General features: G+C 63.5%; 60 protein-coding genes (2 of these 60 cut by a window edge). 20 read left to right on the forward strand and 40 right to left on the reverse strand.

Annotated elements, in window-relative coordinates; translation table 11 throughout:
- Positions 1-643, forward strand: partial view of a pyroglutamyl-peptidase I gene (pcp, locus tag HMPREF3176_RS09440; RefSeq protein ID WP_034372385.1) — the 3' portion only. Its footprint begins 2 nt before the window's first position; 643 of the gene's 645 nt are visible here — the last part of the coding sequence; only part of the start codon is in view: it crosses the left edge, with 1 base visible at position 1; it ends in the stop codon at positions 641-643.
- 74 nt (positions 644-717) lie between these two features.
- On the opposite strand, the gene HMPREF3176_RS09445 is transcribed toward pcp, so the two are convergent.
- Together HMPREF3176_RS09445 and HMPREF3176_RS09450 are read right to left on the reverse strand one after the other, a co-directional pair.
- Complete coding sequence (locus HMPREF3176_RS09445; protein ID WP_070459980.1) at positions 718-1,314, reverse strand: hypothetical protein; 597 nt, start codon at positions 1,312-1,314, stop codon at positions 718-720.
- Between the two features lie 6 nt (positions 1,315-1,320).
- Positions 1,321-1,932, reverse strand: coding sequence for a DUF4245 family protein (locus HMPREF3176_RS09450; protein WP_070459983.1), 612 nt, complete (start codon positions 1,930-1,932; stop codon positions 1,321-1,323).
- 84 nt (positions 1,933-2,016) lie between these two features.
- Between HMPREF3176_RS09450 and HMPREF3176_RS09455 the strand changes: the two genes are divergently transcribed.
- A complete protein-coding gene (locus HMPREF3176_RS09455; RefSeq protein ID WP_070435434.1) occupies positions 2,017-2,958 on the forward strand; it encodes a carbohydrate kinase family protein in 942 nt (313 codons plus the stop codon).
- A 1-nt stretch (position 2,959) separates the two neighbouring features.
- Positions 2,960-4,369, forward strand: a complete 1,410-nt coding sequence (locus HMPREF3176_RS09460; protein ID WP_070435435.1) for a class II fumarate hydratase — start codon at positions 2,960-2,962, stop codon at positions 4,367-4,369.
- Positions 4,370-4,378: 9 nt separating this feature from the next.
- Here HMPREF3176_RS09460 and HMPREF3176_RS09465 read toward each other — a convergent pair whose 3' ends face one another.
- Both HMPREF3176_RS09465 and uppS read right to left on the reverse strand, forming a co-directional pair.
- Entirely contained in the window at positions 4,379-5,692 is a 1,314-nt protein-coding gene (locus tag HMPREF3176_RS09465; RefSeq protein ID WP_070459986.1) for a PhoH family protein, read from the reverse strand.
- A 169-nt stretch (positions 5,693-5,861) separates the two neighbouring features.
- Positions 5,862-6,629, reverse strand: a complete 768-nt coding sequence (uppS, locus tag HMPREF3176_RS09470) for a polyprenyl diphosphate synthase (protein WP_070460156.1) — start codon at positions 6,627-6,629, stop codon at positions 5,862-5,864.
- A 68-nt stretch (positions 6,630-6,697) separates the two neighbouring features.
- Between uppS and HMPREF3176_RS09475 the strand changes: the two genes are divergently transcribed.
- Entirely contained in the window at positions 6,698-7,531 is an 834-nt protein-coding gene (locus HMPREF3176_RS09475) for a PAQR family membrane homeostasis protein TrhA (RefSeq protein WP_016664090.1), read from the forward strand.
- A 4-nt stretch (positions 7,532-7,535) separates the two neighbouring features.
- On the opposite strand, the gene HMPREF3176_RS09480 is transcribed toward HMPREF3176_RS09475, so the two are convergent.
- Together HMPREF3176_RS09480 and mca are read right to left on the reverse strand one after the other, a co-directional pair.
- On the reverse strand, positions 7,536-7,805 hold the full coding sequence (locus HMPREF3176_RS09480) for a hypothetical protein (protein ID WP_070459988.1): 270 nt from the start codon (positions 7,803-7,805) through the stop codon (positions 7,536-7,538).
- Positions 7,802-8,800 (reverse strand): mycothiol conjugate amidase Mca, encoded by a 999-nt coding sequence (mca, locus tag HMPREF3176_RS09485; RefSeq protein WP_141742416.1) that lies wholly within the window; start codon positions 8,798-8,800, stop codon positions 7,802-7,804. The genes HMPREF3176_RS09480 and mca overlap by 4 nt, the downstream gene beginning before the upstream one ends.
- A gap of 34 nt (positions 8,801-8,834) precedes the next feature.
- Between mca and HMPREF3176_RS09490 the strand changes: the two genes are divergently transcribed.
- Positions 8,835-9,239 carry a DUF4307 domain-containing protein gene (locus tag HMPREF3176_RS09490; protein ID WP_070459991.1) on the forward strand — a complete coding sequence of 135 codons (405 nt, stop codon included), beginning with the start codon at positions 8,835-8,837 and terminating at the stop codon, positions 9,237-9,239.
- Between the two features lie 139 nt (positions 9,240-9,378).
- Positions 9,379-9,867 (forward strand): transcription elongation factor GreA, encoded by a 489-nt coding sequence (gene greA, locus HMPREF3176_RS09495; RefSeq protein WP_061211139.1) that lies wholly within the window; start codon positions 9,379-9,381, stop codon positions 9,865-9,867.
- Positions 9,868-9,983: 116 nt separating this feature from the next.
- Here greA and HMPREF3176_RS09500 read toward each other — a convergent pair whose 3' ends face one another.
- Entirely contained in the window at positions 9,984-11,252 is a 1,269-nt protein-coding gene (locus tag HMPREF3176_RS09500) for an AI-2E family transporter (RefSeq protein WP_246826724.1), read from the reverse strand.
- A 256-nt stretch (positions 11,253-11,508) separates the two neighbouring features.
- Between HMPREF3176_RS09500 and HMPREF3176_RS09505 the strand changes: the two genes are divergently transcribed.
- Together HMPREF3176_RS09505 and HMPREF3176_RS09510 are read left to right on the forward strand one after the other, a co-directional pair.
- The gene (locus tag HMPREF3176_RS09505) at positions 11,509-12,297 is read left to right on the forward strand and encodes an ABC transporter ATP-binding protein (RefSeq protein ID WP_016664084.1); all 789 of its coding nucleotides are present in this window, start codon (positions 11,509-11,511) and stop codon (positions 12,295-12,297) included.
- Positions 12,282-14,060, forward strand: a complete 1,779-nt coding sequence (locus tag HMPREF3176_RS09510; protein WP_141742417.1) for a hypothetical protein — start codon at positions 12,282-12,284, stop codon at positions 14,058-14,060. Before HMPREF3176_RS09505 ends, HMPREF3176_RS09510 begins: the two co-directional genes overlap by 16 nt.
- A 444-nt stretch (positions 14,061-14,504) precedes the next feature.
- Here HMPREF3176_RS09510 and HMPREF3176_RS09515 read toward each other — a convergent pair whose 3' ends face one another.
- The 7 genes from HMPREF3176_RS09515 to glmS all read right to left on the reverse strand — a co-directional run bounded on the left by HMPREF3176_RS09515 (position 14,505) and on the right by glmS (position 21,751).
- Entirely contained in the window at positions 14,505-15,053 is a 549-nt protein-coding gene (locus HMPREF3176_RS09515) for a PKD domain-containing protein (RefSeq protein ID WP_227909729.1), read from the reverse strand.
- A 476-nt stretch (positions 15,054-15,529) separates the two neighbouring features.
- Positions 15,530-16,189, reverse strand: coding sequence for a DUF6318 family protein (locus HMPREF3176_RS09525; RefSeq protein WP_096883207.1), 660 nt, complete (start codon positions 16,187-16,189; stop codon positions 15,530-15,532).
- Positions 16,190-16,405: 216 nt separating this feature from the next.
- On the reverse strand, positions 16,406-16,888 hold the full coding sequence (gene rimI / locus HMPREF3176_RS09530; protein WP_034372348.1) for a ribosomal protein S18-alanine N-acetyltransferase: 483 nt from the start codon (positions 16,886-16,888) through the stop codon (positions 16,406-16,408).
- A gap of 23 nt (positions 16,889-16,911) precedes the next feature.
- The gene (tsaB, locus tag HMPREF3176_RS09535; RefSeq protein ID WP_070460006.1) at positions 16,912-17,628 is read right to left on the reverse strand and encodes a tRNA (adenosine(37)-N6)-threonylcarbamoyltransferase complex dimerization subunit type 1 TsaB; all 717 of its coding nucleotides are present in this window, start codon (positions 17,626-17,628) and stop codon (positions 16,912-16,914) included.
- A 1-nt stretch (position 17,629) separates the two neighbouring features.
- On the reverse strand, positions 17,630-19,393 hold the full coding sequence (gene alr, locus HMPREF3176_RS09540) for an alanine racemase (protein WP_070460009.1): 1,764 nt from the start codon (positions 19,391-19,393) through the stop codon (positions 17,630-17,632).
- Positions 19,390-19,839: a holo-ACP synthase gene (locus HMPREF3176_RS09545; RefSeq protein ID WP_246826726.1), complete on the reverse strand. Its 450-nt coding sequence runs from the start codon at positions 19,837-19,839 to the stop codon at positions 19,390-19,392. Before HMPREF3176_RS09545 ends, alr begins: the two co-directional genes overlap by 4 nt.
- 43 nt (positions 19,840-19,882) lie before the next feature.
- Entirely contained in the window at positions 19,883-21,751 is a 1,869-nt protein-coding gene (gene glmS, locus HMPREF3176_RS09550; protein WP_070460015.1) for a glutamine--fructose-6-phosphate transaminase (isomerizing), read from the reverse strand.
- Positions 21,752-21,822: 71 nt separating this feature from the next.
- On the opposite strand from glmS, the gene coaA reads away from it, so the two are divergent.
- Positions 21,823-22,830, forward strand: coding sequence for a type I pantothenate kinase (coaA, locus tag HMPREF3176_RS09555; RefSeq protein ID WP_016664075.1), 1,008 nt, complete (start codon positions 21,823-21,825; stop codon positions 22,828-22,830).
- Between the two features lie 467 nt (positions 22,831-23,297).
- Here coaA and glmM read toward each other — a convergent pair whose 3' ends face one another.
- From glmM to truA, 5 genes are all read right to left on the reverse strand, one after another.
- Positions 23,298-24,671, reverse strand: coding sequence for a phosphoglucosamine mutase (glmM, locus tag HMPREF3176_RS09560; RefSeq protein WP_070460018.1), 1,374 nt, complete (start codon positions 24,669-24,671; stop codon positions 23,298-23,300).
- Positions 24,672-24,738: 67 nt separating this feature from the next.
- Positions 24,739-26,331, reverse strand: coding sequence for an aspartate:alanine exchanger family transporter (locus tag HMPREF3176_RS09565; RefSeq protein WP_016664073.1), 1,593 nt, complete (start codon positions 26,329-26,331; stop codon positions 24,739-24,741).
- Positions 26,332-26,418: 87 nt separating this feature from the next.
- Positions 26,419-26,910 (reverse strand): 30S ribosomal protein S9, encoded by a 492-nt coding sequence (gene rpsI / locus HMPREF3176_RS09570; RefSeq protein WP_070460021.1) that lies wholly within the window; start codon positions 26,908-26,910, stop codon positions 26,419-26,421.
- 44 nt (positions 26,911-26,954) lie between these two features.
- Positions 26,955-27,398 (reverse strand): 50S ribosomal protein L13, encoded by a 444-nt coding sequence (gene rplM / locus HMPREF3176_RS09575; protein WP_016664071.1) that lies wholly within the window; start codon positions 27,396-27,398, stop codon positions 26,955-26,957.
- Between the two features lie 351 nt (positions 27,399-27,749).
- Positions 27,750-28,655, reverse strand: a complete 906-nt coding sequence (gene truA / locus HMPREF3176_RS09580; RefSeq protein WP_070460024.1) for a tRNA pseudouridine(38-40) synthase TruA — start codon at positions 28,653-28,655, stop codon at positions 27,750-27,752.
- A gap of 35 nt (positions 28,656-28,690) precedes the next feature.
- Between truA and purD the strand changes: the two genes are divergently transcribed.
- The 5 genes from purD (at position 28,691) to pflA (ending at position 34,556) form a co-directional block, all read left to right on the forward strand.
- Positions 28,691-29,995 carry a phosphoribosylamine--glycine ligase gene (gene purD / locus HMPREF3176_RS09585; protein ID WP_070460027.1) on the forward strand — a complete coding sequence of 435 codons (1,305 nt, stop codon included), beginning with the start codon at positions 28,691-28,693 and terminating at the stop codon, positions 29,993-29,995.
- On the forward strand, positions 29,992-30,906 hold the full coding sequence (locus HMPREF3176_RS09590) for a phosphoribosylaminoimidazolesuccinocarboxamide synthase (RefSeq protein WP_070435447.1): 915 nt from the start codon (positions 29,992-29,994) through the stop codon (positions 30,904-30,906). Before purD ends, HMPREF3176_RS09590 begins: the two co-directional genes overlap by 4 nt.
- A gap of 159 nt (positions 30,907-31,065) precedes the next feature.
- Entirely contained in the window at positions 31,066-33,183 is a 2,118-nt protein-coding gene (locus tag HMPREF3176_RS09595; protein WP_016664067.1) for a pyruvate formate lyase family protein, read from the forward strand.
- Positions 33,184-33,282: 99 nt separating this feature from the next.
- The gene (grcA2, locus tag HMPREF3176_RS09600) at positions 33,283-33,534 is read left to right on the forward strand and encodes an autonomous glycyl radical cofactor GrcA2 (RefSeq protein ID WP_016664066.1); all 252 of its coding nucleotides are present in this window, start codon (positions 33,283-33,285) and stop codon (positions 33,532-33,534) included.
- 155 nt (positions 33,535-33,689) lie between these two features.
- Positions 33,690-34,556 (forward strand): pyruvate formate-lyase-activating protein, encoded by an 867-nt coding sequence (gene pflA / locus HMPREF3176_RS09605; protein ID WP_016664065.1) that lies wholly within the window; start codon positions 33,690-33,692, stop codon positions 34,554-34,556.
- Between the two features lie 21 nt (positions 34,557-34,577).
- Here the strand turns inward: pflA and HMPREF3176_RS09610 are convergent, their stop codons facing one another.
- A complete protein-coding gene (locus tag HMPREF3176_RS09610; RefSeq protein ID WP_083286363.1) occupies positions 34,578-35,327 on the reverse strand; it encodes an MBL fold metallo-hydrolase in 750 nt (249 codons plus the stop codon).
- A gap of 117 nt (positions 35,328-35,444) precedes the next feature.
- On the opposite strand from HMPREF3176_RS09610, the gene purS reads away from it, so the two are divergent.
- Together purS and purQ are read left to right on the forward strand one after the other, a co-directional pair.
- On the forward strand, positions 35,445-35,702 hold the full coding sequence (purS, locus tag HMPREF3176_RS09615) for a phosphoribosylformylglycinamidine synthase subunit PurS (protein WP_016664063.1): 258 nt from the start codon (positions 35,445-35,447) through the stop codon (positions 35,700-35,702).
- The gene (purQ, locus tag HMPREF3176_RS09620; protein WP_016664062.1) at positions 35,702-36,430 is read left to right on the forward strand and encodes a phosphoribosylformylglycinamidine synthase subunit PurQ; all 729 of its coding nucleotides are present in this window, start codon (positions 35,702-35,704) and stop codon (positions 36,428-36,430) included. The genes purS and purQ overlap by 1 nt, the downstream gene beginning before the upstream one ends.
- Positions 36,431-36,447: 17 nt before the next feature.
- Here the strand turns inward: purQ and HMPREF3176_RS09625 are convergent, their stop codons facing one another.
- From HMPREF3176_RS09625 to HMPREF3176_RS09640, 4 genes are all read right to left on the reverse strand, one after another.
- A complete protein-coding gene (locus tag HMPREF3176_RS09625) occupies positions 36,448-37,623 on the reverse strand; it encodes a class I SAM-dependent methyltransferase (protein ID WP_016664061.1) in 1,176 nt (391 codons plus the stop codon).
- Positions 37,624-37,729: 106 nt separating this feature from the next.
- The gene (fmdA, locus tag HMPREF3176_RS09630; RefSeq protein ID WP_016664060.1) at positions 37,730-38,986 is read right to left on the reverse strand and encodes a formamidase; all 1,257 of its coding nucleotides are present in this window, start codon (positions 38,984-38,986) and stop codon (positions 37,730-37,732) included.
- A gap of 36 nt (positions 38,987-39,022) precedes the next feature.
- Entirely contained in the window at positions 39,023-39,310 is a 288-nt protein-coding gene (locus HMPREF3176_RS09635) for an FmdB family zinc ribbon protein (protein WP_016664059.1), read from the reverse strand.
- A gap of 130 nt (positions 39,311-39,440) precedes the next feature.
- Entirely contained in the window at positions 39,441-40,376 is a 936-nt protein-coding gene (locus HMPREF3176_RS09640) for a MaoC/PaaZ C-terminal domain-containing protein (protein ID WP_016664058.1), read from the reverse strand.
- Between the two features lie 88 nt (positions 40,377-40,464).
- Between HMPREF3176_RS09640 and purL the strand changes: the two genes are divergently transcribed.
- The 4 genes from purL to HMPREF3176_RS09660 all read left to right on the forward strand — a co-directional run bounded on the left by purL (position 40,465) and on the right by HMPREF3176_RS09660 (position 46,032).
- Entirely contained in the window at positions 40,465-42,759 is a 2,295-nt protein-coding gene (gene purL, locus HMPREF3176_RS09645; RefSeq protein ID WP_070460030.1) for a phosphoribosylformylglycinamidine synthase subunit PurL, read from the forward strand.
- 90 nt (positions 42,760-42,849) lie between these two features.
- Positions 42,850-43,203 (forward strand): hypothetical protein, encoded by a 354-nt coding sequence (locus HMPREF3176_RS09650; protein ID WP_070460033.1) that lies wholly within the window; start codon positions 42,850-42,852, stop codon positions 43,201-43,203.
- Entirely contained in the window at positions 43,149-44,879 is a 1,731-nt protein-coding gene (locus HMPREF3176_RS09655; RefSeq protein WP_141742418.1) for an S-layer homology domain-containing protein, read from the forward strand. The genes HMPREF3176_RS09650 and HMPREF3176_RS09655 overlap by 55 nt, the downstream gene beginning before the upstream one ends.
- Complete coding sequence (locus HMPREF3176_RS09660) at positions 44,866-46,032, forward strand: polysaccharide pyruvyl transferase family protein (protein ID WP_052126833.1); 1,167 nt, start codon at positions 44,866-44,868, stop codon at positions 46,030-46,032. The genes HMPREF3176_RS09655 and HMPREF3176_RS09660 overlap by 14 nt, the downstream gene beginning before the upstream one ends.
- Before the next feature lie 119 nt (positions 46,033-46,151).
- On the opposite strand, the gene rplQ is transcribed toward HMPREF3176_RS09660, so the two are convergent.
- The 16 genes from rplQ to HMPREF3176_RS09735 all read right to left on the reverse strand — a co-directional run.
- Complete coding sequence (rplQ, locus tag HMPREF3176_RS09665) at positions 46,152-46,661, reverse strand: 50S ribosomal protein L17 (protein ID WP_034372312.1); 510 nt, start codon at positions 46,659-46,661, stop codon at positions 46,152-46,154.
- A 30-nt stretch (positions 46,662-46,691) separates the two neighbouring features.
- Entirely contained in the window at positions 46,692-47,693 is a 1,002-nt protein-coding gene (locus HMPREF3176_RS09670; RefSeq protein WP_016664054.1) for a DNA-directed RNA polymerase subunit alpha, read from the reverse strand.
- A 96-nt stretch (positions 47,694-47,789) separates the two neighbouring features.
- Positions 47,790-48,197: a 30S ribosomal protein S11 gene (gene rpsK, locus HMPREF3176_RS09675; RefSeq protein ID WP_016664053.1), complete on the reverse strand. Its 408-nt coding sequence runs from the start codon at positions 48,195-48,197 to the stop codon at positions 47,790-47,792.
- A gap of 77 nt (positions 48,198-48,274) precedes the next feature.
- Entirely contained in the window at positions 48,275-48,652 is a 378-nt protein-coding gene (gene rpsM / locus HMPREF3176_RS09680) for a 30S ribosomal protein S13 (RefSeq protein WP_016664052.1), read from the reverse strand.
- A gap of 172 nt (positions 48,653-48,824) precedes the next feature.
- Complete coding sequence (rpmJ, locus tag HMPREF3176_RS10145) at positions 48,825-48,938, reverse strand: 50S ribosomal protein L36 (protein ID WP_016664051.1); 114 nt, start codon at positions 48,936-48,938, stop codon at positions 48,825-48,827.
- A gap of 75 nt (positions 48,939-49,013) precedes the next feature.
- Positions 49,014-49,235 (reverse strand): translation initiation factor IF-1, encoded by a 222-nt coding sequence (infA, locus tag HMPREF3176_RS09685; RefSeq protein WP_016664050.1) that lies wholly within the window; start codon positions 49,233-49,235, stop codon positions 49,014-49,016.
- A 176-nt stretch (positions 49,236-49,411) separates the two neighbouring features.
- Entirely contained in the window at positions 49,412-50,269 is an 858-nt protein-coding gene (map, locus tag HMPREF3176_RS09690) for a type I methionyl aminopeptidase (protein WP_070460043.1), read from the reverse strand.
- A 6-nt stretch (positions 50,270-50,275) separates the two neighbouring features.
- Complete coding sequence (locus HMPREF3176_RS09695; RefSeq protein ID WP_070460046.1) at positions 50,276-50,860, reverse strand: adenylate kinase; 585 nt, start codon at positions 50,858-50,860, stop codon at positions 50,276-50,278.
- Positions 50,857-52,164 carry a preprotein translocase subunit SecY gene (gene secY, locus HMPREF3176_RS09700; RefSeq protein ID WP_034372293.1) on the reverse strand — a complete coding sequence of 436 codons (1,308 nt, stop codon included), beginning with the start codon at positions 52,162-52,164 and terminating at the stop codon, positions 50,857-50,859. The genes HMPREF3176_RS09695 and secY overlap by 4 nt, the downstream gene beginning before the upstream one ends.
- Positions 52,165-52,321: 157 nt before the next feature.
- Entirely contained in the window at positions 52,322-52,774 is a 453-nt protein-coding gene (gene rplO, locus HMPREF3176_RS09705) for a 50S ribosomal protein L15 (RefSeq protein WP_070460050.1), read from the reverse strand.
- 3 nt (positions 52,775-52,777) lie between these two features.
- Positions 52,778-52,960 (reverse strand): 50S ribosomal protein L30, encoded by a 183-nt coding sequence (gene rpmD / locus HMPREF3176_RS09710; protein ID WP_034372287.1) that lies wholly within the window; start codon positions 52,958-52,960, stop codon positions 52,778-52,780.
- On the reverse strand, positions 52,957-53,649 hold the full coding sequence (gene rpsE / locus HMPREF3176_RS09715; protein ID WP_016664044.1) for a 30S ribosomal protein S5: 693 nt from the start codon (positions 53,647-53,649) through the stop codon (positions 52,957-52,959). The genes rpmD and rpsE overlap by 4 nt, the downstream gene beginning before the upstream one ends.
- Positions 53,650-53,684: 35 nt before the next feature.
- Positions 53,685-54,071 carry a 50S ribosomal protein L18 gene (rplR, locus tag HMPREF3176_RS09720; RefSeq protein ID WP_034372282.1) on the reverse strand — a complete coding sequence of 129 codons (387 nt, stop codon included), beginning with the start codon at positions 54,069-54,071 and terminating at the stop codon, positions 53,685-53,687.
- Between the two features lie 2 nt (positions 54,072-54,073).
- Entirely contained in the window at positions 54,074-54,616 is a 543-nt protein-coding gene (gene rplF, locus HMPREF3176_RS09725) for a 50S ribosomal protein L6 (protein ID WP_016664042.1), read from the reverse strand.
- 18 nt (positions 54,617-54,634) lie between these two features.
- The gene (gene rpsH, locus HMPREF3176_RS09730; protein ID WP_016664041.1) at positions 54,635-55,033 is read right to left on the reverse strand and encodes a 30S ribosomal protein S8; all 399 of its coding nucleotides are present in this window, start codon (positions 55,031-55,033) and stop codon (positions 54,635-54,637) included.
- A 63-nt stretch (positions 55,034-55,096) separates the two neighbouring features.
- A protein-coding gene (locus tag HMPREF3176_RS09735) for a type Z 30S ribosomal protein S14 (protein ID WP_016664040.1) crosses the window boundary here: on the reverse strand, positions 55,097-55,256 show its 3' portion. The gene runs 26 nt beyond the window's last position; only the last 160 of its 186 coding nucleotides appear in the window; its start codon lies beyond the right edge, outside the window; it ends in the stop codon at positions 55,097-55,099.

The following is a 55,256-nucleotide window of genomic DNA, read 5'->3' on the forward strand; positions in this document are numbered from 1 at the left end:
GTCAATCCTTGTGACCGCATTTGATCCGTTTGGCGGGGAGAAGATCAACCCCGCGCTCGAGGCCGTGAAGGCACTTCCCGCCGAAATCGCGGGAGAAGAGGTCATCACGGTCGAAGTGCCCACAGTGTTCGGCAAAGCCATCGAGGCGGCGACGGCAGCGATCGAGAAGCACCAGCCGAGCGCCGTGCTCTGTGTCGGCCAGGCTGGCGGGCGCTTCGACATCACCCCAGAGCGCGTCGCGATCAACATCGACGATGCGCGCATTCCCGATAACGACGGCAATCAGCCCATTGATGAGCCCGTGGTTGACGGGGCACCGTCGGCGTACTTCGCGACCCTGCCGATCAAGGCGATGGCCGCGGCGATTCGCGACGCAGGCGTTCCCGCCTCGGTCTCGAACTCGGCGGGGACCTTCGTGTGCAACCACATCATGTACGGCGTTCTGCACCACCTCGCAACCGAGGGCCCGAAGGGCACCCGCGGTGGCTTCGTGCACGTGCCGTTCATCCCCGAGCAGACCGTGGGCAAGCCTGGTCAGCCCTCGCTTTCCACGGAGACGATCACGAAGGGGCTCACCGCAGCGATCCGCGCGATCGCTGAGAACGCGAGCGATGTGGCCACGGTCGAGGGCACAACGCACTGAGCCCCACGCACACACCGCACCCGGGGCGCTATGGCGCCACGGATACGAGTGTGTATCGCGGCAGCGCGGATCTCCTACCGCGCTGCCGCGCGTGCGTGAAGGTACGTGCCGAGAACGGCCACCACGAGAGCGACGACGGCAACGCCTGACACCCACATGCCGATCGCCCCGAAGATGAGCGTGCTCGTGACGGCCGCTCCTCCCTGCACACCGATCCACACGAGAAGCGGGGCGAACAGGAGAACAAAGGCGAGGATCCACGCAGCGACGAGGGCGCCCGTTGTTGTGCACGTGCGCACCGCGACGATGCCCGTTAGCGCAAACAGCGCTGCACCTGCGATCACGCACGCGAGCTGGGCGGTCGAGAAAATGCCTCCCCAGGCAAAAATTGCGAGGAGCGCGGAGGCGACGAGGCCAAGCACGATGACGACGGGGGCGGTTGCTGAGCGCGGGCGTTGCCGGCTCTGCGTCCCTGGGGCCTCTACCGGCGTCGAGGCGGCGGCAGGCCCGGGCGCAGACGTGCGCGCGGGCCTCGCGGTGGGCGTTGACGCAGTTGGGTCGGGACTCGCGACAGGCGCGAGGACTTCGGTGGGGTCAGCGCCAAGCGGCGCATCGAGCTTTTCGGTGGCGTCGGCACTACCGCGCGACGGACGGTGGGAGTTGTCGTTCATGGTTCCTCACTGGTTGACACGGTCGAGGGCTGCTTGCATGAGCTTTGTGTGCTCGGCACCATCGCCGGCCCCGTACACGATGAGCGTCGTCTCTCGAGCGGAGCATTCGATTCCCGACACCGGCTTGGCTGCGTCCGCGTTTGCGTCGCTCGAGGGGGATTGAATTTCGAGATTCGCACACTCCGTGCCTCTGATCTCGAAGTAATCCGCCTGCGTCACTTTTCCGCGGACTCGAGGGGAGAGCGCGGAAAAATCCGCCCGCGCCTGAAGGAGAGTTTCCAGCTCACCGGAGGGCGAGGTGTAGCGCACCTCCCAGTAGGCTGGTTCGGTCGTCGACATTTTCGCCTCACGCACCGTAAACCCTTCCGGCTCGACGTCGGCCGCGCGAAAGCCGAGAGACTCACTCGCACGCGCCGCGCTTTCGCTCACATTGACATGTGAACGCGCGGAGGAGGCCGTATCACGATCGTTCCGTCCGAGCCCGACGATGACAACCGCGGCAATAGCTACCACAATGAGGTTCAGTCCGATCGCCCACACAAGGTTCCGTACCGAGGTGTTTTTCTTCGTGGGCAGCTCGCGCTTTTTCCGCTGCGGTCTCTCGTGAGATTCGGCCATACCGCCATTGTTCCAAATTCCGAAGCGTCGCGCGCCGTGACTGAGGACCATGCGGCCCCCGCTGTGATCTGAAACAATACTGGCGTGAGTACCTATCTAACGATCGGCGAAGCGCTGACAGACATCGTAATCCGCAAAGACGCTCCCAGGGCCGAGCTCCCGGGTGGGTCCCCCATGAACGTGGCCGTTGCCCTCGGCCGCCTCGGCCACACCTCGCACCTGCTCACCCACATCGGCGATGACGAGCGCGGGCGCGCCATTGTGCAGCATGTTGAATCCTCGAACGTCTCGCTCACCCCCGGTTCGGTAAGGCCTGGGGCTCACACCTCGACTGCGGCCGCGACGATCGGCGAAGGCGGCGCGGCTTCATACGACTTCGACATCACGTGGGACCCCGATCCACGAGGACTGCCCGCGAAGGTCGATGCGGTGCACACCAGCTCGATCGCCGCGACACTCGAGCCAGGCGCCGATACCCTCCGCACGGTCGTGGCTTCGCTCCGCGAGATCGCCCTCATCTCCTACGATCCGAACGCGCGCCCCACCCTCATGGGAGATCCCGCGATCGCGCGCGAACCAATAGAGGAGAACATCGCGCTCGCCGACATCGTGAAGGCCTCAGACGAAGACCTCGAGTGGCTGTATGAAACGACCGACATCGACCAGGCTGCGCAATCATGGCTTCGCAGAGGCGTGAAGCTCGCGGTCATTACGCGCGGCGAGAAGGGCGCGACGGCGTTCACCGCGCAGGGGCGATTCGATATTCCGGGCGTCCGCGTCGACGTCACCGACACGGTTGGAGCGGGAGACACATTCTCGGCCGGCCTCCTCGATGCACTATCACGCAAGGGACTCCTCGGAGCTTCGGGCCGCGAGAAGATCAGCGCGCTCGAGGGGACGGCCATCGAGGACATCCTCGCGCACGCCGCGCTCCTCGCATCCGTGACAGTATCTCGCGCGGGCGCGAATCCGCCGTGGACGCGCGAAATCGCTGATCGCTGCACGCTTACATCCACGGAGGACTGACATGACTGGCACCGAAGATTTCCGCATCGAACACGACACCATGGGTGAGGTGCGAGTTCCCGTTTCGGCGCTCTACGGTGCGCAAACCCAGCGCGCAGTGGAAAACTTCCCCATCTCCCATCGCCCTCTCGCACCGTCGAACATTCACGCGCTCGCGGAGGTCAAGCGCGCCGCTGCCCTAGCGAACGCCGAACTCGGCGTTCTCGACGAGGAGCGCGCCGAGGCCATCGCCCGGGCCGCCGAGCGCGTGAGCGAAGGCGAGTTCGATGCACAGTTCCCGATCGACGTGTACCAAACGGGTTCGGGCACGAGCTCGAACATGAATATGAACGAGGTGCTCGCGCATCTCGCGAGCACGAACGAACGCCCGGTGCACCCGAACGACCACGTCAATGCTTCGCAATCGAGCAACGACACCTTCCCCACAGCCGTGCATCTCGCCGTGACACGCGATGTCACGACTCTCCTCATACCGGCCCTCGAGTCGCTCGCGAGCGCGCTCGAGCGCAAAGAACGCGAATTTGCGGGGGTCGTCAAGAGCGGTCGCACGCACCTGATGGACGCTACCCCCGTCACCCTCGGCCAGGAATTCGGTGGTTTTGCCGCGCAGGTACGCTACGGGATCGAACGTGTCGAGGCCGCAATCGGCCGCACCGCCGAGCTGCCCCTCGGCGGGACCGCCGTGGGCACCGGCATTAATACCCCCGCGGGTTTCGCCTCGCGAGTCATTGAACTCCTCCGCGAGCGCACTGGCCTCCCGCTCACGGAGGCGCGCAATCACTTCGAAGCGCAGTCGGCACGCGACTCCCTCGTCGAAATGAGCGGGGCGATTCGCACACTCGCGGTTTCTCTCACGAAGATCTGCAATGACCTTCGATGGATGGGATCGGGCCCCAACACGGGACTTGGCGAAATCGCGCTACCCGATCTCCAGCCGGGCAGTTCGATCATGCCCGGGAAGGTCAATCCGGTTATTCCCGAGGCGGTGCTCATGGTGTGTGCACGCGTTGTCGGCAATGATGCGGCGATCGCGTGGGGCGGCGCACAGGGGGCGTTCGAACTGAACGTTCAGATCCCTCTCATGGGAACGGCGCTTCTCGAGTCGATCTCTCTCCTATCGAGCTCCATGCGCGTCCTTGCGACGAAGACAATCGAAGGAATCCGTGCGAATGAGGAGCGGGCACGGTTCTTTGCGGAGGCCTCTCCCTCGGTCGTGACGCCTCTCAATAGGCTGATCGGCTACGAGAATGCGGCCGCGATCGCGAAGTATTCGGTTGCGAACCGCGTTTCAGTCCGCGAAGCGGCTATCGCACTCGGTTACGTCGAGCGCGGTGAGCTCACCAAGGAGCAGCTCGATTCCGCGCTCGACGTGTTCACGATGACCGCTCCCCCTGCCCCTCGGGGCGAGTAGGGGCGCCGTTTACGCGATTGGCGCGTCGAGGACTCGCGTGACGAGTTCGGCGACCTTGGAGCGTTCGGAGCGTTGGAGCGTCACGTGCGCGAAGAGCTCGTTGCCTTTGAGGGCTTCGATCACGGAGGCGACTCCGTCGTACCGCCCGACGCGCAGGTTGTCACGCTGCGCAACGTCGTGCGTGAGCACGACCCGGGAGTTCTGGCCGATGCGCGAGAGCATCGTGAGCAGCACGTTGCGCTCGAGCGACTGCGCTTCATCAACGATGACGAAGGCATCGTGGAGGGAGCGGCCGCGGATGTGGGTAAGCGGCAGCACTTCGAGCAGTCCGCGGCCGAGGACTTCGTCGACCACGGCGCCCGAGACCATCGACCCGAGTGTGTCGAACACCGCTTGCGCCCAGGGCCCCATCTTGTCGTCGTGATCCCCGGGAAGGTAGCCGAGTTCCTGACCGCCTACCGCGTACAGGGGCCTGAACACCATGATCTTGCGCTGGTGGCGCTTTTCGAGAACCGCTTCGAGGCCTGCGCATAGCGCGAGGGCGGACTTGCCGGTGCCGGCGCGGCCACCGAGGCTCACGATGGACAGTTCGTCGTCGAGTAGCAAGTCAATCGCGATGCGCTGCTCGGCGCTTCTGCCAGTCACACCGAAAACATTCCCGTCTCCCGGAACGAGACACACGTTGCCGTTTGGCAGGACGCGCCCGAGGGCCGAGCCGCGCGGGGACGTGAGCTTGAGACCCGTGTGGACGCCGAGATCGGCGAGCTCGGGGATCTCTATGCCCGTATGGCGGGCACCGCCCTCATCACTCCACAGCGCCGCCATCTGTTCCTCGGTGATGTCGGCGGAGGTGATTCCCGTGTAAGCGCGGTCGCGTGCGAGCTCCGCACGGTATTCCTCAGCCTTGAGCCCCGATGCACTCGCCTTGATCCGCATGGGAAGGTCTTTCGAGACGAGAATGACCTCGGCACCTTCCACCTGCAGGTTTTTCGCGACGGAGAGGATCCTCGTGTCGTTATCACCGAGGCGGAAGCCATCGGGCAGGTTTTCGGGGCTTTGGTGGTTGAGTTCGACGCGTACAGTGCCGCCCTGGTCCCCGATCGGCAGCGGTTCGGCGAGCGTGCCGTGCTTTTCGCGCAGGTCGTCGAGGATACGCAGAGATTGGCGGGCGAAATAGCCGAGTTCGGAGTGGTGCCGCTTCCCTTCGAGTTCGGTGATCACGACGATGGGGAGCACAACGTGGTGCTCCGCGAATCGAAAGATCGAGTGTGGGTCCGCCAGTACAACGGACGTATCGAGAACATAGGTAAGCGGCGCATTCATGGTCTCTCGCTTTCGAAGTCCTTCCGGTCGTCCACGACCGGCTACCGCTTCGATCCTTGCACCGCTTTCGGCTTCTTCGATCGGCTGACGCGCCGCTCATCCACGACGGTCACTTAGCCTTCACCCAAGCGTTACCCGGGGCACTCTTTAGGGGACGACGCCGCGACGATCAAGCCCCGAAACGCCGCTCGCGGCGAGCGAATTCCGCGAGCGCTCCATCAAAGTCGGCACGAGTGAAATCGGGCCACAGCGCCTCACAGAACACGAGTTCTGAATGCACGGACTGCCACAGGAGGAATCCTGAAAGGCGTTGTTCTCCGGAGGTGCGAATGAGCAGGTCGGGGGCGCTTTGCCCAGCCGTGTACAGGTGGTTTCCGACGGTAGCTTCACTCACGGCGTCGCGCAGGCTCGCGAGGTCTCCCCCGCGCGCAATTTCCTCGTCGATGAGGGAGTGAACCGCATCGACTATCTCGCGCCTGCCGCCGTAGCCGATCGCGAGATTCACCTCGAACGTCGTGGAGGAAGCCTCAGCAGGTTTCTGCGGCGCATCGAGCGCGGCGAGTCGTGCGGCGAGAGAGTCGGGGAGCACGCTTTCGGCACCGAGGATGCGAAGCGGAAACCCCATGTGTGCCACCTCGCGCGCGAGGTCGACGATGATGTCAAAAAGCTGCGCGAGTTCGGTGTCGGGCCTACGGAAGTTGTCGGTCGACAGGAGCCACAGCGTCAGCGTTTCGATTCCACTTTCGCGCGCCCACTCGATCGCTTCGAGAATAATCGCTGCCCCGGCGCGATGACCTTCGTAAGTCTCGAGCCCTCTCATTTTCGCCCAGCGACGATTGCCGTCGAGGATGATGCCGACATGGCGCGGCACGGACCCCGCGGGAAGTGCGGAGTGCGGCGTGGTGTCAGCAGGTCTCGAGGAATTCACGCCCTCCATTGTGGCAGGAGCGTCCCAGCCGACGCGCGCTTGCCCGGCATTTCCCACGACTCCTTCACAAAAGATTCGTGGAAGAGTCAAAAAAGTGGACGTCCCGTGACACCTACGCCACCGTAAGTTACGCTACCGTTATGAGCACCGATCAGCGAAACACGCAGCAGAGCGTAGCGAGCGTCGGAACCTCTCCCACCAACGGCGAAGCGGTGCCCACCGCCGCCAACGGGGCGAGCGTTCCCGAGCTCCTTGGCGCGTACGGAATTCACCTGCCCACGCTCCCTAAAAAGCCGAAGCTGCGCGGAATTATCCACCTCGTGGCTTTCCCCACCGCACTGATCGCGGGCATGCTGCTGATCGCGACCGGCTCGTCGCTCGCGGTGCGCCTGGCAACCGTCGTCTTCATCGTCACGGCGGGAATGCTTTTTGGCGTCTCAGCGACCTACCACCGCGGAACCTGGTCGGTACAGGGAACTCTCGCACTGAGACGTTTCGACCACGCGAACATCTTCCTCATCATCGCTGGCACATACACGCCTCTCGCAGTCGCGCTGCTCAACCCCCACGACGCGACCGTGCTACTCACGGTCTGCTGGATCGGCGCGCTCATCGGCGTAGCATTCAGGCTCCTGTGGACGAACGCGCCGCGATGGCTCTACGTACCCGCCTACGTCGCCCTCGGCTGGGTTGCCATCTTCTACATGCCTCAGCTTTACGCAGGTGGCGGCGCGGCCGTCATCGCCCTCATCATCGCGGGCGGCATCGCCTACACACTCGGTGCCATCGTCTACGGCACTAAGAAACCCAATCCCTCACCGGCGTGGTTCGGCTTCCACGAAATCTTCCACTCTTTCACTGTCGTGGGTTTCGTGTGCCACCTGATCGCCGTGTGGCTCGCCGTCGTTTAAAGCGCTACGCCTCTTCCTGAGGCTCCGCGGCCTCGTGTTCCGCACGCTCAGCTTCCTCCATGCGAATACGCACGTTTTCGCGGGCGCTCGAACGCCGCACGCGCCTCGACAAATCGAGCGCAAGAAGCACAAGCGCAATCGCCATCACAAAAAACACGACAAAGCCCGGCAGACCCGGCGTCACCGTCGCCGTCGTCATGTCTTCCGAGCCGGGAGGCGTCGTCGGAGCACCATCAGCGAGAATACCCAAGGCCGAAAGATGCGCGAGAGTCATTGTCGGATCCCTTCGAACAGATCGGATTCCGGAAGCGTCACGCCAATACGCGAATGGCGCAACTGAAAATCCTCGGTAGGCCACGCCTCGCGCTTAATTTCGTTGGAGACAGCGAAGAAGAAACCGTCCGGATCGACCTGAGTCGCATGCGCGAGGAGCGCGGCATCACGCACGTCAAGATACCTCGAAACATTCACTCGCGTCGTGATCGGTCGCTGATCGAGGCCCTCAAAATACTCCATTTGCGCCTCGAACGGATTGTCGAGCCCATGCTCGCGCATGTAGCGCGCGTACGCGATCATCTGGGCCGGCGGGAACAGAAGCTGGTAGTAAATCTTTGCGACCGCCCACGGCTCACCGAGCTCAGGCATGTAGCTCGGATCAGCTGCAAGCTCATAGGCGAGCATGCTGATCCTGTGCGAGTGGATGTGGTCGGGGTGGGGGTAGCCACCATTTTCGTCGTACGTGAGCATCACGTGCGGTCGCAGCTCACGCACGAGCTTCACGAGGGGGCGCGCTGCCTCTTCGGGATCGGTGAGGGCAAAGCAACCGTCGGGAAGTGCGGGCAGCGGCTCCCCTTCGGGGAGCCCCGAGTCGACGTAGCCAAGCCACACCTGGTTGATGCCGAGAATCTCGCGTGCGCGATCCATTTCGCGATGACGCACCGCGCTCAGATCCGCTTTCGCCTCGGGATCATCCTTCAGGCGCGGGTTAAGGATGTCTCCGCGCTCCCCGCCCGTGCAGGTCACGACGGTCACCTCGGCACCCTCGTCGACATAGCGGGCCATCGTCCCAGCCCCCTTCGACGACTCGTCGTCCGGATGGGCGTGAACAGCCATGAGCCGCAAGCGGCAGGGATTCTTCTCGACTTCTGCTTCGGGGTGTCCACCGTGATTCAGGAGCGCCTTGAAGGTCTCATCGCTCGGTGCAAGCGCCGCCTTTGGCACCCCCGTGTCCTCGGGCGCCACGCCTGCGCGGTAGCGCCCCGTCGTCATTACGCAAAGTTCACACACGTGGAACAATGTAGGCATGAGTACCCGCGAGCGCACACTTCAAGAACGCTACGGCGTGAGAAATTCCCCCCAGAAACACCGTTTTGCGCTTGTGGGCACGATCGTAATCGCCGTCGGATTCATCGCAACGGTCGTCTGGGTTGGCTTCGCATTCATCTCTTCGCAGCCGATCAAGACCAATACGCTTTCCTACACCCACATCGACGACTCACGAATTTCTGTGAGCTTCTCGGTCAACGCCTCTCCCGGCACCGCGCTCGACTGCTCGCTCGAAGCCCTCAACTCCGTCCGTGCACAGGTGGGCTATACGGTCGTCCATATTCCTGCTCAAACGGAAAGGCTCACGACCCATCGGGCCGAAATCACGACGCAGGGGAAGGCTGTGAGCGCGATCGTAAGGAGGTGCGAGGCCGCGCAGTAGGCGGGAATACCGTCGACTTGTGGCGCGTGCCTCACCCCTTTTTTCTGACGCTCGCGTTATACTCTTATGACCACTCAGACGTGGATTCGGAGCCCATGGAGCCATGGGGTCCGCATTTTTTTTGATTCCAAGGAGAACCATGAGCGAACCCAACCAGGGCACCTGGCTCACTCAAGACGCCTACGACCGCCTCGTCAAGGAACTCGAGCACCTCGAGGGCCCCGGGCGCAGCGAGGTCGTTGAGCGCATCGCGGCCGCCCGCGACGAGGGCGACCTCAAAGAGAACGGCGGCTATCACGCCGCACGCGAAGAGCAGGGCAAACTCGAAGCTCGCATTACCGAGCTCAAGGCCCTTCTCAAGACCGCCGTTGTAGGCGAGACCCCGGCAGACGACGGCATCGTCGAGCCAGGCATGCTCGTCACCATCACCATGGCCGGCAAGGAACGCACGTTCGTGCTCGGCAACCGTGAAATCGCCGAAGGCAAGGACATCGAGGTGTACTCGCCCGAGTCCCCGCTCGGCGCCGCCATCGTGAACGCGAAGGCCGGCGACACGGTCGATTACACCGCCCCTAACGGGAAGGCAATCCCGATCGTGATCAAGGCTGCAAAGCCGTACACGGTGTGAGCCTCAAGCTCGATAAGCAAGAAAAGGGCGTGGAGCCTCCCTCTCGGGAGCGCACTCCACGCCCTTTCTCTATACCCCAGTTTGCGCGGCAGCTGCCCTGGCCGCGGGGAAACTAGCTACTTTTTCGACAAAAGGCGCTCGCGCTGGGCGAAGGTCTTCTTCTGCTCGCGTTCGCGTGCCTCGAAGTACGCCATTGTCTTGGTGTCTACGCCAAGCGAGGGATCGGGATCGCGCCCATCGAGGTAGCAGTACAGGGCGTTGAGGAAGGCCAGGAGCGGAATCGAGAAAAGCGCACCGGGGATCCCCGCAACGACTGCGCCCGCAGAGACACCGAGGAAAATCGCGAGCGGGTGAAGCTCCACCGCCTTCCCCATGAGAATCGGCTGCAGGATATTCGATTCGAGCTGCTGCACGAGGATCACGATGCCGAGCATGATGAGCGCGGGGATCCACCCCTGGAGCACGAAGACAAGAAGCATCGCGATCGCACCCGACACGATCGCGCCCACAAGCGGAATGAAGCTAAAGAGGAACACGATAAGCCAGATCGGGACTGAGTAGGGGGAAAGTGCAATTGCGCTGCGCCCCATCATGCCGCTCACGACGTCGATACCAACCATGCCGAGCGCAATGCCCGTCGCGTCGACGGCCGCGACGAGGATCTGCGTGCGGCAGTACGACGACAGTGCCTTCCAGCCGCGGCGGAACGCCTCGTGCGTCACGGGACGGGAGTGTGCCGGAACAAAGCCGAGGAACCAACGCCAAATATTCCCGCCATCGGCAAGGAGGAAGAACAGGGCAAAGAGGCACACGAGCAGGCCCGTGCCGAGGTCGCCGACGGTGCTCGCAGCACTCGAGGCCCCCGAGATAATACTCGAGGAGTTCTTTTGAAGCTGCTCGATGGCTTCTTTCTGGATCTGCCCCAGATTTCCGAGGCTGCCGACGTCAATTTTGAAGTATCCCGTGATGTCGTTCCACAGCTGCGTGAAACCCGAAACGGCAGCTTTCGAAATCGCGCCCCACGAGTCCACGAGCTTCCTGCCCGCCAGCACAAACATGCCGACGACGACCACGATGAGCCCCACGAGTGCAATCGCCGCCGAGGCCATGCGCGGAAGGAACGTATGCTTCGTGAGCAGTTTGACGAACGGCTGCAGCATCGAGGCGAGAAGGATTGCCACAAGCACGCTGATAAACAGGGTTGACACCATCCCGAGGCCCTTGAAGATGAGCCAAAGTGCCCCGATCACAACCATGAAGCGCCAGCTCCACGACGCTGCCCGGCGAAGGCCCATGGGCAGCTCTTCGACTTCGCGGGGGAGCCTGAGGCTCTGCCCCTTGCGTCCAGTGGATTTGTCGACGGGAAGATTTACGCGCCTAGGCATTTGCATATGCACTCCAAGAGGTGGGGCCCGGCGCTCACGGCAGCCGAGACGGAAGGTCCACAGCGTATCGTACCGAACGGCCCACCCGGTTCCCTCGCAAAAGTGAGGTGCCGAACGTGACGGTTAAGGACGTTTCCCGCCTCTTCACCGCACGTGGTTCGCACGGTCGTGGGTGCGGGGAACCCTGGCACGGCAGCCCGCCGTCTCTACGCAGAAACTGAAAACGCCCTGCGAAGACACCTGTTAGATTCGAGTCATGACTGCGATTGACCCATCGGTTGATAACTCGGCCGTAACATCAGCACTGTCCATGCGCGGCCTGCGCAAATCCTTCGACGGCACCGAGGTCCTCCACGGCGTCTCACTCGAAGTTCCGCGCGGTTCGTTCTACGCAATCGTCGGCCCCAACGGCGCGGGCAAAACAACAGCCCTGTCGATCGCGACAGGCTTACTCCGCCCCGACGGCGGCAGCGCCGAGGTACTCGGGACCGACGTCTGGACACACCCCAACGAAGCCAAAGCCCATATGGGCGTGCTCGCCGACGGTCTTCCGACGTTTGACCGGCTCACGGGACGCGAACTTCTCACGTACGTCGGCCTCATCCGCGGCATGGATATCGACACGGTGAACACTCGCGCGCAGTCACTCCTCGAGGCACTCGGTCTCGCCGATAGCGAAGGCAAACTCGTCACCGACTACTCAGCCGGCATGACGAAGAAGATCCTGCTCGCGTGCGCGCTCATTCACGCGCCGCGACTGCTCGTGCTCGACGAGCCACTCGAAGCCGTCGACCCGGTCTCAGCCCACGGCATCCGCACCTTCCTCACCTCGTACGTTGAAGGCGGCGGCACCGTCGTGATCTCGAGCCACGTTATGGAGCTCGTCGAGGGCCTGTGCACGCACGTTGCGATCATCGCCGAAGGCGAGGTGCGCGCCGAGGGCACGATCGATGAGGTTCGCCGCGGCGGCAGCCTCACGGATCGCTTCATTGAAATCGCCGGTGTCGACGAAGCGCAGGGGGATCTTTCGTGGTTGAACCAGTAGACGATCAGGCCCCGGCAGCCGTCGGAACCAAAGAGTTTTTCGAAAACCTCGAACGAGAAAGCTCGACCACCGCCGACGATGGATCGAAGGCGGCGCCTAAGAAGACGCCGAGCCTCATGCGATTGCTCCCACGGCTTCAATGGACACTGCTCAAGCGCAGCTTCCACAAGAACTGGCCTAAGATCATCGGGCTCGGATTTGCGCTTTTGTACGGCGTCGGCGCACTCGTGCTCTTTTCGATCGTCATGTCGGGCATGTTGTTTGTTCCCGCTGACTCGGGCCTTTTTGCCCTCGTGATCCGCGCGGTGGGCCTCGGCGCCGTGGTTGTGTGGACCCTCCAGTCGCTCTTCGTGTTCGGCGTGGACGACACGCTTTCCCCCGCTCGCTTCGCGCAGTTCGGGCGAGGACCGAAGGATCTCTTGAAGCCGATCCTCGTGGGCTCGTTCATTTCGGTCGGTTTTCTTTTCACGTCGCTCGCGGCGCTCGTGGCGGTCGTGTTCGAGGCGATTTGGCTCATAGGTGCACTGGTCTCGAATAACGGCGCCGCAATCTCGACGCCGGGGGCCATCGTTGCCCTCGTCTCGCTCGTTCCCATGACCGCGCTCGGGCTTCTCCTTTGCGTGCTCATTCCTCGCGCGATTTTCGCGTGGACCTCGACGATCCGCATCGCGAAGCGTAAGAAGGAACGACTGCAGGCATTCCTGCTCATCGCCGTCCTCGTCATCGCCTACGGCGCAAACCTCCTTCTCAACTCGGGCGGTGGGGTCATGGATGGTCTTGCTCGCCTCGCGGGGCCCGTGTACGAATTCCTCCTATGGACGCCTTTCGGCGCGCCCTTCGCAGTACCCATGGACCTCGCCGAAGGACTGTGGCTCGCCGCGCTCATCCGTTTTGTTCTCACAATCGCCACCATTTGGCTGTTGTGGCAGTGGTGGGGCCTGAGCTTTGCCGAAGGCCAGCTCCAGGCACTCAAGGGCGCGAGCCAGGAGCAAGATGCCAAGATCAAACCTCTCGTACCGCGGTTCCTCAAGCCGGGCCCGCTCGGTGCTTCGGCGGGGCGTTCGCTCAAGTACTGGCGCCGCGATACTCGTTATTCGACGGCGCTCATCATCGCGCCGATCCTCGCGATTTTCATGCTCGCGATGAGCGTCATTGGGGACGGTAACGCTTTCATGGCGTATTTCGCTGTGGCGCTCGTGGCGTGGCTTGCCGGCATCACGATCAGCAACGAGATCGGCTTCGACGGCCCCTCCTCGTGGGTCAACATCGTCGCAGGGATGGATAACCGCGCCAATTTGCTCGGCAGGTATGTCGCTCTTGGCATTCTCATGCTTCCGCTCGTGGTGATCGTCGCGATCGCGGCTCCACTTCTCCAGTCTCAGCCTCAGCTCATCGCGCTCACGATTCCGGCCTCGCTCGGGTTCGTGGCGAGTTCGTGGGGTGTTTCCCTTCTCACGACGGCGTTCCTTCCTTCTCCCGCACCAAAGCCGGGGACGATGAAGAATTCCAGTAGCGGTGGTGGCAACGGCAACATGTGGATGACTTTCCTCGCGACGTTTGTTGGCACGTGGCTCCCCCTCGCCCCGAGCATCATCCTCATCGTGGTGGGCCTCAAGCTGATCCCGGGGCTTGAGTACGCGGGAGCGGCGCTTGCGCTCGTGATCGGCGTTGTCACGCTTTATCTCGGCCAGAGGTTCGCGGTAAAGCACCTCGACGCTCACTACGCGGATGAGTTCCAGAAGATCAGGCGTTTCTCCAACTAGCCCCTCCCCTCTCTGGATTGCATAGGCCCTTGGGTATTGCATAGGGGTTGTGGGGGTTTGTCCCTGGATTGCATAGGGTTTGTGGGGGTTTGTCCCTGGATTGCATGGGGTTTGTGGGGGTTTGGTACCTGGAATTGGTGCACGTTCTCCCTTGCCCTGGCACAATGCAGCGTCACGTCCCCTCGTGCGATTGGGTACACGGGTTGGTTGGGGGGCGCTGGCGGGGCAAGCTTCCGTTTGGGAAGCGGGGGAAGGATTCCGACGCTTGCCCGCCTCACATTGCGGCCACGTGGCGCATCGAGAACGGGCGACAGCACGGTCGATTAGAGCTTGATCGATCAGGGCGCGGTCCATGGCGACACAGGTGATCAGGCGTTTCCCCCACAGCCCCTATGTAATCGATCTGAGAGGCGGGCGGGGTCCGGCTTCAAACCCTCACAACCCCTATACAATCGGGGAGGGGTGCGGAGCGGTCAGTGTTTCTACTCGCGCATTCGGATTGACGGGACCCAACGTGTCGGGCCCACGCTCCGGGACGTTCCGATACTCGTCAGGAACCTCATCACCAACGAGGCGCGACTCGCGAAGGTCCGAATAGATCCATCGCTTCTCGCTCGCCACCTCGATGTTTCCCGCGATCGGCTGCCAAGGGCCACCATTGACCGAATACTCACCACTGAACTGCGTCACAAGCGACACCTCGTACCACCCCTGGAACGCGTATCGCATCGAAACATCCCGCGCGGGATACTCTCGGCCAGGAAACGTTGTCGTCAACACAGTCCCATCCCCGAAATCCCACACATACTTCACCGGTGTCGCACGAACCTTCACTGCCTGCCCCAGCATCACCACGTCGAAGGTCTGCTCCCTGGACTCAGCCCACGCAATCATGTCGATCCCTATCGGAATCCAGCCGCCAGGTGGGCCGATATGCGCGGCAAGGGGCTCAACTCCGAGCGAACGAAAATCCGACTCCGTCACCACCGGCATCACAGGCACCGCACCACCACCGCCCGACGACGGTCGCGAACAACCAGACCACCGTTCCGTACCGAAAACGGGAGCACCTGTGGACGAATCAACGTCCCTTCCAATACTCATCGACGCACCAGGGAACGCGGTCGAACACACAACACCTATTCCACTACATCCAAGACCCACAACCTGCGCAGCAAAACTACTTTTATCAGCCCGACAACCCAGATCCGGATCATCTGCCGCAGCCCACACCCTCCGAGGCCCATCCGACACCACGCCACCTCGCGCACGGCCCCTGTCATCAGGCAGTTCAGTGGCGCCACCTTGACCAAAATCGTGAAGATCGGCCTCAACCAGAATCGAGCTATTATCTCCGTCCACATCAAACTGAAAATCTGGATCTTCTCCAGACGCGACCGCGAACGGAGGTAGAAGGAATGCCACCAGTAGGGCGCCTAGAAGCCAATGCGCACGGAACTTCAAAAGTTTCATTGTGCTGATATTTTTTCCCAAGACGCGTTCGAGACGACCCACTTGTCGTCTTGCCATGTAAGTAGCAGTGCCGCTTCGTATGTCATCGGCGGAAAACTCTTTCCTTTGTCTCCCTTATCGAACTCATCGGTTTTCCCCCTCGTAAATTTCAAGGCGACCGGCGTTTTTCCTCCGTATTGTTCACGATCGGGCAATCGCTCGACAGCATCAAATGTGAGGGTCGGAGGGGTGAGAAAACGGTGATCGCCTCTCCAGCGATCGATCTCGTCCGACACTTGGCTGCATTTGTCGCAAGTCTTCTGATCGCTGATGCCTTTGAAGGGTGACGAGTCACCGGTCGCATAGCCGTAATACATCGCGTCGAAAAAGTATTTCGCGGCCGCTTGCGCCCCCTGATCCGTTGGATAGGAGATGCCGAGGTAATCCGTCTTGTCAGGAGCTTTCAGTGCTTCGTTTTCTGGTGGTAGGCCCGTAACACGCCCACCGGCTTCGCCACCCCCGACGTCCGAAGCACCACTGCTTGCGTCGCTTCCGCCAGCATCGCTGCTTGATGAGGCGGCGGTGGTCGGCGAAGCAGGCGTCGGACCGTCACCGGCTTTTTCACCCCCGCAACCCGCCAACGCCACCATCAACATCCCTGCGCCGATGGCACCCATGACACGCGTATACCTGCTGTGCATGCACTCCCCCTCTAGAAAACACCCCACTTCCCCGAGCGAGGCCCACGTCACATAGCCAACCATGCACATCCCACGCGCGCAACGGACTTTTTGAAAATGTGGACAAGGGCTTCTCTAGGGCCGTCAATCCCCCACAGCCTCTATGGAATCGGGGAGGAGTACAGCTTCAAACCCCCACAACCACTATGGAATTCAGGTGGGGAGGGGCTTGTGCATGACGAAAGCGTCGACCGGCCCCGCGGGCGTTCGGTAGTACCCACGTCGCACGCCGATCTCGGCAAACCCCGCGCGCTCGTAGAGCTCACGCGCGCGAGTGTTGTCGCGCCGCACCTCAAGAAACAGACCCTCCGCGCCCTCCTCGCGCGCGCGCTCCTCGCACCACGCGAGCAAGGCGCGACCGATTCCCACGCCTTCGCGCACGGTGCCGATCGTCTGCACATCAGCGGCCTCGCCACCAACGAAAATCCCCGCATAACCGAGTACGCCACCGTGCTCGTCCACAGCCGCGACATAGGCGCGACTGGGGTGCGTGATCTCCTCGAGGACCATTTCGAGGCTCCACGCCTCATCGGGAAAGAGCTCTCGCTCGAGACGCGCCAGCGCGGGCGCGTCCCCGCGCGTGACGGGACGAAGACTCCAAGGCCCCGAACCGGGCCGCGCGCGCGAAGGCTCCAACGGCCTACCTATCGCGGGCACGGCTAGAGAGGGCGATCGCCAAGGCCGAGCGCTGACTTACGGCGCTTCGGCTTTGCCGCATCAGCCTCGCGCAAATAGAGAGGCTCGGTCGACGTGAGATCCTCCCCCCGTGCCTCGGCGCTGAGTGCCGCACGAATCAAGAAGCCCGCATCCGCGTGACGCACCTCGCCCGTCGGCGGCAAAATTTCCGGGTATAGATGTGCACCGCTTCCCACGAGCACATCGGCAGCGGTCAAACTCGACGCGAAGTCTGCCGGCGCCGCAACACCCGGTTCAAACGTGCGCACAATATGGCGCGAGGAGGCGTCGGAACCCTCACCGCTCACCTCATACAGCGCCCAGTACACCTCGCGGCGACGCGCATCGAGCGCGACCGCAATCGTTTTTGCCTCCGGGCATCCCTCCGCCGCCTCGAGTGCGATCGCATCGAGGCTCGGCACGCCAATCAGGCGGGCCCCGAGGACCGTCGCGATAGAACGAGCCGTCACGAGCCCCACGCGAAGGCCCGTGAACGGACCGGGGCCACGCCCGCCAACAACGCACGTGAGATCGGACCGCGAGGCGCCCGCCTCAGAAAGGGCCGCATCGATCATCTCGAGAAGCACCTCATCGTGGTGGCGCGCGCGCTCATCCATGCGGCGCGACAGAATGCGGCAACCGTCGGAAACCGCCACACTCACCGCACCAGACGTATCAATCCCCAACGTCAGCTCTGCCATGTCACTCACCGCCCTGCTCCGGGTTAAAACCTGCCTCGCGCAGATCAATGCCGATGCGCACGAGCTCCTCGCGCGTGTATCGCTCACCTACGAACGTCACGGTGAGGCTGCGCTCCTCATCAGTGTCGTCCGGATCGTCAAGCGGCCCACTCTGGAGGCTCTCCGCGCGGCGAAGCTCCACAATCGCATACGAGCTCGCGAGATGCTCAACGCGATCGCGGCCCCACTCCACGAGAGTGATCGACGTGTCGAGATCCGAATCCAGGTCGAGATCCTCGATGTCCCAATCCTCGTCGAGCCGATAGGCATCGACGTGCACGAGATTGGGGCCCTCGGCGTTAGCGGGATGCACGCGCGCGATGACGAAAGTCGGCGATGCGACGTTGCCGCGAACATCGAGCTCCCGCGCGAACCCCTGCGTGAATGTTGTCTTTCCCGCGCCGAGCGGGCCATCAAGCACGAACAGGTCGCCTGCCTTCGCATGATGTGCAATGGCGCGAGCGGCCCTTCGCGTGTCCTCCGCCCCCGACGTGCGCACCGTAAACGAGCGCGGCGCTGGCCGCTCCCCCTCAACGCTCCACGTGCGCTCGGTTGGGTCCGACGCCAGCGGGAGCACAATGCGAGGAACGCGCGAGGACACCGACGTCAGAATCTCGTACGAGATCGTTCCGGCCTCTCGCGCGAGATCCTGCGCGGTCCACACGCCCGGATATCGCTGTGGATCGCCGAAAATCACGACGCGGTCGCCGGGCTTGGCATCACTGTCGGGGCCAAGATCCAGCACGATCTGATCCATCGAAATCGTGCCCACCTGCGGGACAAGCCTCGATGCCGAGGTCGTCTGCACAAGTACCTGGAGCCGATTCGTCAGCCGACGATCGAGACCATCCGCGTAACCGATCGGCACGAGCGCGAGAGTCGTCGCGCGCTCGGTGACATACCGCGCGCCATAGCCCACGACTTGCCCCGCCTCGACGGTTTTGACGAGCGAGATGCGGGAGGTCAGTGACATCGCTGGGCGAAGGTCCAGATCGGTCTCCACCGGCGAGTAGCCATACAGCGTAATGCCCGGGCGCACCATGTCGTAGCGGAACTCCTCCCCCGCGAGCGCCCCCGCGCTCGCCGACAGATGCCGAAGCGGGATGGGACCTGCAGAAGCCTCGAGCCGCTCACACATCGCCTCAAACCGCTCAGCCTGCTCTCGCACGCTCGCATCACCCGGGACATCCGCATTGAACAGATGACTCATGGCGCCTGCGAGCGACACGTGCGAGCTTTCGAGGATCGCCGCTCCGGTCTTCTCAACCTCGCTTGCGAAAGCACCTTCGCGACCCATTCCGGTCTCGAGGGAGACATGCACGCGCGCGCGCCGCTCAATGGAACGCGCGGCCTCGATCACGGCCTCGAGCTGCGCGAGAGAACTCACGGCGAGGTCAACGCCTGCGCCGATCGCGTGGGGAAGCACATTCTTCGCGGACACCGGTTCGTGAAGCCACGCGAGAATCGGCACGTCGAGATCGGCATGCGCGAGGTCAAGAGCGGTCATGGGGTGGGCGACACCGAGCCACGTTGCACCGCCAGCGATCGCCGCGCGGGCCGCATCCACCATGCCGTGCCCGTATCCGTCGGCCTTCACCACCGCCATGAGAGCGATGTAGTCCGGGATCGCCGCACGGAGCTGCGCGGCATTGTGGGCGATCGCCTTGAGCGAAACCTCAGCGCGGTTCGGGCTCATGAGCGGATCGATGTCGGGTGTCAGGTTCATGCTTGGGGCTCCTCATCCCCGCGCGCCCGGCCTCGCGTGTCGCTGGCCTCCAGGACGACCATGGCGGTCGCGAGGTTGCCGTCGTGCGAGAGCGACAGGTGCGCAAAACGTAAGGACTGCGCACTCGCGGTCGCAAGCGCAGCACCGCGCAGCACGAGGTAGGGGCGTCCATGCTCGGTGCGGCGCACGATCACGTCGTGCCACGAAAGGTCGCCCGGATTCCCGAGCGCCTTGCCGAGCGCTTCCTTCGCGGCCACACGAGCAGCGAGAGAGGCAAGGCTCAACTCGCGCTCCTCAGGGGCAAAAAGCCGTTCACGAAGGCGCGGAGACCGCTCGAGGCGATCCCCTAGGCGCTCGATATCAACGATGTCTACTCCGATGCCCGCGAACGCTTCGTTACCGAAAGGCAGGAAGCTTCGCTCACACGCAATCGGAGAGTTCGACATGGCCTCCATTGTAGGTCGGGCCGTAGAGCCCCGCCCGAGCTCGTTACTCGACCGTGACCGACTTCGCGAGGTTTCGGGGCTGATCGACGTCGAGCCCCTTGGCAGTCGCGAGTTCGCACGCGAAAATCTGCAGCGGGATGATCGTCAGCAGCGGCGCGAACAGGGTGCGCGTTTCGGGGTATCGGATCACGACGTCGGCGTACGGCTCAACATCGGTATCGCCTTCTTCCGCGATCACGAGTGTGAAGGCGCCGCGAGCGCGGACCTCCTGAATATTCGAGACGACCTTCGCGTGCAGGGAGTCGCGCCCGCGGGGGCTCGGCACAACGATAAACACCGGCTGGCCCTCTTCAACGAGCGCGATCGGCCCGTGCTTGAGCTCGCCCGCGGCGAATCCCTCCGCGTGAATATAGGCGATTTCCTTGAGCTTAAGGGCGCCTTCGAGCGCGGTTGGGAAACCCACGTGACGGCCGAGGAACAGCACGCTCGTCGCGTCCACCATGTCGCGCGCAAGCTTCTCGACCTGACCGGAGCGATCGAGCACCTCTTGGATTTTGCCGGGGATTTCCTCGAGATCGCGCATGATCGCCTCGATCTCGTCCCCGTAGAGGTTGCCGCGCACCTGAGCGAGGAACAACCCGAGGAGGTAGCACGCCGCGATCTGCCCGAGGTATGCCTTGGTCGAGGCAACCGCGATTTCGGGACCAACGTGAAGGTAAATGGCGGCGTCGGATTCGCGCGGGATGGTCGCGCCTCGCGTGTTACAGATCGCGACAACCTTCGCGCCCTGTTCCTTCGCGTAACGGACCGCCATGAGGGTGTCCATCGTCTCGCCCGATTGCGAGATAGCAACCACGAGCGTGCGCTCGTGGACGATCGGATCGCGGTAGCGGAACTCGTGGGCGAGTTCGACCTCGACGGGGATTCGGCACCAGTGTTCGATGGCGTACTTGACGACCTCACCGGCATTGGCGGCGGTTCCACACGCGACCACGATGATCTTGTCGATCGAGCGCAAGTGCGAGGGGTCGATGCGCATTTCGTCGAGAACAATCTCGTTATTGTCGAGACGCCCGAGGAGGGTGTCGGCGATAGCCTTCGCCTGCTCGTGGATCTCCTTCGCCATGAAAGAGGGATACCCGGATTTCTGAGCGGAGGCCGCGTCCCACTCAATCGTGTACCACTTCGGTTCGGGGACGGGGGTACCGTCGAACTCGATCACGTCGACGCGTTCGGCACTCACGGTGACGATCTGGTCTTGGCCGATCTCGACGGCGCGCTTCGTGTGGTCGACGAATGCGGCGACATCGGAGCCGAGAAAGTTCTCCCCCTCGCCGAGACCGACAACGAGCGGGCTGTTGCGGCGAGCTGCGACGATCACGTCTGGATTGTCCTCGTGGATTCCAAGCAGCGTAAACGCCCCTTCGAGGTGCGCGACGCACGCACGCATGGCCTCCGTGAGGCTCTCGGCGGTCTCACATTCGCGCGCGAGCAGGTGGGCGACGACCTCCGAGTCGGTGTCCGAGAGGAACGCGTAGCCGTCGTCGGCAAGCTCCTTTTTGAGGGCGGCGAAGTTTTCGATGATGCCGTTGTGGACAAGCGCTACCTCGCCGTTTTTACCACCGAGGTGGGGGTGGGCGTTCGTGTCGCTTGGACCGCCGTGAGTCGCCCAGCGGGTGTGCCCGATGGCCGCTCGCGCTTTCGAGGATTCGTGGCCCTCGAGCTTGTCGCGAAGGTTTTGAATTTTTCCGGACGCCTTGAAGAGCTCAATTTCCGTTTCGCCGCAGCGGGCGATCCCTGCCGAGTCATAGCCGCGGTATTCGAGGCGACTCAGCCCCCCAAGAACGACCTCACTCGGTCGCGATGACGTGCCCGCTCCGGCGGGCCCTACGTATCCTACGATTCCACACATGAAACAGAGAGTAATCCTCGCCGCATGAAGAAACGCTGCTTCACACGTGCGCGTCACCATAAACTTGAGGAATGCACGAGCATCAAGACCTCTCCGTTCCTTTCGAGCGCGACCCACACCGGGGGCGCACACCGATTGATGACTCGCATCTCACGCCGTTCACGGAGATCAGCCGTGCGGACTGGGCCCGGTTAAGCGACCAAACCCCTCTACCCATGACCCCCGAGGAGGTCACGGAGATTCGCGGCCAGGGAGACCCCCTCGATTACGCCGAGGTCAACGACATTTACCGTCCCATTTCGAGGCTCCTGAACCTCCAGGTCATGACCGCCCAGCATCTGCGCAATCTCCGCCAGAGCTTCCTCCAAGAGCACTTCCGCCGCACGCCCTTCGTGATCGGCGTTGCGGGGTCAGTCGCGGTTGGTAAGTCCACAACCGCGCGTCTTTTGCGCCTGTTGACGGCCCGTTGGCCCGAGACTCCCCGGGCTCAGCTCATCACGACCGATGGTTTTCTCTACCCGACCGCCGAGCTCAAGCGCCGCGGCATTCTCGAACGCAAGGGTTTCCCTGAAAGCTACGACCGCCGCGCTCTTTTGCGTTTCATCGCCGACGTCAAGAGCGGCAAGGATCGCGTCGAAGCGCCGGTTTATTCACACATCTCTTACGACCGAGTTCCGGGCGAGCGCATCATCGTGGAGCGCCCCGACGTGCTGATCGTCGAAGGTCTCAATGTTCTCCAACCGGCGCGCCCCCGTGCCGATGGCCGCCTCGGCGTCGCCGTCTCCGACTTCTTCGACTTCTCCATTTACGTCGATGCGAAAGAGGACGACATCCGCCGCTGGTACATCGACCGGTTCCTCACGCTGCGCCAAACGGCCTTCTCGAACCCCGAATCGTACTTCCGCAGCTACGCCGACCTGAGCGACAGCGAGGCAATCGAACGCGCTGGTCACGTGTGGGACACGATCAACGGGCCGAACCTCAAAGAAAACGTGCGGCCCACACGCGGTCGTGCTGATCTCATCCTCCGCAAGGGCTCGAATCACCAGATCCACTCGGTGTTGCTACGCCGCATTTAGCACCCCCGGCAACTGCCTCAGCTCATCCCCGGCAACTGCCCCAGCCGCCTCCCCGGCACTGCCCGGCCGCTGCCCCAGCCGCTGCTCCAGCCGCTGCCCCGCTTGCAGCCCCCGGCAGCTGCTCAGCTCAGCTCCGGCCGCTGCCTCAGCTCAGCTCCGGCCGCTGCCTCAGCTCACCCCGGCAACTTCCCCCAGCCGCCTCTCTGCATGAAAAAATCAGGGCCCGACGGCTTCCCCAGCCACCGCCGGACCCCAAATCTTCACAAAATGAAACGCTTCAGATAAAAACCCTCAGCCCCCGAGCACTCAGCCACCGCCCCGTCTACAGCCCCCGGCCGCTGCCTCAGCTCACCCCCGGCAACTGCCCCGGCCGTCTCTCTCTATGAAAAAAATCAGGGCCCGACGGCTCCCCAACCACCGTCGGACCCCTAAATCTTCACAAAGTGAAACGCGCCAGTTGAAAACCCTCAGCTCTCGAGCGTCAGGCGATCACGCACGGTAGCCGCGAGCCGCTCGGCGATGCTGTGGGCTTGGTCGTCATCGGCCGCTTCGACCATGACGCGCACGACGGGCTCCGTGCCGGACGGGCGAAGAAGCACCCGGCCGGTATCGCCGAGTTCGGCTTCGGCATCCTCGACCGCCTTTGTCACGACTGCGTCGATCTGGGCGCGGTTCTTGTCGACGCCCTTGACGTTGATGAGGGCCTGCGGCATGCGGGTCATGACGCTCGCGAGCTCGCGGGCGCTCTTGCCGGTTTCCTTCATGCGCTGGAGAAGGTGCAGGGCCGTGAGTTCGCCGTCGCCCGTCGACGCGTGCTCGAGGAGGATGACGTGGCCGGATTGTTCGCCACCGAGAGAGTAGCCGCCGAGAGTCATTTCTTCGAGGACGTAGCGGTCACCGACGGAGGTCTGCCCGAGCTGGATACCGTGCTCACGCATGGCGAGCTTGAGGCCGAGGTTGCTCATGACGGTCACGACGAGGGTGTCGTCGGCGAGCTTGCCTTTTTCCTTGAGGGCGAGGGCAAGGATCGCCATGATCTGATCGCCGTCGATGACGGCGCCGTCGGCATCAACTGCGAGGCAGCGATCGGCGTCGCCGTCGAAGGCAACGCCAATATCGGCGCTGTGCTCGACCACGGCGCCTTGCAGCTGCTCGAGATGAGTCGAGCCGCAGTCCTCGTTGATCTGGCGGCCGTCGGTTCGGTCGCCGAGCACGTGGATTCGTGCGCCTGCACGCTCGAGGGCCCTGGGACCGGTCTCGAAGGAAGCGCCGTTCGCGCAATCGACGACGACGCTCAGTCCGTCAAGGGAAACGTCGAGGGTCGAGAGAAGGTGATCGACGTAGCTGTCGATCGCGTTGTCGTAGGGGGTGATCGAGCCAACCTCTGCGCCGAGCGGCCGCGACCACTCTTCGTGAAGGCGCGCTTCGATCGCATCTTCGACCTCGTCGGGGAGTTTCACTCCGCCGCGCGCGAAGAATTTGATGCCGTTATCGGGGTGCGGGTTGTGGCTCGCGGAGATCATGACGCCAAGATCGGCTTCGGACTCTTTCACGAGGTAGGCGAGGCCCGGAGTGGGCAGTACGCCTGCATCGAGCACGTCAACGCCAGCGGAAGCGAGACCTGCACAGATCGCCGCGGAAATGAAGTCGCCCGAGGGGCGCGGATCGTGGGCGACGATTGCGCGGGGCTTCGCCCGGCCCTCGCCGCTTTCACTCGGTTCGAATGCGCCGAACTGCCCGAGGACGTGGGCTGCTGCGACGGCAAGTTCGACCGCGAGCTCCGCGGTGATGTCTTTGTTCGCCACTCCGCGAACGCCGTCGGTTCCAAACAAACGTGCCATGTGGTGTCTTCCTTCATTAGGGTGCACGAGGCGTGCACGAAAACTCTTCGAGTGTAACGGGGGCGCTTTAGGTGACCATGAATTGCACGAGTAGGAGCTGCACCACGATGCCGAGCGCGTAGACCGCGGCGTAGCCGGAGGCGGTGCGTTCATCGTCGTGGCCGAGGTTGAGTGCGTGCTCGAGAACGACCGACTGACCGACGAAGGCCGCGACGGCACCCGCCGAGCGCTCGAGGCTCACCCCGAGCAGCGCTCCCGCCACGGGAACGAGGGGAAGCATGAGCATGAGGGAGGCAGCCGCGACAAGAGCAACCTTGAGGCCGTCGAGGGTGAAGGCATTCTCCGCGAACGAGGGCCCAGAGATCACCCCTACCGCCGCCAGAAAGACCGACAGACCGAGTTGGCGAATGGTGAGATTCACGGGTCTTGGCAGAGTCCACAGGATGGGCCCCGTGTGCTCCCACCGGCCGAGGATGAGGCCCACGACAAGCGGTCCCGCGGCGCTGCCAAGCGCGAACGACGCGCCCCCGCCGATGGGGATGCTGACGAGCCCCAGGAGCAGCCCGAAGGAAATCCCGAGGCCGAGCGCGAGAAAGTCCACGCTGTTGATGCGCTTTTCGCTGTCGCCAAGGTATTCGGTGATGCGAACGATTTGTTCGCGTGGCGCAACGACGCGGACACGGTCGCCGAGTTCGAGGCGAGTCCACGGCGACGCGACCATGTCTTCATCCCCACGACGCAGGCGGGTCACGATAGCGCCATAGCGCGAGGCGATCCGGGTTTCGCGAAGGAGTCGCCCTTCGAGTCTTGGGTTGGAGACGAGGATGCGGCGGTAGTCCACGGCGCTGCGGTCATCGAGGAGCCGGTGTTCGGCGCGCTCGCCGATTGTCTCGAGTGCCTGATCGAGCGATTCTGGAAAGCCCACAAGCACAACCTCATCGCCTTCGTGCAAAACGGTGTCGGTCCGCACGATCGTCATCATGCCGCGCCTGAGCAGGTACGACGCCGATACCGTCCCCTCGCGCACACCCGGCACATCCATGAGGGCAATCGTTGAGGTCACGCGCACACTCATGTCTCGAATCTGGGAGCCGCGGGGGCGGCCGGGGTCCCTTCGAGACGCGAACTTCGAGCGCACCCACGTGCTCGACATCATGATCGACACGAGAATCATGGGAATGATGACGCCGAACGGGTATGCAATCGCGTAACCCACGGCGGGGATCGTCGAGCCGCCGGTCGCCCTGCTCGCGGCTGCGAGGGCCGGAGTCGAGGTGAGCGTGCCAGTGAATGTGCCCGCGGTCAGTTCTTTCCCGAGCCCAGCGGCGGAGCCGAGAATGCTGACGCCCACGGCATAGATGGCGAAGAGTCCGACGGCGGCTAGCATGAGCCGGTATTGCTTTCGCATGTCGCGGAAGAAACCATTACCGGCACTGAGCCCGATCATGTAAACGAAGAGGGCAAGCCCGAACGTTTGATACACGCCAAAGCTTTCGCCGAGGCGCGGATCGAGCGCGCCGACGATGAGGCCCACGAAGAGGGCACCCGCCGCACCAAACTGGACGGGGCCAAAGCGCATGCGACCGAGGAGCGTGCCGAGCGCCATGACGAGGAACAGCGCTAGCAGTGGCTGCTCGGTGAGAATTTCGAGGACGACCACGTTTACAACCTTAGGCCTTCACACCGTTAACGACCGAAGGCGCCACCGGTGAGGTGGCGCCTTCGATGCAGTGCAAAGTGCTGGCGATCAGCGCTTCGAGAACTGCGGAGCCTTACGGGCCTTCTTGAGGCCGGCCTTCTTACGCTCGATGACGCGGGCATCGCGCGTGAGGAAGCCCGCCTTCTTGAGCGCGGGGCGGTTCGCTTCGGTGTCGATCTCGTTGAGCGCACGCGACACGCCGAGGCGCAGCGCACCGGCCTGGCCCGAGGGGCCACCGCCGGAGATGCGGGCGATTACGTCGAAGCGGCCCTGGAGGTCGAGAAGCTTGAACGGATCGTTCACTTCCTGCTGGTGCACCTTGTTCGGGAAGTACTCCTCGAGGGGGCGCCCATTGACCTTCCACTCGCCGGTGCCGGGCACGAGGCGCACGCGGGCGACAGCCTGCTTGCGGCGGCCGGTGCCGTAGCCGGGAGCGGAGATCGACGAGCCCTTGCCGACGGGCGCGTCGTTCGTAGATTCGGTGGTGTAGTTCGAGGCGTCGCCTTCGAACTCCTCAACTTCGGGGGTGGTTTCTGCCACTTGATTTCCTCAGATCTCGTATCGGCGTAGCCGGGCGGGGCCCGTTACTGCGCCACCTGGTCGATGGTGAACGGGACCGGCTTCTGAGCCTGGTGCGGGTGCTCGGGACCCGCGTACACCTTGAGCTTCTTGAGCTGCTGGGTGGCAAGCTTGTTCTTCGGGAGCATGCCCTTGACAGCCTTCTCGATCGCGCGCTCGGGGTTCTTCTCGAGCAGCTCGGCGTACCGAGTCGCGCGCAGGCCGCCCGGGTAACCCGAGTGGCGGTATGCGAGCTTCTGCTCGAGCTTCTTGCCCGTGAGGGCAACCTTCTCAGCGTTGATGATGATGACGAAGTCGCCCGCATCCACGTGGGGTGCGAAGACCGGCTTGTGCTTGCCGCGCAGGAGCTGAGCGGCGTGGGAAGCGAGCCGGCCGAGGACGACATCAGTTGCGTCAATGACGTACCAGGAACGCTCGACGTCGTCGTGCTTCGGGGTGAACGTACGCACTCGTGCCTTCTTCTCTCGTTTAAGTGCCTCGCGACGCCCCTTGTGGGCGCGCAAGAACACGGTTCGAATGGACCGTGGACACGCTTCCTTTGGTTTAAAGCATGACCAAGAAATGTCGTGCTGAACCGGCAGCCCGGGTTTAGGGGCGGGCGTGGGGCTCAGATGCGTGTGAGGAGCTCTTTCGCGCCGAACGTGAGAAAGCGGCAGCGGCAAAGCGCGCATCTATGGCACAACAGCCCTCTACTCTAGTGCGGATCCGCAGCGAGGGCAACGGGCCGACGGCTGCTCGCCTCTTGTTTTCCCTCACATTTGGCGGGCGAGGCTTCGCCGGTATTGGGCAACCGTCGGACTTTAACGGCGTTCAAACGGCGCACCGCGCTTGCCGCGCGTTTGACGAGCCCGTGCCGCCCATTCGGCTTCTTCCGGGTAGTCGATCCGCTCGAGCGTAAGGCCGGAGGGGGCGAACATGGGGGCGCTGCCGGCTTCGTCGCGCCTGGGAATTGTGATGAGCGCAGCCATCCACTCGGCGTCGAGGCGGTGCTCGCCGACCGCGACGCTCGCGCCGACGATCGAACGGACCATGTGATGGCAGAACGCGTCGGCGGTGACGGTGGCGACAACGAGCCCCTCGTCTTTGCCTGTTTCGGGGCGCTCCCACGTGATCTCGTGGAGCGTGCGGATTGTCGTCGCATCTTCACGGGGTTTGCAGAAGGACAGGAAGTCGTGTTCGCCGACGAGTGCGCGCGCGGCAGTGTTCATCGCCTCTGCGTCGAGCGAGCGCTTGTGGAAGGCGACGTCGCGGCGCAGGGGGTCGCGCCGCGCATGCTTGTCACAAATGCGATAGCGGTAGGTGCGCGCAAGCGCGCTGAAGCGGGCATCAAAATCTTCACTGACGACGCTCGCGCGCCGAACGGCGATGTCGCGGGGCAAAACTGCGGCGAGGCGCTGAACGATTGAGTCCTCGCTCGAGCGGTCACTCCTGCCCGGCATTCGCTGCCACCGCTCGTGGGGAATGTCGACGTGCACGACCTGGCCGCTCGCGTGGACACCAGCGTCGGTGCGACCGGCGACCGTGACTCGAATGTCCTCACGCACGATTTTTGCGAGCCCCGCCTCGAGTTCCCCCTGGACAGTGCGTAGCGCCGGCTGAATTCCCCACCCCTTAAAGTCGGTACCGTCGTAAGCGAGGTCGAGGCGCACTCGCAGCCGCGGCGCTGGCTCGAGCGAGGAGTTGGGGGCTGTGGGCTCGGTGTTCACCCCAGAAGCCTAGCCCGAACCGCTAGGGTTAAGGCGTGAAAATTCTCGTAGTGGGCACCGGCGCGCGCGAGCACGCCCTCGTGCGACGCCTCAGCCAAGATTCCATCCCTCACGATCTCCACGCCGCCCCCGGCAACCCGGGTATGGAGGCCCACGCGGCTATCCACGACGTTTCTCTCGGTGATAGCGCGGCCCTCACCGCGCTTGCGCTCGAGCTCGGCATCGAACTCGTCGTCATTGGCCCCGAGGCGCCGCTCGTTGCGGGTCTTGCCGACGACATGCGCGAGGCGGGGCTCACCGTGTTCGGTCCGTCGAAGGCCGCGGCGGAGCTCGAAGGCTCGAAGGACTTCGCGAAGCGCATCATGAGCGAAGCGGGAGTGGCGACCGCACGCTCGATGACGGTGGCGGATCCGGCGTTGCTCGAAGCAGCACTCGACGACATCAACCCGGGAGGGAGCACCCCCTACGTCGTCAAGGCCGACGGCCTCGCCGCCGGCAAGGGCGTCGTCGTTACGTCCTCGCGCGAGGAGGCACTCGCACACGCCCGCGACTGCCTCGCAAGCGGAGCACACGGCTCGCGCGTCGTTCTCGAGGAGTATCTCGACGGACCCGAGCTTTCGGTGTTCTGCGTGTGCGACGGTGAGAGGGCCGTTCCGCTCGTTCCGGCCCAGGACTTCAAGCGCGCGTTTAAGGGAGATGAGGGCCCGAATACGGGCGGCATGGGTGCCTATTCACCGCTGCCGTGGCTCGACGAAAACGCCGCGATGAACGCGACCGTCGAGTCGATCGCCGAACCCGTCGTGCGCGCCATGCGTGAGCGCGGCACTCCGTTCACAGGTCTCCTTTTCTGCGGCCTCGCGGCAACCAGCACCGGGCTCAAGGTCATCGAGTTCAACGTTCGCTTCGGCGACCCTGAGACCCTCGTGGTCCTCGAGCGCCTCGGGAGCGACCTCGGTGAGCTCCTGCAGGCCGCCGCGACCGGGGATCTCGCGAGCGCACCTGACCTCGCGTGGCGCGACGAGAGCGCGGTCGCCGTCGTGCTCGCGAGCGAGGGTTACCCACTCGCTGCCCAGACCGGGCGGGAGATCACGGGTCTTAACGAGGTAGGAAAGGAAGGCTGCACGGTGATCCACGCTGGCACCGCGCGGGATTCCGACGGCACCTTGCGCTCGAGTGGCGGCCGTGTTCTCAGCGTCGTGGCGCGCGAGAACACGCTCGAGGGTGCGCGCGTTCGCGCACAGTCGGCCATCGCGCGGGTCTTGCTCGAAGGCTCCCACTACCGAACCGACATCGCCGAGCGGGCAGCTCTCGGCGCTATCGAAAGGGTGACCCAGCTGTGAACACGAATGTGAATGGCGCGCTGACCGAGGCCCCCGCTCTCGAGGGCTGGGACCACGTCTTGAGTGGAAAGGTGCGCGAGCTGTACGTTCCCCACGGGAGCACGCTTGCCGAGGCGCACGAGGTGCTCGTCGTCGCGACCGATCGAATCAGCGCATTCGATTACTCGCTCACCCCGGGAATCCCCGATAAAGGACGAATTCTGACGGCGATGTCGCTTTTGTGGTTCGACCATCTCAAGGGCGTCACGGACAATCATGTGAAGAGCGCCGTCGACGTTCCCGATGCGGTTCGGGGGCGCGCCCTGCGCTGCGAGGCTCTCGACATGGTTCCGCTCGAATGCGTCGTGCGCGGCTACCTGACCGGCTCGGGGCTCGCGGACTACCTGCGCGACGGCGCGGTGGGCGGTCACGTCCTTCCCGAGGGCCTCGTCGACGGCTCCCGCCTCCCGTCCCCGCTCTTTACCCCCTCGACGAAGGCCGAGCAGGGAGAGCATGACGAGAACATCACCGTTCACGAGGCTCGCGCGAGGCTTGGGAAGGACCTCGTCGACGAGCTCGAGGAGCGCACTGTCTCCGTCTATCGAGCAGCGGAGCATTTTGCGCGAGAGCGGGGCATCATTCTTGCTGATACGAAGCTCGAGTTCGGCCACTCGCGACACACCGATAACATCGTGCTGGGTGACGAAGTTCTCACTCCGGATTCCTCGCGATTTTGGGCCGCTGACCAGTACGAACCCGGGCGCGCGCAGGCCAGTTTCGACAAGCAGTTTGTGCGCGATTGGCTCACGAACGAGAGTGGCTGGAACAAGAACACCCAGGTCGCACCGCCTGTACTCCCCGCAAGCATCGTCGAGGCGACTCGCGAGAAATATATCGAGGCCTACGAGCGCCTTTCGGGCGAGAAATTCTAGCCCTCCCCACCTGCCTTCCAGACCTCGGCGATACCATGTGACCGCCGCCACGGAGCGGGCTCAAAGTCCCCTACACATATAGGCCTCACTCCTACGGTGGAACTACCAGCACACCTCACGAGCATGCGGCTTAGCCCCCGCCATGGAAGGAAGGCTCACATGACTGCTGTGGAAGAAAAGAACGCCGGAGCCCAGGGCGAACAGCTCGACCCGTGGCGCGGTTTTAAGACCGGCGACTGGAACGAGAACATCAACGTTCGCGAGTTCATCCAGCTCAACTACACCCCGTACGAGGGCGATGCCGAGTTCCTCGCGGGTGCGACCGACAAGACTCTTCGCGTGTGGGACACCCTCGAGAAGAAGTACCTCTCGGAGGAGCGCCGCCGCCGCGTCTACGACGTGGATACGAAGACCCCCGCCGACATCGACGCCTTCCCCGCTGGCTACATCAGCGAAGATGACGACGTCATCGTCGGCCTTCAGACCGACGTTCCCCTCAAGCGCGCGATGATGCCCTTCGGTGGCTGGCGCATGGTGGAGACCGCGATCAAGGAAGCCGGTAAGGAACCGGATCCGGAGATCAAGAAGATCTTCACCAGGTACCGCAAGACCCACAACGATGGCGTGTTCGACATCTACACCCCGCGCATCCGCGCAGCACGTAGCTCGCACATCATCACCGGTCTTCCCGATGCCTACGGTCGCGGCCGCATTATTGGCGACTACCGTCGCCTCGCGCTCTACGGCGCGGACTTCCTGATCGCCGAGAAGAAGGCCGCGAAAGACGCGGTTTCGGATCAGCCGTTCAGCGAGCACTGGGCACGCTTCCGCGAAGAGCATGCCGAGCAGATCAAGGCTCTCAACAAGCTCGTCATCCTCGGCGACTCCTACGGCCTTGACCTTCGTCGTCCCGCCGCTACCGCTCAGGAAGCCGTGCAGTGGGTCTACATGGCCTACCTCGCCTCGGTCAAGAGCCAGGACGGCGCCGCCATGTCGATCGGCCGTCTCTCGCCGTTCCTCGACGCGTACATCGAGCGCGACCTGCAGGAGGGCCGCATCACGGAGACAGACGCGCAGGAGATCATCGATGCCCTCGTGATCAAGCTCCGTATCGTGCGCTTCCTCCGCACGATCGACTATGACCAGATCTTCTCGGGCGACCCGTACTGGGCCACCTGGTCGGATGCCGGCCTCGGTGAGGACGGCCGTTCGCTCGTCACGAAGACCTCCTTCCGCCTCCTCCAGACCCTTCGTAATCTCGGTCCGGCGCCCGAGCCGAACATTACGATCTTCTGGGATCCGAAGCTCCCGCAGGGCTACAAGGACTTCTGCTCGGCCATCTCGATCGAGACGAGCTCCGTGCAGTACGAGTCCGATGAGCAGATCCGTAATCGCTGGGGCGACGACGCAGCAATTGCGTGCTGTGTGTCCCCGATGAAGGTCGGCAAGCAGATGCAGTTCTTCGGTGCGCGCGTGAACTCCGCGAAGGCGCTGCTTTACGCGATCAACGGCGGCCGCGACGAAATGAGCGGCAAGCAGGTCACCGAAGAAGGTCTGTTCGCCCCCATCGAGGGCGAGGGCCCGCTCGACTTCGACGAGGTCTGGCAGAAGTACGAAGAGATGCTTGACTGGGTGATCGGCACCTACGTTGAAGCGCTCAACATCATTCACTACTGCCACGACAAGTACGCCTACGAGGCGATCGAGATGGCGCTTCACGATTCGGATATCACGCGCACGATGGGCTGCGGCATCGCTGGCCTCTCGATCGTCGCGGACTCGCTCTCCGCGATCAAGTACGCCAAGGTGTACCCGATCCGCGACGAGTCCGGCCTCGTTGTCGACTACCGCACCGAGGGTGACTTCCCGATCTACGGTAACGACGACGATCGCGCCGACGACATCGCCGCGACCGTTGTGCACACGATCATGTCGAAGATCAAGGCAATCCCGATGTACCGTGACGCGATCCCGACCCAGTCGGTGCTCACGATTACGTCGAACGTCGTGTACGGCAAGGCGACCGGCTCGTTCCCCTCGGGCCACGAGAAGGGCACGCCCTTCGCCCCGGGCGCTAACCCGGAAAACGGCATGGATAGCCACGGCATGGTGGCCTCGATGCTTTCCGTTGGCAAGCTCGACTACAACGACGCGCTGGACGGCATCTCGCTGACCAACACGATCACCCCGCAGGGCCTCGGTCGCACGAAGGACGAGCAGGTCAAGAACCTGGTCGGCATTCTCGACTCCGGCTTCATCATGGACGACGAAGACTGATCGTCTGAACCCCTAAATGTGAATCGGTCGGGCGCGAGCCCCTCGGGCTCGGCCGGTTTTCACCCCCACATTTCCATCACTCTGATTGAGGAGAGAATAATGGCAGTCAAGACTTTCGACGAGCGCCTTGAGTCCATGAAGACCAACCGCGCAGCAAACAACATGGAGTCGGGCCTCTACCACGCGAACATCAACGTGCTCAACAAGGAGACCCTTGTCGACGCGATGGAGAACCCGGAGAAGTACCCGAACCTCACGGTTCGCGTGTCGGGCTACGCCGTGAACTTCGTGAAGCTCACGCGCGAGCAGCAGCTCGACGTTCTCAACCGCACCTTCCACCAGGGCGCCTGAGACATCCCCTTTACACGCATGATGCGCAATAATTGACGCATCGAAGCGTTCACCTGTTGGGCCTGGAAGCTCCGGTTTCCGGGCCCAACTCTTTAGGGCGCATGCCCCCGATCGGCGGCACGTGTGCCCACCACGATTTTCACGAGAGGCGTTTCATGACCGAGTCCGAGGCCAAGAGCATCAGCCAGGTTGACCTTCCGCTTCACAAGAGGCGCCAGGGCGCCGGCATTGAGGGGCTCGAGGAAACGCACCTGGAGCGCCCTGATCGACTCCAGGCGGTACGCGAAGGCGAACTCGCCTCGATTCACTCGTGGGAACTTGTGACGGCAGTCGACGGCCCCGGCACTCGCCTCACGATCTTCTTCAGTGGCTGCCCGCTTCGCTGCCTGTACTGCCACAACCCCGACACGTTCGAGGCGAAGAACGGTCAGGACGTGACCGCTGACGAGATCATTGGGAAGATCCGCCGCTATCGCCGCATTTTCAAGGCCTCGGGCGGCGGCATTACGCTCTCGGGCGGCGAGGTTCTCCAGCAGCCCGCCTTTGCCAAGCGAATCCTCGAGGCTGCCAAGGACATGGGTGTCCACACCGCGATCGATACGTCGGGTTTTCTCGGCCGCAATGCCTCAGACGACCTGCTTGAGTCGGTCGATCTCGTGCTTCTCGACGTTAAGAGCGGCGATCCCGACGTGTATAAGCGCACGACTGGCCGCGACCTGCAGCCGACGATCGATTTTGGCGATCGCTTGAACGCGAAGGGGATCGAGGTGTGGGCGCGTTTCGTGCTCGTTCCTGGACTCACCGACGACTATGACAACGTCGAGAAAGTCGCCGACATCGTTGAGCGGTGGCGCTCGAACGTGAGTCGTATCGAGGTGCTGCCCTTCCACCAGATGGGCACCGACAAATGGGATTCACTCGGCCTCGACTACAAGCTGCGCGATACCCGGCCGCCGGAGAAGGAACTCGTCGAGCGCGTGCGTGAGCAGTTCCGCGCGCGCGGAGGCTTCGAGGTTCATTAATTCCGCCGCGCCGCTGCGCCGCTAAAAACTGAGGGTACGACCCTGCCCGGGTTCGGTACCCACGGGCCAATCTCGCACTTCGCATTCCTTGGGAGCGAAGGCGCGCGACTGTTTCATATAGATCGCTCGCCCCTCGGCAGAGGCCACGCGATCGTGCACGGGGATCGCCACGGCAGGTTTCACAATTCTGAGGAAATCGATCGTTTCGTGCATTTTCGACCACGGCGCGACGAGGGGAAACGACAGAACGTCAGCCCCGACGATTTCGGGGTGCGGGGCGAGCGAGTCACCGGTGTGCACAAGTGTTTTCTCGCCGGCCGCTTCGACGATAAGCGCCACGTTTCCCACGGGCGGGATAGACGGGTGGATGGTCGCGTGGGCTCCCCCGGCTGCGGTGACGGTGACGGGGAAGGGCCCGACGCTCGCTCGCTGACCTGGCGCGAGAGGCGTGAAGCGCTCCCGAAAGCGTGAGGTCTCGGGGTTGTCGCTTAGAGCCTGCGCGGTTTGAGGCTCGAGAAGGATTGCTGCCTCGGGATTGTGCGCGAAAAGCTCCGCAAGGTATGGCGGGTGCGCGTGATCGGGGTGCTGGTGGCTGATCGCAATCGCGTCAAGATCGGTAAGGTGCGTGAGCGAAGGATCGCTCAAATTGCCGGGGTCGATGAGGAGCCGGGTGGTGTCGGACTCTCCCGCCCCTCCCTCCCCTGCGCGCGCTCCGGTGCCGCCGCGGTACGAAACGAGCAGAGCGGAATGGCCAAAGTGTGTAATGTCCATGCCGCCACAGTAGGGGCAAAAGATGAGGACAAGCCGCACTGGCCGGTAGAATCATCGTGTGCGCGACGCGCGCAGTTTTCGACGACACTTTCGTGCCTACTGTTTTCTGGAGATGACATGCCCCGCCTCATCGTCGACGTAATGCCGAAACCCGAGATTCTTGACCCACAGGGAAAGGCCGTTCTCGGCGCTCTTGGACGACTCGATTTCGAGAACATCACCTCGGTCCGTCAAGGCAAGCGTTTTGAGCTCGAGGTTGAGGGCGACGTGACCGACGACGTGCTCGAGCGCGTGCGCGAGGCGGCAACCGAGCTGCTCTCGAACCCCGTTATCGAAGATGTCGTGTCGGTGCGCGTCGAGGAGGAGCAGGCCTGATGCCCGCAATCGGTGTGGTGACCTTTCCCGGGACCCTCGACGATCGCGACGCACTTCGCGCCGTCACGATCGCCGGCGGTGAGCCGGTTGCGCTGTGGCACGCGGACGACGACCTGCGTGACGTCGATGCGGTGATCCTTCCGGGCGGCTTCAGCTACGGGGATTATCTGCGGGCGGGCGCTATTTCCCGTTTCGCGCCGATCATGGAACGCGTGGTCGATGCGGCCAAGGGCGGCATGCCCGTGCTCGGGATCTGCAACGGCTTCCAGATCCTCACCGAGACGCACCTGCTTCCCGGTTCGATGATCAAGAATGCGCACCGGACGTTCGTGTGCCGCGATCAGCCGCTTCGCGTTGAGAACACGCGAACGGCGTGGACAACCGCATACGCCGAGGGCCAGATCATCCGAATCCCTCTGAAGAATCAGGACGGCCTCTACGTCGCTGATGAGAAGACTCTCGACGAGCTCGAGGCCGATAATCGCGTGGTGTTCCGTTACGCCGAGGGCGCCGTCGGCGGCCCCGCTGGTTTCGAGGACAACCCGAACGGCTCCTATCGCGGGATTGCCGGAATCACGAACAAGTACGGCAACGTCGTGGGGCTTATGCCGCACCCGGAGCACGCCGTCGAGGCAGGCTTCGGCCCGGACATGCCGGGAGAAGGTACCCGCACGGGCGTGGATGGCCTCGGCTTTTTCACCTCGGTCATGAAGTCGATCCTCGCCTAAGGAGCTCCCCAGCGTCCTTACTTTTTCGCGCTGAGCACGGTGAACGTGCGGTCCCGGCTCACCTCTCGGGTGGCGGCAAATCGCCGCTTAAGGAGGGGCCGGTAGCGCAGGTGCGAGTTATGCACGAGGAGCAGTTCTCCGCCCGGCTCGAGAATGCGGTACGCCGCCTCGATGAGCGGCTCGACGAGCGTCGCATCGATACGCGTGCCGTCGTGGAACGGCGGGTTGAGGAGCACGAGGTCGGTCGAGGATTCGGGGTGCTGGGCAGCGGCAGAATCCCACGTGAGAGTGAGAGTGGCGCCGGGTTGTGCCCGGTAGGGCTCTAGCGTGGCGCGCGTCGAGCGAACCGCATCGAGGTCAATATCCGTCGCGGCGAGCGTGAGGGCACAGGCCGTTCGCGCAGCCGCCTCGCATACCGCGAGCGAGAGCATGCCGTTGCCGCAGCCAAGGTCGAGGACGCGCGTGGCGGGCGCCGCATGCTGTGGGCGGGCCGCGAGCCATGAGGCCGCTGCATTCGCGAGCGCCTCTCCCCCGCGGTCAGGCTTAGCGCCCGAGAACACGCCGCCGAAGGCGGTAAGCGTCCCGCCGCCCCACCGCTTCGTGCGCGGGGGCATTACCGTCACGGATTCGCGCGGCGTGGACGCCTCGAGGCACCTAAATTTCCCCTTTCCCAGAAGACCCCGGACTTCGGTGAAGCCGGTCGCGAGCGCATCGTTCATCGAGCGCGTCATGTGCTTCGTGGCGCCACCGAGCACCACGATCATGTCTGTGCCGCTTCGACGCGCGTGCCTCGCGAGCATCCGCGCGTTCTCTTCTAGCGCGGCGAGTGATTTTGGCAGGTGCCCGAGCACGAGTCTCCCCGAGAATCCGTGGGCGGCAAGGAAGGATTCGAGATCGAGCTCGCTTCCGTCGAGACCTGCGATGAGCACTCGATTTCGATCCGCCCGACCCGACGTCGCGGCGGCCTCGTGCGCCGCCGCTTGCACGGTCGATGCATGAGCGCGCGACACCGTGCGCACGAACACCCGCGAATGCGGCCCCACGTGCGCGAGTGCCCATTGAGTCAGTGCGCCGGAGCGGTCATCGAGAACGAGGATGTCTCCATCGCCGCTACCGGGCTGTGCGACGTGCGCGCTCGCATCGTGCATGATGAGGCGGTCGAGGGCGTCGGTACGTGCGTCGGGAAATGTCATGCTCACGAGCCTACGGCACGTGACGAGGGGGGCGCGCCAACCTCCACTGGGTTGGCGCGCCCCCTCAGGTGCAAGGAGCGTTCGCGGGTATGAACGCTTCTTTGCCTTACGCGTTCGCGGCGCGCGGCGCCCCGATGCCCGGATCGATCTTCGGCACGTCGCCTGCGCCGGGGCGCACGTCGATGTCGAAGATGGCGGTCGGGATGTACACGGTCGCGCACGAGTTCGGGATGTCAACGACGCCCGAGAAGCGGCCCTCGATCGGCGCGGCACCGAGCAGGAGGAAGATCTGCTCCGGCGTCCAGCCGAAGGTCGTGAGGTAGTCGATCGCGTGGAGGCAGGCGCGCTGGTAGGCAAGCTGCGAATCGAGGTAGCGCTGCTCGCCGTCGAGCGTCACGGACGTACCCGAGAAGGAAATCCACTCGCTGTAGCGCGGCTCGACATTGCCGGGCATGAAGATCGCGTTTTCCTTGACGTTGTACTTGTCCATGCCGCCAGGGATGACATCCACGTGCACGTCGATGAAGCCCGACATCTCGATGCCGCCACAGAAGGTGATCTCGCCATCGCCCTGCGAGAAGTGCAGGTCGCCTACCGAGAAGTGCGCGCCATCCACGTAGACGGGGTAGAACACGCGCGTGCCCTTCGAGAGGTTCTTGATGTCCTGGTTACCGCCGTTTTCGCGCGGCGGAGCGGTGCGTGCACCCTCGGCTGCGACGCGATCGAAATCGTCGCCGGTGAGCGTGCCAAGAACTGCATCCTTCGGTTCGGGCGGGAGCGCGAGCGGAGGCAGGCGGTTCGGGTCCGTGGCGATCAGCGCGGCCTCGCGGTCGTTCCACTTCTTAAGAAGCTCGTGCGAGGGCGCCGTGCCCATGAGGCCCGGATGGATGAGACCCGTAAACGACACGCCAGGCACGTGGCGCGAGGTCGCGGTCTGGCCGTTGAAGTCCCACACAGCCTTGTAGGCATCCGGGAACTGATCCACGAGGAAGCTGCCGCCATTGTTCTTCGCGAAGATGCCGGTGTAGCCCCAGCCCTGACCCGCGAGGGGGCCCTCATCTTCCTGCGGAATCGGGCCAACGTCGAGGATGTCCACGATCAACAGGTCGCCCGGCTTCGCACCCTTAATGTGGAACGGGCCCGAAAGTGCGTGGACCTTGCTCACGGGGGCTTCGAGGATGTCCTGGGCGCTGTCATCGTTCTTGATGTCGCCGTCGAACCACTCGCGGCAGTCGATGCGGAACGTGTCGCCGGGGTTTACCGTGACAGCCGCCGGAATGTCCGGGTGCCAACGGTTGTGGCCAACGATGTCCTGATCTTTGAACGACTTCGTGGAATCAAGCGGGAAAAGATTCTTAGGCATGGCTCTGTGTGCTCCTTTGCTTGCCTACTCGGGGCGTCAGGGACGCGGAAGTGCACGATGGCGCGGATCGTGCGATACAGGGGTTGGCTTGGCGCCTCGCGAAGAGGGAAGCGAAGAATGAACCTGGGGCTCATAGGCGCTGCGCTTCGCTGAATCAATCGCGTTTGTCAGTGCTGGATCGAGCGACCGCACAGCGGGAGCGCTCACGAGGCGCCTCGCGGTGGTGTCGCACTCGGGGCACTGGCGTTCTCGAGTCGTGCTGCTCATCGGCAGCAGTGCTTCGCTGAGGTGACCTTCACCGCACCGAAACTCGTACAGGGGCATGGCACTCCTTCGTCCGCACCTTCGGCGACGCAATTCCCGCGCCACCTTCGTCTTTGCTTAAATCACGCTAACGCCCACCGCATCGAGGTTCCTGAAATCTTCTTGAGTTTACTGAGGCCACGCGGGGCTCTCATGCGCCTCCAAGGACCGTTACGCGGCCAGAAAAGGCACGGTGCGCCGTGCGATCGGCAGGCGTCGGACCCCGCAGGCTGAACCCTGAGAACGCGACCGAACTGCCCTTCGTTCCTTCCTTCGGCTCCTCTCGCCCGTACCGCACCCACACCGTTGCGGGCAAAGGCGGAAGCGACGGGAACTCGAGTTCCCACAAAAGCGGAGAGTGCGCCCCTACTCCGGCTTCGCTGAGCGCACGCGATCCCAGGAACATGCCGTGGGCGAGCGGCGAAGGGGCACCAAGCGCACGTGCGCTCAGTGCGCTCACGTGAATCGGGTGGACATCGCCGCTCACTCGTGCGAACTCGCGCCCCACACCCGCGGAGAGCTTCCATCGCGACGGAGACGCCGCCGAGGCGAAAGGAGCCGCCTCGGTCTGGAGAGACTTTGCACGCATCGCAGAATTACCGGAGCCACGCAGCAGGTACGTCGAGACGTCGGTCGCGACGATGTCACCCCCGCTCGACAACACCGAGACCACTTCGCACGCGCTCCCCCGTGAAGAGCGTGCGAGGTCCCCAATACGTGTCTCAATGTCGATCCTCTCCCCTATGCACACTGGCCGGTGCAACAAGAGCGAATTCTTGACGTGCACAAGCCCGAGCGCGGGAAGCGGAAAACGCGGAGCCGCCATGAGCGCGAGCCCGAGCGGATGCGCGAGGGCATGCAAGAAACCGGGATGGGCGAGATGCGCATCAGCCCACGCGTCCCTTCCATGAGGCGCAACGACGCGCGAATAGCGCAGGGCGCGCCGCTCCTCAATGGCAACACCGCGCACGCTATAGCGGCGATCGGGAACGTCCTCGGCGCGCGCGACGGGCGCGCGGGTGAGAATCGCTGCCCACGCGGCGGCAGCGTTCGGCACACGCGCAAGAGTCTTCGTGGAAGGCGACATGTCTCTACTCTGTCATTCCGCGTTACCGTGCGCGACGTCGTAAAATACGAGGTGCTGAGAACAACCGACACGGAGGACAGCCGCGAGCATGAACACGCACGAGCCAGACACGATCGAGCGGGCGCGTGAAACCCCGAACGAACAGCAGCCGTGGGCCGATCTGGGCCTCAAGGAAGAGGAGTACGCGAAGATCCGCGAGCTCCTCGGCCGCCGCCCCACGAACGCCGAGCTCGCCATGTACTCCGTTATGTGGTCTGAGCACTGCTCGTACAAGTCCTCCAAGATCCACCTCAAACAGTTCGGCCAGAAACAGACCCCCGCGATGAAGGAAAACCTCCTCGTGGGTATCGGCGAGAACGCTGGCGTCGTTGATATCGGCGACGGCTGGGCCGTGACGTTCAAGGTCGAATCGCACAACCACCCGAGCTACGTCGAGCCTTACCAGGGGGCTGCGACCGGCGTTGGCGGCATCGTCCGCGACATCATCTCGATGGGGGCCCGCCCCGTCGCCGTCATGGATCAGCTCCGATTCGGCGCGATCGACCACCCGGATACTGCACGAGTCGCCACCGGCGTCGTCGCCGGTATCGGCGGATACGGCAACTGCCTCGGTTTGCCCAACATCGGTGGTGAAACCGTGTTCGACCCCGCCTACCAAACCAATCCCCTCGTCAACGCCCTCGCCGTGGGCGTGCTTCGCCACGAGGACATCCACCTGGCCTCCGCGACAGGCGCCGGCAACAAGGTCGTGCTGTTCGGTGCACGCACAGGTGGCGACGGAATCGGCGGCGCGTCGATCCTCGCCTCCGAAACCTTCGAGGACGAGGGCCCGGCGAAACGCCCGAGCGTCCAGGTCGGCGACCCGTTCATGGAGAAGCTGCTCATCGAGTGCTGCCTTGAGCTCTTCGCGAAAGGCACCGTCGAAGGCATCCAGGACCTCGGCGCCGCCGGCATCTCGTGCGCAACGAGCGAACTCGCGTCCAACGGCGGCTCCGGCATGCACATCGACCTCGAAAACGTGCTCCTTCGCGACCCGACGCTGACCGCGGGCGAGATCCTCATGAGCGAATCGCAAGAGCGCATGATGGCCGTCGTCTCCCCCGACAACCTCGAGGAATTCCTCGCCATCACCGACAAGTGGGGTGTTGAAGCCGCCGTCATCGGCGAAGTCACGGGCGAGGGACGGCTCACGATCGACCACTACGGCAAGCGCATCGTCGACGTCGATCCCACGACCGTCGCGCACGAGGGCCCCACCTATGACCGCCCCTACGCGCGCCCGGCATGGCAGGACGCCCTCGAGGCCGACCACGCCGAAGGCCTCCCCCGCCCTGCAAGCACCGACGAACTCGTCACGCAGCTGTGGGCACTCACGACCTCCCCGAACCTCGCGAGCACCGCGTGGGTCACCGACCAATACGACCGCTACGTCGGCGGCAACACCGCGCTCGCGATGCCCGACGACGCAGGTGTGCTCCGCATCGACGAAAAAACGGGCCGCGGCATCGCCATCGCCACCGACGGCAACGGCCGCTTCGCGATGCTGAACCCGAAAGAAGGCGCACGCGCCGCGCTCGCGGAGGCCTACCGCAACGTCGCCACGGCAGGCGCACGCCCTCTCGCCGTGACCGATTGCCTCAACTTCGGCTCGCCCGAAGACCCGGACCGCATGTGGCAGTTCGTCGAAGCAATCACGGGGCTCGCCGACGCCTGCCAGGAGCTCGAAGTTCCCGTGACCGGCGGCAACGTCTCCCTGTACAACTCCACGGGCGAGCCCGGCCGCCTCAACTCGGCAATCCACCCGACCCCCGTCGTCGGCGTCCTCGGCGTGTTTGACAACGTCGCGACGCGGGTGCCCTCCGGATGGCACGAAGAAGGGCTTGCCATCTACCTTCTCGGTGAAACTCGCGAGGAGCTTTCGGGCTCCGCGTGGGTCGACGCCACCCACGCTCACCTCGGCGGCACACCCCCGCGCGTGTCGCTTGCACACGAAAAAGCCCTCGCTACCGTACTCATCGGTGCGGCCGACCAGGGAATCGCACGCGCAAGCCACGACCTCAGCGAAGGCGGCCTCTTCCAGTCACTCGTCGAATCCACCACTCGATTCGACACGGGCGCATCGATCGACCTCACGACCGTGATCGACCGTGACGGCATCGACGCGTTCACAGCCCTCGTCTCCGAGTCGCACGCGCGGGCCATCGTCGCGGTGCGCCCTGACGATGCTCCTGCCCTCGAGGAACTCGCACGCAGCGCGTCGGTCCCCGCGGCTCGCATCGGCACAAGTGGTGGCGACGGCCTGGAGCTGGCTGGCGTCGGAACGTTCCCCCTCGCGGAGCTTCGCGAGCGCCGCGCCCAAACGCTCCCCGAGCATCTCGCTTAACCCGGTCAGATGACGCACGCGGGCCTTCCCAGCGAAGGCCCGCGTGCGCTATGGTAAGGCCGACTTCCCCTCACAAGAAAGCACTTCCCCATGAGCTTCGAAAAATCCCCCCTCAATCGTCGCACCCTACTCAAGGTCGGTGCCGTCACCCCCTTCGCCGCAGCCGGAGTGGGCGCTCTCGGAATGGGCCTTGCCCTTGCCGACGACTCCCCCGCCCCCAGCGGTGGTGACACCGCCGTTGTGGATCGCGACCTCAAACACACCGACACCGTCCACACGCACGGCGCCACGGACAAAAACCCCGAACTCGACGGTACCCCCGCGAAGCACGTTGCCGGCTACATCACCATGGCCGCCGCGAGTTGGCCCGCCGATCTCGACTCCCCGACGTGGTGGAGTTCCAGGGCAAGGACCTCAATACCGGGGAATGGGGCGACTGGCTGAGCGCCGAACTCATGACCGACATTGAGGAGAACGCGAGCGAAGCCGTGTGGGTCGGGCCCTCGAGCGCGGTTAATGTCCGCGCCTTCCGCGATGGCATCGACATTTCCGAGCAGCTCACCGCGCACCTCATCACCACGTCGGAATCACGCAGCGACGTGCGCCTCGCCTCAAGCGGTAGCGGTTCCGGCATCACCCGCATTCTGCCTGCTACCGTGACGCCCGGTACCGGCGCGCCAACGTTCATCACCCGTGAGGAATGGAACGCCGGCACGGTCAACACTTCACGTTTGAGCTACGCGAAGGAACTCAAGGCGATCTGCATCCACCACACGGGCGGCTCCAACACCTACACCGCGGCGCAAAGCCCTCAGGTTGTGCGCGGGATGTTCACCTACCACACTAAAACCCTCGGTTGGGCCGATCTCGGCTACAACGTCGTCGTCGACAAATACGGACAAATCTTTGAAGGGCGCGCGGGTGGCCTGCACCGCAACGTTGCCGGCGCCCATGCCCGTGGCTTCAACACGGGCTCCTGTGGCATCTCCGTCATGGGTGACTACATGGACATTCCCGTGCCCACCGCGGCGCTCAACGCCATCGCAACCGTGGCCGCGTGGAAGCTCGCCAGCACGTTCACTCAGGACGTGTACGGCACCGAGACCTGGACCGTCACCACCTCGAACGTGAAGCGCAGCGGCACCTTCTCCATGCCCCACCTCTTCGCGCACCGCGACGTGAACTACACGGATTGCCCGGGGGACACCTACTACGGCCAGCTTCCGAAGCTGCGCAGCCTCGTGCAGCAAAAGCTCAACGGATTCAAGGAGCGTTACCCCGAGCACCTCGTTGCCTACGTCAACGGCGGCGGGCGCGGTGCGTTCGGAACCGTCACGCACGTTCGCCGGGCAGAAGGGGCCTACGACGTCACTCGCCTCACGGGTGGGCTCATTCTCACGGCAGGTGGTCGCACGAGCGCTCACAAAAGTGCCTTCGGCGCCGACTGGACGTCTGCCTGGGGACGCCCCCTCGAAAGCACGACGGGCACTACCCAGCGCTTCGAGAACGGCACTGCCACCAAGGTCAACGGAAAAGTGTCGTTTACCCCCGGCGGAACGCGCACGAAGCACTTCATCGACGTTCCCGACAACCTGACCTTTGCGCACGAAATCAACACCCTCGCCGATCTCGGCGTGATTCGGGGCTGGCCTGACCGCACATTCCGACCCCAAATTTCTGTGTGGCGAGACGCGGTTATCGCCTACATGTACCGCATCGCAGGCGAGCCCGCCTACACCCCGCCGAGACGCTCCCCATTCCTCGACGTCGACCAAAGCCAGCCCTTCTACAAGGAAATCTGCTGGGCACACTCCACGGGCCTCACAACGGGATGGAAAGTCCGCGGAGGATGGGAATTCCGCCCCTACCAGCCGATTCTCCGCGACGCGATGGCAGCGTTCCTCTTCCGCGCCTCGGGGGAAAACCTTTCGAACGTGCAGTTCAGCGGTTTCAAAGACGTGAATTCCTCGCTCGTTTTCGAGAAGGAAATCAAATGGATGGGATCGACGGGCATCTCACGCGGATGGGACGACGGCACCTATCGCCCCTTCAACCAGACCACACGTGCCGAACTCGCGGCCTTCCTCTACCGCTATATGGAGCACCGTGGCCTTCTCTAAGTTTCTCGAGCGGAAGAAATCGCAGGCCCGCACCACTACCGCGAATCACGAGGTCACGAGCGAAAGCTCCCGTGGTGCAGGCGAGCGCATCTACCTCGTCTCGATGGCCGGCTACCCCAACTACGGGGACGAACTCATCGCCCGCACTTGGCTTCGCTTCCTCGCCGAAACCAAGCCCGAGGCTCAGGTGTGGCTCGATTGCCGTCACCCGGGTGCTGCCAGTGTGTTGTTCCGCGGCGACCACCCGAACCTCACCACGACTGACACCCTGTACCGCGTGTTGGAGCTCGCGAACCAGGAGTGGGAACCGCGCAGCATCGCAGAGATCGTCACGCACATGGGCAGCCCCCTGTTCGATCTCCAAATCTCCGAAATGAACCGCGCGACGACACTTCATTTGCTCGGCGGGGGCTTCCTCAATAGTCGCTGGCCGAAGAACCTTGGGCTCCTCGAAGGCATGCGCGCCTCAGCTGCGGTCTCGGGGGCACGCCTCATCGCGACCGGACAGGGCCTGATACCAGACGCCGGAGCGAGCTTCGAGGGTTTCGCGCACGTGAGTGTCCGTGACGACGAAAGCGCTGAGCTCGCCGCCACTACCACTGGGCTCGATGATGCTTTCCTCGGGCTCGCGCAGCTGGGTGCGCCACTTGGGGACGTCAACGAGGTAGTGGTGTGCGTACAGTCGGATGCGATCGGCGACGGTAGCTTCGAAGCATTCCTCGACACGGTTGAATCAGCCTTTCACGATGCGGCCCTCGCGCATGCCCGACTCACCTATGTGGAAGCGCTTCCGGGCGTTGACTACCGAGGCTTCGAGGCCCTCACTGCCCGCGGGATCGAGTTCTCGCGCTTCGTCCCGTTCAGCGACTTCTGGACCGAACCGTTCAGAATTTCGCCCGGACAGTTCTGGATCACCACCAGATTCCACCACCATCTCGTAGCCGCCTCGCGCGGGGCCCGCGGCTTTGCACTCGTAGATCCCGGCCAGTACTACACGACCAAGCACGAGTCGCTCATCGAGCTGGGATCAGGGTGGCTTGCCGCGCGTCCAGGCCACAACGTTCCTTCTGTCGCGGATACTCGCGGGCAAAGCGGGTTCGATAAGGCATATGCGCGCAAGCGCGCCGAAGCAGAGTCCCTCTACGGGAGCTAAGACGCCACACCGATGCGAGGTAGTTGCGCGGCTAGTGCGCAGCAACGTTGCAGCGATGCGAGAAGGCCCGCTCCGACGGATCGGAGCGGGCCTTCCCTTTTGCTAGAGCAACGCGAGGATCAGGCCTCGGTGTTCTCCGTGGTCTCCTCTGCGGGCGTTTCCTCAGCCGCGGTCTCTTCGACCTTCGTCTCCTCAGCGGGAGCTTCATCGGCCTTTGCGGATGCCTTGGCAGCGCCTTCGGCTTCCTTCACGACGGCCTGCTTCGGCGAGTACTCTTCCTCCACGAGCTCAAGAAGAGCCATGGGGGCGTTGTCGCCCTTGCGGTTCTCGAGCTTCGTGATGCGGGTGTAACCGCCGGGGCGGTCCGAGAACTTCGGAGCGATCTCAGTCATGAGAACGTGCGCGGCAGTCTTCGTCTTGAGCGTCTGCATCACGCGGCGGCGATTGGCAAGGTCGCCCTTCTTCGCCTGGGTGATGAGGCGCTCAGCGAGGGGCTGAACGCGCTTCGCGCGGGTCTGCGTCGTGGTGATGGCACCGTGCTCGAAAAGGGCAGTCGCGAGGTTCGCGAGAATAGCCTTCTCGTGAGCCGGGGACGAGCCGAGTCGAGCGCCCTTAGTGGGTGCAGGCATGTTGTTTCTCCTCGAAGAAAAAGATGGAAATCAGAACTGCTCGCCGAACTCGTCGTCGCCGTACGAGTCAAGAACAGTGGAAGGATCGAAACCGGCCGGGGAATCCTTGAGCGAGAGGCCGAGCTCAGCGAGCTTCGCCTTGACTTCGTCGATGGACTTCTGGCCGAAGTTGCGGATGTCGAGCAGGTCCGCCTCGGAGCGATTGGTGAGTTCACCAACGGTGTACACACCCTCGCGCATAAGGCAGTTGTACGAACGAACCGTGAGGTTGAGGTCGTTGATCGGAAGCGCAAGGTCGGCGGCAAGGGCCTGGTCGGTCGGAGAAGGACCAATCTCGATACCCTCTGCCTCGTGGTTGAGCTCCTGTGCGAGACCGAAGAGCTCCACGAGGGTCTTGCCAGCCGAAGCAATGGCATCGCGCGGGGCGATCGCCGGCTTCGTTTCGACATCGATGATGAGTCGATCGAAGTCCGTGCGCTGCTCGACACGAGTGGCTTCAACCTTGTACGTCACCTTGAGAACAGGCGAGTAGATCGAGTCGACCGGAATGCGGCCAATCTCGCTCTCGGCGCCCTTGTTCTGCTGGGCCGAAACGTAGCCGCGGCCACGCTCAACGATCAGCTCGACCTCGAGGCGACCCTTCGAGTTGAGGGTCGCGATGTGCAGGTCGGGGTTGTGGATTTCGACGCCTGCCGGCGGGGTGATGTCGGCGGCGGTCACGACGCCCTCACCCTCCTTACGCAGGTACATTACGACCGGCTCGTCGTTTTCCGACGACACCACGAGGTTCTTGATGTTCAGGATGAGCTCGGTGACATCTTCCTTCACACCCGGAACGGTCGAGAATTCGTGGAGGACGCCGTCGATGCGGATCGACGTCACTGCCGCGCCCGGGATGGACGAGAGCAGTGTGCGGCGCAGCGAGTTGCCGAGCGTGTAGCCGAAGCCCGGCTCGAGCGGCTCGATGACGAACCGTGAGCGGTAGTCAGAAACGACCTCTTCGGTCAGCGTGGGGCGCTGTGCAATGAGCACGTTGTGTCCTTTCTTGGAACGTCCGCTATATGACGTTCGCGGTGGCGGTACGACACTGATGGATGACGGTTATCGTTTCGCGCACCCGAGCAATGCTCAGTTGCGGCGACGCTTCGGCGGGCGAACGCCGTTGTGCGGCTGGGGGGTAACGTCCTGGATCGAACCGACCTCGAGGCCCGCTGCGGTGAGCGAACGGATCGCGGTTTCGCGGCCCGAACCCGGTCCCTTAACGAAGACGTCGACCTTCTTGAGGCCGTGCTCCTGGGCGCGGCGCGCGGCGGCCTCGGCGGCCATCTGCGCAGCGTACGGGGTGGACTTACGCGAGCCCTTGAAGCCGACCTGGCCCGAGGAGGCCCACGAGATCACAGCACCGCTCGGGTCAGTGATCGACACGATGGTGTTGTTGAAGGTGCTCTTAATGTGTGCTTGGCCGTTGACGACGTTCTTCTTGTCCTTGCGGCGAGGCTTACGCGCCGCGGCGGCCTGACGTGACTTGGGAGGCATGTGCCAAAACTCCTTGAGTTCGTGAAAGGTGATCGATACGGGTCAGTGCCGAACACTGCCCGTGGAGTAACTGCCGCTCAGCGAGCAGCCTTCTTCTTGGCGGCCACGGTGCGCTTCGGGCCCTTGCGGGTACGTGCGTTGGTCTTGGTGCGCTGACCACGGACCGGAAGGCCGCGGCGGTGACGCATGCCGGCGTACGAGCCGATCTCGATCTTGCGGCGAATGTCTGCTGCGACCTCGCGTCGCAGGTCGCCCTCGACCTGGTAGTTCTCTTCGATGTAATCGCGCAGCTTGACCAGGTCCTCATCGGAAACCTGGTGGACGCGCTGGTTGCCGTCAACGCCGGTTGCGTTGAGAGCTTCGATTGCGCGGGTGCGACCCACGCCGTAAATGTACGTCAAGGCGACTTCCAGGCGCTTTTCGCGCGGGAGGTCGACGCCAACGAGACGTGCCATGAGCAGTTCTCCTACTGTTTTACTCAGGGGCCTGATCCAGCATGTCGCTCCCGTCTAGGCGGTGCGCCGCGGCCCCTGTCCCGCGGGTGATCCTCGCAATGAGGTTCATGCTGTCTCTTTACTTATAGGTGCGGCGTGAGCCGCGGGGTGCCTCCCGTTGGAGGCGGTGCACTCAGCCCTGGCGCTGCTTGTGGCGCGGGTTCGTGCAGATAACCATGACACGCGAGTGGCGACGAATCACCCTGCAGTTGTCACAGATACGCTTCACGCTGGGGTAAACCTTCATGATGCCCTTCTACAGTTGATCTGCGCTCGAGCCTAGCGGGCCCGAGAGCGTAGCTGACCGCATGCGCGGCCCGGCTTACTTGTATCGGTAAACGATGCGACCCTTTTCAAGGTCGTACGGGCTGAGCTCGACCACAACGCGATCCTCGGGGAGGATCCTGATGTAGTGCTGGCGCATCTTGCCCGAGATATGCGCGAGTACTTTGTGGCCGTTGTCCAGCTCAACGCGGAAGCGCGCGTTTGCGAGCGCTTCGGTCACGGTGCCCTCGACTTCGATCACGCCGTCTTTTTTCGCCATAGTCTCTACTGTCCCTCTGCCCCTTGCGGGGACTGGTTTCGCATGTCCCACCTTCAAGCGCGCACTTTTCAAGCGGCGAACCGCTTAAATTTTCGGGGTTGCCGAAAGAGCGCACTCGACTGTCAATCGTACACGCGCACGCGCGCCGCGATAAGTGGCTTGGCGCGTGCGATCGCTCACCTTCCGGTGGCGGTGTGGTCCGACGGTTCTTCAGCGATCATCACGCCACGCTTTGCAAGTTCGGCTTTCCCACCGTCAGCGGCGCTGAGCACGAAGATTCCCGTTTCGGTCACCGCGACGGAGTGCTCGAAGTGGGCTGCGCGCCCACCCTTTGTCGCCACCACGGTCCACTCGTCGTCGAGGATGTCGAATTCGCCGTCGCCTTGGATGAGCATGGGTTCGATACACAGGGCCATACCGGGCACGACTTTCGGGCCGCGATCGTGCGTGCGGAAGTTCATGACGTCGGGCGGCTCATGCATGGCTCGGCCGATGCCGTGCCCTCCGAATTCCTCGAGGTGCTGGATCCGCTCCCCCGCGCATTCGGCGACGTAGTCTTCGATTGCGGCGCCGATCTCACCCACGCGGCTCGCGGTGGCAAGCGCCGCGATGCCTTCCCACATTGCTCCCCTGGTCACGTCGACCAGTTCGCGATCGGCTTCGCTCCGTGCCGTGCCCACGATGTGGGTGCGGGCGGCGTCGGAGTGCCATCCGTCCACGATGCAGCCAGCATCCACGCTCACCACATCACCGTCGCGAATCACCCGAGTGCCGGGGATGCCATGCACGATTTCTTCGTTCACGCTCACGCACACTGTCGCAGGAAAGCCGTGGTAGCCGAGGAAGTTGGACTTCGCACCGGCTTCGGCAATTACGGCACGAGAGATCTGGTCGATGTCTGCCGTGGTCATACCGCTGCGGAGATTCTCTTCGATCTCGTCGTGAATACGGTTAAGCAGAAGCCCCGCGCTGCGCATTGCCCCGAGCTGCTCGGGGGTTTTTAGGCTCACGCGGGGCTTGCGACGGAAGGACATCCGGGCTCAGGCTCCGAGCGCGGCGAGGATATCTGCGGTCACAGCATCGATATCTTTCATGCCGCCGACGCGCTTCACGAGACCTCGCTTGTCGTAGATATCGATCAGGGGCGTGGTCTGCTCGCCGTAAACGTCGATGCGGCGGCGAATGGTCTCTTCGTTGTCGTCGCTGCGGCCCTGCTCTTTGCCGCGCTGAAGAAGCCGCTGCACGATAGCTTCACTATCAACGTCGAGGAGAATGACGGCGTCGAGCGCCACGCCGAGCTTCTCGAGAATTCCATCGAGAGCCTCCACCTGCGCCACGGTGCGGGGGTAGCCATCAAGGAGGAAACCGTTCGCCGCATCGTCCTCTGCAAGCCGACTCTCCACCATCTCGTTGGTGACCGAGTCGGGAACGTACTCACCCTTATCCATGTAGGACTTCGCGAGAACGCCAAGCTCAGTCTCGTTGGAGACGTTCGCACGGAAGATATCGCCCGTGGAAATGGCGGGCACGCCGAGCTTCTCAACGATACGCTCTGCCTGCGTGCCCTTGCCGGCACCCGGAGGTCCAACAATGAGGAGGCGGCGGGCCGGAGTGGAGGCGGTCATCGGAGAATCCCTTCGTAGTGGTGCTGTTGGAGCTTGGAGCTGATCTGCTTCAAGGTATCGAGGCCAACACCGATGATGATGAGGAGCGAGGTTCCTCCGAACGGGAACTTCTGGTCTGCACCAAGAAGCGCGAAAGCGATCAGGGGAACAAGCGCCAAGATACCGAGGTACAGGGAGCCCGCGGAGAGCACGCGGTTGATGACGTACTCGAGGTAGCGCGCCGTTGGGCGGCCCGCACGGATGCCGGGAACGAAGCCGCCGTACTTCTTCATGTTGTCGGCAATCTCTTCAGCGTTGAAGGTGATGGACACGTAGAAGAACGCAAAAAACACAATGAGGGCGAAATAGACAAGCGAATACATCCACGAGAAGCCCTGGCCGAGCACGAAGTTGGCGTGGATCCACTGCACCCACCCGGACCTCTGGTCACCAAACGAAGCGATGAGCTGAGGCAGGGCAAGAAGCGAGGACGCGAAGATAATGGGGATAACGCCGGCCTGGTTCACCTTGATCGGGATATAGGTCGAGGAGCCGCCCACGAGGCGACGGCCCACCTGGCGCTTGGCGTATTGGACGGGGATGCGGCGCTGCGACTGCTCGACATAGATCACGGCGATCACAATGATCATGCCGATCAGCATGACGATGGAGAAGGTCATCCACCCCTGGAGCTTCAGGATCTGACCGAACGAGGCGGGAAAGCCCGCGGCGATCGACGTGAAGATCAGCAGGGACATGCCGTTGCCCACGCCCTTTTCGGTGATGAGCTCGCCGAGCCACATGATGACGAGGGTGCCGGTCGTCATCGTCAGGATCATGAGGACGAGCATCCACCACGACTGGTTTGGCACAAGCGGGAGGTTACAGCCCGCGAAGAAAGCGCCGCTGCGCACGAGGGTGATCACGGTGGTGGACTGCAGGACGGCGAGGCCGATAGTCATGTAGCGCGTGTACTGCGTGAGCGTCGCCTGCCCCGCTTGCCCGTCTTTGTGCAGCTCCTCGAACTTGGGAATCACGACGCGGAGCAACTGCACGATAATCGACGCCGTAATGTACGGCATCACCCCGAGCGCGAAGACGGACATCTGCAGCAGCGCCCCGCCGGAGAACAGGTTCACCATGCCGAGCACGCCGCCACCGGCACCGTTCAGTGCCTGTTCGGTACACGCAGCGATGTTCGTGTAGTCGAAGCCGGGGGTCGGCACGAACACACCGAAGCGGTAGATGGCGAGCATTCCAAGGACAAACAGCAGCTTGTTCCTGAGCTCAGGGGTTCGGAAGGCGCGCACGAAGGCGTTGTCCACCAGGTTCCTCCTGTCGGGCGGCCCGAGGGGTGGGCCTATCATGCACACAGAGCGCATTAGAGCTAGGGGTTATTGGCCTATTAAAACAGGCACCGCGCCTCAAAATATCCTGAGTCGCGGTGCCTGGTCAAAGAAGCACTATGAAAATTGCTTCAACTCACGCCACGGTGACCGAGCCGCCAGCGGCGGTGATCTTCTCCTCGGCCGAAGCCGAGAACTTCTGGGCAGTGATGTCGATCTTCACGGTGATGTCGCCAGAACCGAGCACCTTGACGGGCTGGTTCTTGCGCACGGCACCCTTCGCGACAAGATCCTCGACGGTGACGGTGCCACCCTCGGGGAACAGCGCTTCGATGGTGTCCAGGTTGATGACCTGGAACTCCACACGGAAGGGGTTCTTGAAGCCACGCAGCTTGGGAAGACGGCGGTGCATCGGGGTCTGACCACCCTCGAAGCCTGCCTTCACCTGGTAGCGCGCCTTCGTACCCTTGGTACCGCGACCCGAGGTCTTACCCTTCGAGCCTTCACCACGACCCACGCGGATCTTAGCGGTCTTCGCGCCGGGAGCCGGGCGAAGATCGTGGAGCTTAAGCGGGTTTTCGTTCGCCATGGATCAGTCCACCTCTTCAACCGTCACGAGGTGACGGACGGCATTGATCATGCCGCGAATCTCGGGGCGGTCTTCTTTGACGACGACGTCGCCGATGCGCTTGAGACCGAGGCCTCGCACCGTCGAGCGCTGTGCGTCGTTACCGCCGATTACAGACTTGACCTGAGTAACCTTGAGCTGCATCAGGCACCTACCTTCTCTTCACGCGCCTCGCGAGCCGCTGCGCGACCCTCGGCCTGCGCACGAAGCAGGTAGCCGGGGGCGACGTCCTCGAGGGGAAGGCCGCGGCGAGCTGCCACTGCTTCCGGCTCCTCGAGCTGTTTGAGGGCCTTGACGGTCGCGTGCACGATGTTGATCGTGTTCGAGGAACCGAGCGACTTCGACAGAACGTCGGCGACGCCCGCGCACTCGAGAACCGCACGCACCGGACCACCGGCGATTACACCGGTACCGGGAGCAGCCGGGCGGAGGAAGACAACGCCTGCGGCGTCCTCTCCCTGAACCGGGTGCACGATCGTGCCCTGGATGCGGGGAACGCGGAAGAAGTTCTTCTTCGCTTCCTCGACACCCTTCGAGATGGCGGCGGGAACTTCCTTCGCCTTGCCGTAGCCGATGCCAACGGTGCCATCACCGTCGCCCACCACGACGAGCGCGGTGAAGGCGAAGCGGCGACCGCCCTTGACAACCTTCGACACGCGGTTGATTGCTACCACGCGCTCAAGGAAGGCCGACTTCTCTTCCTGACGACCGCCACGGCCCTCGCCGCGACGCCCGCCCTGGTTGCGGTCATTGCCGCGACCGCGGTTGTTACGATCCTCGTTCTCGCCCCTCCGACCGGAGGCCGCGGGACCATTGTTACGCTGCTCAGCAGCCATGTGAATCCTCTTCTCGTCCTATTTCCGGGGGGTGGTCACAGAGTCAGTCCGGCCTCGCGCGCACCGTCAGCGACGGCGGCCACGCGGCCGTGGTACTTGTTGCCGCCACGGTCGAAGACCACGGCGTCGATACCGGCTTCCTTCGCGCGCTGGGCCACGAGCGAGCCGACCTGCTTGGCCTTCTCGGTCTTCGTGGCTTCCGACGCGCGGAGGTCTGCTTCCATGGTCGATGCCGATGCGAGGGTGATGCCCTTCGTATCGTCGATGACCTGAACGTACATGTGGCGCGCCGAACGGGTCACGGCGAGGCGGGGACGCTCAGCGGTACCCGCAACGCGGCGACGGAGGCGCAGGTGACGGCGGCCACGTGCGCGGACGCGGCTCTTGCGGTCACCACGAGTGTGCTTTTCAGCGAAACCCATTATCACTTACCAGCCTTTCCGGCCTTGCGCTTCACGGTCTCGTCGGCGTAGCGCACACCCTTGCCCTTGTACGGCTCGGGCTTACGAATCTTGCGAATCTTCGCGGCGGTCTCGCCGACCAGCTGCTTATCAATGCCCGATACCGAGAACTTCGTGGGGCTCTCCACGTTGAACGTGATGCCCATGGGGGCCTTCACGAGCACGGGGTGGGAGAAGCCGAGCGCGAACTCGAGATCGGTTCCCTTCGCGACGACACGGTAGCCGGTGCCCACGATTTCGAGCTTCTTTTCGAAGCCCTCCGTGACACCCTCAACCATGTTCGCGATGAGAGTGCGTGCAAGGCCGTGGAGGGCCTTGTTCTCACGCTCTTCGTTGGGGCGGCGCACGACGATCGAGCCATCCTCAGCGCGCTCAACGCTGAGAGGCTTCGGAACCTCGTACTGAAGCTCGCCCTTGGGGCCAGCGATCTGGACGTGCTGGCCGTCGATAGTCACACCAGTGACGGAAGCCGGTACGGAAACCGGTCGAAGTCCAATGCGGGACATTACGGTTCTCCTTTCCGGTTACCAGACGTAGGCGAGGACTTCCCCACCCACGCCTTTCTTCGTGGCCTGCTTGTCGGTGAGGAGGCCGGAGGACGTGGACAGGATGGCCACGCCGAGGCCGCCGAGCACCTTGGGCAGGTTGGTGGACTTTGCGTACACGCGAAGGCCGGGCTTCGAGACACGGCGGACGCCCGAGATCGCGCGCTCGCGATCGTCGGTGTACTTGAGTTCGATGACGAGGTTCTTTCCAACCTCGGCTTCTTCCTCGCGCCAGTCCTTGATGTACCCCTCGGCCTTCAGAATCTCCGCGATGCGGGACTTAAGGTTCGAGTACGGCATGGTCACGGAATCGTGGAACGCGGTGTTGGCGTTCCGGATTCGCGTGAGCATGTCCGCGATCGGATCAGTCATTGTCATGTCGAATGCTTCTTTCTCACCGTGGTTTCCCTCGCGTAAAGCGGGGACCTGTGGCGATAGTCCTTACCAGCTGCTCTTGGTGACACCGGGCAGTTCACCGCGGTGGGCCATCTCGCGAAGGCACACGCGGCAAAGGCCGAACTTGCGGTACACCGAGTGCGGGCGACCGCACTTCTGGCACCGGGTGTAGGCGCGCACAGCGAACTTGGGCTTGCGCTGCTGC

Source organism: Dermabacter sp. HMSC08H10 (assembly GCF_001807585.1).
Lineage (GTDB): Bacteria > Actinomycetota > Actinomycetes > Actinomycetales > Dermabacteraceae > Dermabacter > Dermabacter hominis.

Bases quoted from the DNA above. Each gene is read 5' to 3' on its own strand.
- HMPREF3176_RS09445 (WP_070459980.1), bottom strand. From the start codon at position 1,314: ATGAACGACAACTCCCACCGTCCGTCGCGCGGTAGTGCCGACGCCACC.
- HMPREF3176_RS09450 (WP_070459983.1), bottom strand. From the start codon at position 1,932: ATGGCCGAATCTCACGAGAGACCGCAGCGGAAAAAGCGCGAGCTGCCC.
- HMPREF3176_RS09460 (WP_070435435.1), top strand. From the start codon at position 2,960: ATGACTGGCACCGAAGATTTCCGCATCGAACACGACACCATGGGTGAG.
- HMPREF3176_RS09465 (WP_070459986.1), bottom strand. From the start codon at position 5,692: ATGAATGCGCCGCTTACCTATGTTCTCGATACGTCCGTTGTACTGGCG.
- uppS (WP_070460156.1), bottom strand. From the start codon at position 6,629: ATGGAGGGCGTGAATTCCTCGAGACCTGCTGACACCACGCCGCACTCC.
- HMPREF3176_RS09480 (WP_070459988.1), bottom strand. From the start codon at position 7,805: ATGACTCTCGCGCATCTTTCGGCCTTGGGTATTCTCGCTGATGGTGCT.
- mca (WP_141742416.1), bottom strand. From the start codon at position 8,800: ATGACGACGGGGCGCTACCGCGCAGGCGTGGCGCCCGAGGACACGGGG.
- HMPREF3176_RS09490 (WP_070459991.1), top strand. From the start codon at position 8,835: ATGAGTACCCGCGAGCGCACACTTCAAGAACGCTACGGCGTGAGAAAT.
- greA (WP_061211139.1), top strand. From the start codon at position 9,379: ATGAGCGAACCCAACCAGGGCACCTGGCTCACTCAAGACGCCTACGAC.
- HMPREF3176_RS09500 (WP_246826724.1), bottom strand. From the start codon at position 11,252: ATGCCTAGGCGCGTAAATCTTCCCGTCGACAAATCCACTGGACGCAAG.
- HMPREF3176_RS09505 (WP_016664084.1), top strand. From the start codon at position 11,509: ATGACTGCGATTGACCCATCGGTTGATAACTCGGCCGTAACATCAGCA.
- HMPREF3176_RS09515 (WP_227909729.1), bottom strand. From the start codon at position 15,053: ATGCCGGTGGTGACGGAGTCGGATTTTCGTTCGCTCGGAGTTGAGCCC.
- HMPREF3176_RS09525 (WP_096883207.1), bottom strand. From the start codon at position 16,189: ATGGGTGCCATCGGCGCAGGGATGTTGATGGTGGCGTTGGCGGGTTGC.
- tsaB (WP_070460006.1), bottom strand. From the start codon at position 17,628: ATGGCAGAGCTGACGTTGGGGATTGATACGTCTGGTGCGGTGAGTGTG.
- alr (WP_070460009.1), bottom strand. From the start codon at position 19,393: ATGAACCTGACACCCGACATCGATCCGCTCATGAGCCCGAACCGCGCT.
- HMPREF3176_RS09545 (WP_246826726.1), bottom strand. From the start codon at position 19,839: ATGTCGAACTCTCCGATTGCGTGTGAGCGAAGCTTCCTGCCTTTCGGT.
- glmS (WP_070460015.1), bottom strand. From the start codon at position 21,751: ATGTGTGGAATCGTAGGATACGTAGGGCCCGCCGGAGCGGGCACGTCA.
- coaA (WP_016664075.1), top strand. From the start codon at position 21,823: ATGCACGAGCATCAAGACCTCTCCGTTCCTTTCGAGCGCGACCCACAC.
- glmM (WP_070460018.1), bottom strand. From the start codon at position 24,671: ATGGCACGTTTGTTTGGAACCGACGGCGTTCGCGGAGTGGCGAACAAA.
- HMPREF3176_RS09595 (WP_016664067.1), top strand. From the start codon at position 31,066: ATGACTGCTGTGGAAGAAAAGAACGCCGGAGCCCAGGGCGAACAGCTC.
- grcA2 (WP_016664066.1), top strand. From the start codon at position 33,283: ATGGCAGTCAAGACTTTCGACGAGCGCCTTGAGTCCATGAAGACCAAC.
- pflA (WP_016664065.1), top strand. From the start codon at position 33,690: ATGACCGAGTCCGAGGCCAAGAGCATCAGCCAGGTTGACCTTCCGCTT.
- HMPREF3176_RS09610 (WP_083286363.1), bottom strand. From the start codon at position 35,327: ATGGACATTACACACTTTGGCCATTCCGCTCTGCTCGTTTCGTACCGC.
- purS (WP_016664063.1), top strand. From the start codon at position 35,445: ATGCCCCGCCTCATCGTCGACGTAATGCCGAAACCCGAGATTCTTGAC.
- purQ (WP_016664062.1), top strand. From the start codon at position 35,702: ATGCCCGCAATCGGTGTGGTGACCTTTCCCGGGACCCTCGACGATCGC.
- HMPREF3176_RS09625 (WP_016664061.1), bottom strand. From the start codon at position 37,623: ATGACATTTCCCGACGCACGTACCGACGCCCTCGACCGCCTCATCATG.
- fmdA (WP_016664060.1), bottom strand. From the start codon at position 38,986: ATGCCTAAGAATCTTTTCCCGCTTGATTCCACGAAGTCGTTCAAAGAT.
- HMPREF3176_RS09635 (WP_016664059.1), bottom strand. From the start codon at position 39,310: ATGCCCCTGTACGAGTTTCGGTGCGGTGAAGGTCACCTCAGCGAAGCA.
- HMPREF3176_RS09640 (WP_016664058.1), bottom strand. From the start codon at position 40,376: ATGTCGCCTTCCACGAAGACTCTTGCGCGTGTGCCGAACGCTGCCGCC.
- purL (WP_070460030.1), top strand. From the start codon at position 40,465: ATGAACACGCACGAGCCAGACACGATCGAGCGGGCGCGTGAAACCCCG.
- HMPREF3176_RS09650 (WP_070460033.1), top strand. From the start codon at position 42,850: ATGAGCTTCGAAAAATCCCCCCTCAATCGTCGCACCCTACTCAAGGTC.
- rplQ (WP_034372312.1), bottom strand. From the start codon at position 46,661: ATGCCTGCACCCACTAAGGGCGCTCGACTCGGCTCGTCCCCGGCTCAC.
- rpsK (WP_016664053.1), bottom strand. From the start codon at position 48,197: ATGCCTCCCAAGTCACGTCAGGCCGCCGCGGCGCGTAAGCCTCGCCGC.
- rpsM (WP_016664052.1), bottom strand. From the start codon at position 48,652: ATGGCACGTCTCGTTGGCGTCGACCTCCCGCGCGAAAAGCGCCTGGAA.
- rpmJ (WP_016664051.1), bottom strand. From the start codon at position 48,938: ATGAAGGTTTACCCCAGCGTGAAGCGTATCTGTGACAACTGCAGGGTG.
- infA (WP_016664050.1), bottom strand. From the start codon at position 49,235: ATGGCGAAAAAAGACGGCGTGATCGAAGTCGAGGGCACCGTGACCGAA.
- map (WP_070460043.1), bottom strand. From the start codon at position 50,269: ATGTCCTTCCGTCGCAAGCCCCGCGTGAGCCTAAAAACCCCCGAGCAG.
- HMPREF3176_RS09695 (WP_070460046.1), bottom strand. From the start codon at position 50,860: ATGACCGCCTCCACTCCGGCCCGCCGCCTCCTCATTGTTGGACCTCCG.
- rplO (WP_070460050.1), bottom strand. From the start codon at position 52,774: ATGGCGAACGAAAACCCGCTTAAGCTCCACGATCTTCGCCCGGCTCCC.
- rpsE (WP_016664044.1), bottom strand. From the start codon at position 53,649: ATGGCTGCTGAGCAGCGTAACAATGGTCCCGCGGCCTCCGGTCGGAGG.
- rplR (WP_034372282.1), bottom strand. From the start codon at position 54,071: ATGGGTTTCGCTGAAAAGCACACTCGTGGTGACCGCAAGAGCCGCGTC.
- rplF (WP_016664042.1), bottom strand. From the start codon at position 54,616: ATGTCCCGCATTGGACTTCGACCGGTTTCCGTACCGGCTTCCGTCACT.
- rpsH (WP_016664041.1), bottom strand. From the start codon at position 55,033: ATGACAATGACTGATCCGATCGCGGACATGCTCACGCGAATCCGGAAC.